This is a genomic window from Kitasatospora sp. NEAU-CNBT7 (assembly GCF_057220535.1).
In genome coordinates this window covers 46,713-95,835 of the sequence record NZ_JBXQQB010000032.1, presented here as the reverse complement: position 1 = coordinate 95,835, position 49,123 = coordinate 46,713, and the positions used below count along the sequence as shown (strand labels likewise).

The 49,123-nt window shown below is 75.2% G+C and carries 48 protein-coding genes; 30 read left to right on the top strand and 18 right to left on the bottom strand.

Annotation, left to right across the window (positions count from 1 at the left end):
* Window positions 1-4 precede the first annotated feature (4 nt).
* Entirely contained in the window at window positions 5-676 is a 672-nt protein-coding gene (locus AC2TEW_RS31255) for a DUF4097 family beta strand repeat-containing protein (protein WP_484624458.1), read from the bottom strand.
* Window positions 677-1,338: 662 nt separating this feature from the next.
* Between AC2TEW_RS31255 and AC2TEW_RS31250 the strand changes: the two genes are divergently transcribed.
* The 12 genes from AC2TEW_RS31250 to AC2TEW_RS31195 all read left to right on the top strand — a co-directional run bounded on the left by AC2TEW_RS31250 (window position 1,339) and on the right by AC2TEW_RS31195 (window position 14,264).
* Complete coding sequence (locus AC2TEW_RS31250) at window positions 1,339-1,737, top strand: DUF1508 domain-containing protein (RefSeq protein WP_149038302.1); 399 nt, start codon at window positions 1,339-1,341, stop codon at window positions 1,735-1,737.
* A complete protein-coding gene (locus AC2TEW_RS31245) occupies window positions 1,707-2,141 on the top strand; it encodes a hypothetical protein (RefSeq protein WP_484626701.1) in 435 nt (144 codons plus the stop codon). The genes AC2TEW_RS31250 and AC2TEW_RS31245 overlap by 31 nt, the downstream gene beginning before the upstream one ends.
* 346 nt (window positions 2,142-2,487) lie before the next feature.
* Window positions 2,488-3,510 (top strand): PstS family phosphate ABC transporter substrate-binding protein, encoded by a 1,023-nt coding sequence (locus AC2TEW_RS31240; RefSeq protein WP_484626700.1) that lies wholly within the window; start codon window positions 2,488-2,490, stop codon window positions 3,508-3,510.
* A gap of 390 nt (window positions 3,511-3,900) precedes the next feature.
* The gene (locus AC2TEW_RS31235) at window positions 3,901-4,506 is read left to right on the top strand and encodes a hypothetical protein (RefSeq protein WP_484626699.1); all 606 of its coding nucleotides are present in this window, start codon (window positions 3,901-3,903) and stop codon (window positions 4,504-4,506) included.
* Window positions 4,507-4,862: 356 nt separating this feature from the next.
* On the top strand, window positions 4,863-7,352 hold the full coding sequence (locus AC2TEW_RS31230; protein WP_484626698.1) for a hypothetical protein: 2,490 nt from the start codon (window positions 4,863-4,865) through the stop codon (window positions 7,350-7,352).
* 158 nt (window positions 7,353-7,510) lie between these two features.
* On the top strand, window positions 7,511-8,530 hold the full coding sequence (pstC, locus tag AC2TEW_RS31225) for a phosphate ABC transporter permease subunit PstC (protein WP_484626697.1): 1,020 nt from the start codon (window positions 7,511-7,513) through the stop codon (window positions 8,528-8,530).
* Between the two features lie 51 nt (window positions 8,531-8,581).
* Window positions 8,582-9,766 carry a phosphate ABC transporter permease PstA gene (gene pstA / locus AC2TEW_RS31220; protein WP_484626696.1) on the top strand — a complete coding sequence of 395 codons (1,185 nt, stop codon included), beginning with the start codon at window positions 8,582-8,584 and terminating at the stop codon, window positions 9,764-9,766.
* Window positions 9,767-9,804: 38 nt separating this feature from the next.
* The gene (locus AC2TEW_RS31215) at window positions 9,805-11,508 is read left to right on the top strand and encodes a substrate-binding domain-containing protein (protein ID WP_484626695.1); all 1,704 of its coding nucleotides are present in this window, start codon (window positions 9,805-9,807) and stop codon (window positions 11,506-11,508) included.
* Window positions 11,505-12,410, top strand: a complete 906-nt coding sequence (locus AC2TEW_RS31210) for a sortase (RefSeq protein ID WP_484626694.1) — start codon at window positions 11,505-11,507, stop codon at window positions 12,408-12,410. Before AC2TEW_RS31215 ends, AC2TEW_RS31210 begins: the two co-directional genes overlap by 4 nt.
* 97 nt (window positions 12,411-12,507) lie before the next feature.
* Window positions 12,508-13,425 carry a phosphate ABC transporter ATP-binding protein gene (locus tag AC2TEW_RS31205; protein WP_484626693.1) on the top strand — a complete coding sequence of 306 codons (918 nt, stop codon included), beginning with the start codon at window positions 12,508-12,510 and terminating at the stop codon, window positions 13,423-13,425.
* Window positions 13,426-13,489: 64 nt separating this feature from the next.
* Window positions 13,490-13,954 (top strand): MarR family winged helix-turn-helix transcriptional regulator, encoded by a 465-nt coding sequence (locus AC2TEW_RS31200; protein ID WP_359892398.1) that lies wholly within the window; start codon window positions 13,490-13,492, stop codon window positions 13,952-13,954.
* Between the two features lie 85 nt (window positions 13,955-14,039).
* Window positions 14,040-14,264: a hypothetical protein gene (locus AC2TEW_RS31195; RefSeq protein WP_484626692.1), complete on the top strand. Its 225-nt coding sequence runs from the start codon at window positions 14,040-14,042 to the stop codon at window positions 14,262-14,264.
* Window positions 14,265-14,302: 38 nt separating this feature from the next.
* On the opposite strand, the gene AC2TEW_RS31190 is transcribed toward AC2TEW_RS31195, so the two are convergent.
* Entirely contained in the window at window positions 14,303-16,702 is a 2,400-nt protein-coding gene (locus AC2TEW_RS31190) for a lysylphosphatidylglycerol synthase transmembrane domain-containing protein (protein ID WP_484626691.1), read from the bottom strand.
* 171 nt (window positions 16,703-16,873) lie between these two features.
* Here AC2TEW_RS31190 and AC2TEW_RS31185 point away from each other — a divergent pair, with 171 nt between their 5' ends.
* Together AC2TEW_RS31185 and AC2TEW_RS31180 are read left to right on the top strand one after the other, a co-directional pair.
* Complete coding sequence (locus AC2TEW_RS31185) at window positions 16,874-17,149, top strand: hypothetical protein (protein WP_484626690.1); 276 nt, start codon at window positions 16,874-16,876, stop codon at window positions 17,147-17,149.
* Between the two features lie 155 nt (window positions 17,150-17,304).
* Window positions 17,305-17,799 (top strand): NUDIX domain-containing protein, encoded by a 495-nt coding sequence (locus AC2TEW_RS31180; protein ID WP_484626689.1) that lies wholly within the window; start codon window positions 17,305-17,307, stop codon window positions 17,797-17,799.
* Window positions 17,800-17,839: 40 nt separating this feature from the next.
* On the opposite strand, the gene AC2TEW_RS31175 is transcribed toward AC2TEW_RS31180, so the two are convergent.
* Window positions 17,840-18,541, bottom strand: a complete 702-nt coding sequence (locus AC2TEW_RS31175) for a class I SAM-dependent DNA methyltransferase (RefSeq protein ID WP_484626688.1) — start codon at window positions 18,539-18,541, stop codon at window positions 17,840-17,842.
* Between the two features lie 10 nt (window positions 18,542-18,551).
* Entirely contained in the window at window positions 18,552-18,854 is a 303-nt protein-coding gene (locus AC2TEW_RS31170; RefSeq protein WP_484626687.1) for a hypothetical protein, read from the bottom strand.
* A gap of 37 nt (window positions 18,855-18,891) precedes the next feature.
* On the opposite strand from AC2TEW_RS31170, the gene AC2TEW_RS31165 reads away from it, so the two are divergent.
* On the top strand, window positions 18,892-19,461 hold the full coding sequence (locus AC2TEW_RS31165) for a GNAT family N-acetyltransferase (protein ID WP_484626686.1): 570 nt from the start codon (window positions 18,892-18,894) through the stop codon (window positions 19,459-19,461).
* A 31-nt stretch (window positions 19,462-19,492) separates the two neighbouring features.
* Here AC2TEW_RS31165 and AC2TEW_RS31160 read toward each other — a convergent pair whose 3' ends face one another.
* Window positions 19,493-20,200 carry a tyrosine-protein phosphatase gene (locus AC2TEW_RS31160; RefSeq protein ID WP_484626685.1) on the bottom strand — a complete coding sequence of 236 codons (708 nt, stop codon included), beginning with the start codon at window positions 20,198-20,200 and terminating at the stop codon, window positions 19,493-19,495.
* 125 nt (window positions 20,201-20,325) lie between these two features.
* Window positions 20,326-20,988: a hypothetical protein gene (locus AC2TEW_RS31155; RefSeq protein ID WP_484626684.1), complete on the bottom strand. Its 663-nt coding sequence runs from the start codon at window positions 20,986-20,988 to the stop codon at window positions 20,326-20,328.
* A 208-nt stretch (window positions 20,989-21,196) separates the two neighbouring features.
* Between AC2TEW_RS31155 and AC2TEW_RS31150 the strand changes: the two genes are divergently transcribed.
* The 3 genes from AC2TEW_RS31150 (at window position 21,197) to AC2TEW_RS31140 (ending at window position 24,864) form a co-directional block, all read left to right on the top strand.
* On the top strand, window positions 21,197-21,976 hold the full coding sequence (locus AC2TEW_RS31150; protein WP_484626683.1) for an RNA polymerase sigma factor: 780 nt from the start codon (window positions 21,197-21,199) through the stop codon (window positions 21,974-21,976).
* Complete coding sequence (locus tag AC2TEW_RS31145; protein ID WP_484626682.1) at window positions 21,973-22,908, top strand: hypothetical protein; 936 nt, start codon at window positions 21,973-21,975, stop codon at window positions 22,906-22,908. Before AC2TEW_RS31150 ends, AC2TEW_RS31145 begins: the two co-directional genes overlap by 4 nt.
* Window positions 22,909-23,256: 348 nt before the next feature.
* Complete coding sequence (locus AC2TEW_RS31140) at window positions 23,257-24,864, top strand: protein kinase domain-containing protein (protein ID WP_484626681.1); 1,608 nt, start codon at window positions 23,257-23,259, stop codon at window positions 24,862-24,864.
* A 23-nt stretch (window positions 24,865-24,887) separates the two neighbouring features.
* Here the strand turns inward: AC2TEW_RS31140 and AC2TEW_RS31135 are convergent, their stop codons facing one another.
* From AC2TEW_RS31135 to AC2TEW_RS31105, 7 genes are all read right to left on the bottom strand, one after another.
* Window positions 24,888-25,409, bottom strand: coding sequence for a potassium channel family protein (locus AC2TEW_RS31135; protein ID WP_484626680.1), 522 nt, complete (start codon window positions 25,407-25,409; stop codon window positions 24,888-24,890).
* A 96-nt stretch (window positions 25,410-25,505) separates the two neighbouring features.
* Entirely contained in the window at window positions 25,506-26,186 is a 681-nt protein-coding gene (locus tag AC2TEW_RS31130; protein WP_484626679.1) for a MerR family transcriptional regulator, read from the bottom strand.
* Window positions 26,187-26,281: 95 nt separating this feature from the next.
* Window positions 26,282-27,706: a hypothetical protein gene (locus tag AC2TEW_RS31125; protein ID WP_484626678.1), complete on the bottom strand. Its 1,425-nt coding sequence runs from the start codon at window positions 27,704-27,706 to the stop codon at window positions 26,282-26,284.
* A 144-nt stretch (window positions 27,707-27,850) separates the two neighbouring features.
* Window positions 27,851-28,126 carry a Sec-independent protein translocase subunit TatA gene (tatA, locus tag AC2TEW_RS31120; RefSeq protein WP_484626677.1) on the bottom strand — a complete coding sequence of 92 codons (276 nt, stop codon included), beginning with the start codon at window positions 28,124-28,126 and terminating at the stop codon, window positions 27,851-27,853.
* A gap of 179 nt (window positions 28,127-28,305) precedes the next feature.
* The gene (locus tag AC2TEW_RS31115) at window positions 28,306-28,635 is read right to left on the bottom strand and encodes a DUF202 domain-containing protein (RefSeq protein ID WP_484626676.1); all 330 of its coding nucleotides are present in this window, start codon (window positions 28,633-28,635) and stop codon (window positions 28,306-28,308) included.
* Window positions 28,632-28,991 carry a YidH family protein gene (locus AC2TEW_RS31110; RefSeq protein ID WP_484626675.1) on the bottom strand — a complete coding sequence of 120 codons (360 nt, stop codon included), beginning with the start codon at window positions 28,989-28,991 and terminating at the stop codon, window positions 28,632-28,634. The genes AC2TEW_RS31115 and AC2TEW_RS31110 overlap by 4 nt, the downstream gene beginning before the upstream one ends.
* Window positions 28,992-29,201: 210 nt before the next feature.
* Window positions 29,202-30,827, bottom strand: a complete 1,626-nt coding sequence (locus tag AC2TEW_RS31105) for an MFS transporter (protein WP_484626674.1) — start codon at window positions 30,825-30,827, stop codon at window positions 29,202-29,204.
* A 111-nt stretch (window positions 30,828-30,938) separates the two neighbouring features.
* Here AC2TEW_RS31105 and AC2TEW_RS31100 point away from each other — a divergent pair, with 111 nt between their 5' ends.
* Window positions 30,939-31,535, top strand: a complete 597-nt coding sequence (locus AC2TEW_RS31100) for a TetR/AcrR family transcriptional regulator (protein ID WP_484626673.1) — start codon at window positions 30,939-30,941, stop codon at window positions 31,533-31,535.
* A 66-nt stretch (window positions 31,536-31,601) separates the two neighbouring features.
* Here the strand turns inward: AC2TEW_RS31100 and AC2TEW_RS31095 are convergent, their stop codons facing one another.
* The gene (locus AC2TEW_RS31095) at window positions 31,602-31,934 is read right to left on the bottom strand and encodes a cupin domain-containing protein (RefSeq protein WP_484626672.1); all 333 of its coding nucleotides are present in this window, start codon (window positions 31,932-31,934) and stop codon (window positions 31,602-31,604) included.
* 146 nt (window positions 31,935-32,080) lie between these two features.
* Between AC2TEW_RS31095 and AC2TEW_RS31090 the strand changes: the two genes are divergently transcribed.
* The gene (locus AC2TEW_RS31090) at window positions 32,081-32,353 is read left to right on the top strand and encodes a hypothetical protein (RefSeq protein ID WP_484626671.1); all 273 of its coding nucleotides are present in this window, start codon (window positions 32,081-32,083) and stop codon (window positions 32,351-32,353) included.
* 105 nt (window positions 32,354-32,458) lie between these two features.
* Here AC2TEW_RS31090 and AC2TEW_RS31085 read toward each other — a convergent pair whose 3' ends face one another.
* Window positions 32,459-33,616 (bottom strand): acyl-CoA dehydrogenase family protein, encoded by a 1,158-nt coding sequence (locus tag AC2TEW_RS31085; RefSeq protein WP_484626670.1) that lies wholly within the window; start codon window positions 33,614-33,616, stop codon window positions 32,459-32,461.
* 186 nt (window positions 33,617-33,802) lie between these two features.
* On the opposite strand from AC2TEW_RS31085, the gene AC2TEW_RS31080 reads away from it, so the two are divergent.
* Window positions 33,803-34,939, top strand: coding sequence for a TetR/AcrR family transcriptional regulator (locus AC2TEW_RS31080; RefSeq protein ID WP_484626669.1), 1,137 nt, complete (start codon window positions 33,803-33,805; stop codon window positions 34,937-34,939).
* A gap of 139 nt (window positions 34,940-35,078) precedes the next feature.
* Here AC2TEW_RS31080 and AC2TEW_RS31075 read toward each other — a convergent pair whose 3' ends face one another.
* On the bottom strand, window positions 35,079-35,396 hold the full coding sequence (locus AC2TEW_RS31075) for a hypothetical protein (protein ID WP_484626668.1): 318 nt from the start codon (window positions 35,394-35,396) through the stop codon (window positions 35,079-35,081).
* Between the two features lie 352 nt (window positions 35,397-35,748).
* Here AC2TEW_RS31075 and AC2TEW_RS31070 point away from each other — a divergent pair, with 352 nt between their 5' ends.
* From AC2TEW_RS31070 to AC2TEW_RS31040, 7 genes are all read left to right on the top strand, one after another.
* Window positions 35,749-37,737, top strand: a complete 1,989-nt coding sequence (locus tag AC2TEW_RS31070) for an ATP-binding protein (RefSeq protein WP_484626667.1) — start codon at window positions 35,749-35,751, stop codon at window positions 37,735-37,737.
* A 70-nt stretch (window positions 37,738-37,807) separates the two neighbouring features.
* A complete protein-coding gene (locus AC2TEW_RS31065) occupies window positions 37,808-40,174 on the top strand; it encodes a tetratricopeptide repeat protein (protein WP_484626666.1) in 2,367 nt (788 codons plus the stop codon).
* 205 nt (window positions 40,175-40,379) lie between these two features.
* A complete protein-coding gene (locus AC2TEW_RS31060; RefSeq protein WP_484626665.1) occupies window positions 40,380-40,553 on the top strand; it encodes a hypothetical protein in 174 nt (57 codons plus the stop codon).
* A gap of 125 nt (window positions 40,554-40,678) precedes the next feature.
* The gene (locus AC2TEW_RS31055; RefSeq protein WP_484626664.1) at window positions 40,679-41,320 is read left to right on the top strand and encodes a DedA family protein; all 642 of its coding nucleotides are present in this window, start codon (window positions 40,679-40,681) and stop codon (window positions 41,318-41,320) included.
* A gap of 121 nt (window positions 41,321-41,441) precedes the next feature.
* Window positions 41,442-43,160 carry a threonine/serine exporter family protein gene (locus AC2TEW_RS31050; RefSeq protein ID WP_484626704.1) on the top strand — a complete coding sequence of 573 codons (1,719 nt, stop codon included), beginning with the start codon at window positions 41,442-41,444 and terminating at the stop codon, window positions 43,158-43,160.
* 60 nt (window positions 43,161-43,220) lie between these two features.
* On the top strand, window positions 43,221-44,348 hold the full coding sequence (locus tag AC2TEW_RS31045; protein WP_484626663.1) for a hypothetical protein: 1,128 nt from the start codon (window positions 43,221-43,223) through the stop codon (window positions 44,346-44,348).
* Between the two features lie 200 nt (window positions 44,349-44,548).
* Complete coding sequence (locus tag AC2TEW_RS31040) at window positions 44,549-45,841, top strand: C40 family peptidase (RefSeq protein ID WP_484626662.1); 1,293 nt, start codon at window positions 44,549-44,551, stop codon at window positions 45,839-45,841.
* Between the two features lie 3 nt (window positions 45,842-45,844).
* On the opposite strand, the gene AC2TEW_RS31035 is transcribed toward AC2TEW_RS31040, so the two are convergent.
* Window positions 45,845-46,000 carry a hypothetical protein gene (locus AC2TEW_RS31035; protein ID WP_484626661.1) on the bottom strand — a complete coding sequence of 52 codons (156 nt, stop codon included), beginning with the start codon at window positions 45,998-46,000 and terminating at the stop codon, window positions 45,845-45,847.
* Window positions 46,001-46,145: 145 nt separating this feature from the next.
* Window positions 46,146-46,511: a hypothetical protein gene (locus AC2TEW_RS31030; protein WP_484626660.1), complete on the bottom strand. Its 366-nt coding sequence runs from the start codon at window positions 46,509-46,511 to the stop codon at window positions 46,146-46,148.
* Between the two features lie 162 nt (window positions 46,512-46,673).
* Between AC2TEW_RS31030 and AC2TEW_RS31025 the strand changes: the two genes are divergently transcribed.
* Together AC2TEW_RS31025 and AC2TEW_RS31020 are read left to right on the top strand one after the other, a co-directional pair.
* Window positions 46,674-47,669, top strand: a complete 996-nt coding sequence (locus AC2TEW_RS31025; RefSeq protein WP_484626659.1) for a helix-turn-helix transcriptional regulator — start codon at window positions 46,674-46,676, stop codon at window positions 47,667-47,669.
* Window positions 47,670-47,808: 139 nt separating this feature from the next.
* On the top strand, window positions 47,809-49,089 hold the full coding sequence (locus AC2TEW_RS31020; protein WP_484626658.1) for a GNAT family N-acetyltransferase: 1,281 nt from the start codon (window positions 47,809-47,811) through the stop codon (window positions 49,087-49,089).
* Window positions 49,090-49,123 lie beyond the last annotated feature (34 nt).

The following is a 49,123-nucleotide window of genomic DNA, read 5'->3' as shown; positions in this document are numbered from 1 at the left end:
CGGGTCAGAGGCTGCGGGCGGTGATGTCGCCGTGGGCGGTGGTGGCGTGGACGGTGAGTTCGGCCGCGGCGCCGGCGGTGTTGGCGAGGGCGTTGTGGATCCGGCCGTGGCCGGTGCCGGCGTCGAGGGTGGCGGACACGCCGCAGGCGGCGCCGATGACGATCGAGCCGGCCTCGGTGCGCAGGTCGACGGTGCCGCGTACGGCCTCGGTGATGTGGAGGTCGCCGTTGTGGGTGCTGATCGTGGCGGGGCCGCCCAGGCGGCCGACGGTGATGGGGCCGTCGAGGACGGTGAGGTGGGCGGCGGCGGTCTCGTCGAGCTTGACGGTGCCCCGGGCGCCGTCGAAGGTGACGTTGCCGAGCCGTCCGACGCCGCGCAGTTCGGCGGCGGCGCACTTCGCCTCGAGGTGGGAGCCGGCGGGCAGTCGGACGGTCACCTCGACGGCGCCGGAGGAGCCGAGGATGCGGCTGTCGGCGGGCTCGGCCGCGATCCGCAGGACGCCGTCGCGGTGGGTGACCGCGGTCCGTCCGGCCGCCTTCACGTCGCGGCCCTTGGAGGCGTCCGCCGGGCGGACCTCCACCACGGTGTCGGCCCGGTCCGCCGCGATGAGGCTGATCCGGCCGGCGGGGACGTCGAGGACGACGGAGACCGGGGCGGGGGTGTCGAACTTCTGCATGGTGCACTCCTTCGGACTGCTGTTTCTGATGAGAGAAACGCTACGTTGCATTTGATGAACTGACAACGAGTCCGTTGTGCATGAATCGCATATTTGCAGGTAGTTAGCGGTAAATCGTTGCGTCGGGCTCGACGATAATGCAACGACCGGGTGGGTGGGCGTTGCAATGGGATCGAGCTGAACGCTACTCGGCGGGGTGTGCCGGGTCCGAGCCCGGACTTGGGACTCTCTTGGGGTGGCGGTCGGCCCGACAGGGGTGGCCGGGGGTGCGCCGGGAGTCGGGCGCAAGGCCGTCCGGGAGGGTGGGTGCCGGTCGCTCCGCGACCACGCGCGGGGGCCTTGACGGGACGGTGCCGCGAGTGTCGACCAGCGTCAAGTACGTTCCGCCGCCGGTCAGTTGACTGATCGACCGGAGAGCGGAACCGCGCACCCTCCGTGCCGGACCGCACGGGAAGCGGGCTGACTGGACGTCAGATTAATGCGGGGGAACTTCCCGGGGAAGAAGCGCGGGTGGGGCCCGATCGAGCTTTCCCGTGTCCGGTATGCACACGTAGCGTTGAGGCGCTCGGTCATGTCTTCACAAGAGGTCCTCGCGTGCGTCACCGCCGTTCGGGAGCGCTCCCGCGCCGGGCGGCCCGGAGGCCCGAACCACGGGAGCGGCAGTGGATGGTCCGGCGCTTGAGGGGCGCGACCGCGGTGGCGTGCGCTGGGAGGGGCTGCAGGCCGAGCGGGGTGCCGGCGGCCGGTACCGCTGGCAGTTGAAGGCGCCCAACGGCCGGGTGGTGGCGATCTCCCCGCCGGTGTACGAGACCTCCGCCGAGGCCGAGCGCGGTTTCGCCGAGCTGGTGGCCGTCGGTCCCGTACTGGTGGCCAGGATCACCCATGTGCGGGAGGGGCTGGGCTGGGTCTGGGTGGTCCCGGGCCCGCGCGGCAACCCGCTGGTGCGCTCGCACCGCGCGTACGAACGCTACGCCACCTGTCAGAGCGCCTTCCGAAGATTCGTGGCCCTGCTCGCGAAGCAGGGCGAAGGGTGGCCCACCGAACCCGGGGCCGGGCGGTGACGGTGACCGCGGGCCGCCGGCCGCGGCTGCTCGCCGTCCAGGGCCCGGACGGGACCGTCGGGTGGTCGCTGAGCGCGGTCAACGGCCGGCAGCTGGGCTGCTCGGTGAAGCTCTTCCGGTCGGAGGAGGAACTCCGGTCGGCCCTGCGAGAGTTGCTGGTGGAACGGGCGGCGCTGAGGTACCAGCTCGCGCAGGGCGGCCCGCACCTGTGGGTGTGGACGGCCTGCCTGCCGGTGCGGTCCACCCGGCCCGGCGCCGCCGACCCCGGGCCGGTCGCCCGCAGCGCGCGGGGCTACCTGAGGCGTGATCAGTGCCGGCAGGGCATCGAGAGTTTCCGCAACGCTCTCCAGCAGTTGGAGCAGTGGCTGCGGGTGCCCGGCCCGCCCGACCGTTGGCCCTGGTGAACACGGGTGGGACCGCAGGGTCCGGTGCGGCACGGTGGCCGACAGGTGACCGGCCGCACCCCGGGTCGCCACCTGGAGAAGAACGGTGCCGGGCCCGTGCGGCCGGTCCGGTCGGCCGCCGGACGGCGCCACGCCCGCGCTGAGCTGCGGTGACGCGGGCCGAGGTGGCCGTTCACATCCGCTGGCGGTCCGGCCGGGCACATGCGGACGGCACTTCCCGGCCGTGGGCGCTGCGGCAAGTATCGGTGCCGCCGGGGGCGCCGCACACGGGGGCCGCCGGAACCGTGGATCCCTCCCGGATCCCGGGTCACGCGATGTACGTCTCTCCCACCGGAGGAAGAGGAACATGCGTCACACCGCCGCCAAGCTGCTCGCCGCCACCGCGATCACCGCCTCGCTCGCGACCGTCGCGGTCACCCCCGCCTCGGCCGACCCGGCGAGCCTCCCGGCCGCCGGCTCGATCGTGGGCGTGGGTTCGGACACCACGCAGGCCCTGTACAACCAGTTCTCCACCGACTACAACGCCTTCCTGGCCGGCAGCGGCAGCACCGCGCCCCGCCTCTACAGCTGGGACGCGACCGGCAGCTCCCCGATCACCACCAAGACCGGTGCGACCTCCATCACCCGCCCGAACGGTTCCGGCGCCGGCATCTCCGCGCTGAACGCGAACACCAACGCGACCGTCGACTTCGCCCGCTCCTCCCGGGCCAAGCAGGCCTCCGACCCGGCCACCTTCGACTTCGTGAACCTGGCCAAGGACGCCGTGACCTGGTCCGCCAAGGCGGGCGGCAACGCCCCGGCGAACCTGACCACCGCCGACCTGGTCGCCATCTACACCTGCACCAAGACCAACTGGAACCAGATCAACGCCTCCTACCCGAACGCCACCATCAAGGCGTACCTGCCGCAGGCCTCCTCCGGCACCCGCTCCTTCTTCCTCACCGCGATCAACGGCGGCGGCTCCGCCCTCACCCCGGGCGCCTGCGTGGTCTCCGGCCCCGAGGAGAACGAGGGCACCGACCCGGTGCTGAACGACGCGAACGTGGTCTTCCCCTACTCGGTCGGCCACTACGTGGGCCAGCTGAACGGCCACACCACCGCCACCGACGACAAGGGCGTCCTGACCGTCCGCCAGATCGGCGGCGTCAGCCCGCTCACCGGGACCAACACCCTGAACCCGGCCTTCGCCGCGGGTTCCTACGGCCGCGTGCTCTACACCGTCGTCCGTGACTCGGAGTTCGGCGTCGGCAGCCCGCTGCGCAACATCTTCGGCCAGACCGGCTGGGTCTGCAGCGCGACCGGCGGCAAGGCCTCCATCACCAGCTACGGCTTCCTGAACCTGCCGGGCACCGCCTGCGGCACCTTCTAGTCGCGGGCCGGGACCAGCCGGCCCGCCACAGCAGCGTTGCCGCAGCAGCACAGCAGCACAGCAGCACAGCAGCACCGCCGCAGCGCGGTATCGCCGCACCGCCGCGCTGCGGCACCGGAACAGGCGCAGGTGCCGCCGCACCAGGGCACCCGCGGTGACCGGCACGGCACCACCCGGTCCCGCCCGCCGACGGCCCCAGGCCGGGCGGGCGGGCCCGGCCCGGCCCGTTCCGTACGGACGCCGGCCCAGCCAGTCCAGCCGACCCAGCCAGTCCAGTTCGCCCAGCTCGGCCAGTACGCCCGGCTCATCCGGTACGCCCGGTGAGCCCGGTCAGCCCAGTACCCCCGGGAGCCCGCCGCAGCGGGTCCCAGTAGTCGAGGAGAGTCGCCGATGTCCCGTCCCGCCGCCCGTCTCGCCGTCCGCATCGCCGCCGGCACCGCCACCCTGGCCCTCGCCGCCGGTGCGGTCGCGGCCACCCCCGTCGCCGCCGTCGCCGCCACCCCGGCCTCCGGCAGCGCTGTGGTGAACGAGAGCAACACGTTCTTCCAGCAGGCCGCACTGGCGGGCATCGTCGCGCTCCCGCTGCCCTCGGCCTCGGGCTCCTACGACGGGACCACCGGCCTCTCGGCGAGCTTCCCGGTGACCGGCGGTGTCGCCGACATCCCGCAGTTCTACGGCACCGTCGAGCTCGGCGGCAGCCTGCTGGTGATCGACGTGAAGACCGGCAGGTCCCTGGTCTTCAAGCAGCTCGCGTTCAGCGTGGACACCTGGCAGCTGACCGGCGTCCCGGCCGGTGCCACCAGCCCGATCGCGCTGCTGGACCCGGCCGGCGACACCCGGGTCATCCGCAACGGCACCCTGCAGACGCTGACCTCGGTGGACCTGACGGTCGACGCGCAGGCCGCCCAGCTGCTGGACCAGAAGCTGAACACCACGTTCTTCACCGAGGGCCAGTCGGTCGGCTCCTTCGCGCTGAACTTCACCCCGGCGTCCTGACCTCCGCGCCGATCTCCGTCCCGACCTCCGCCCGACCGGTTCGGGGCCGCGGCTCCACGCGCGGCCCCGAACGGCCGTCTCCGGCGGTACTGCTCCAACGGGCTTGCTGTGGCCGGTAGTTGACCACGGAGACAGAGAAGTCTTCATTCCAGCTGGCCAGTTGGGGCCTCATACACCTGAGCGACAGTCGGCCGCCATGTCGCTCTGGCCAAATGAGGTCGTCCGGTGGCCGAACCACCCGTTCCGCGCCGCCGCCTCCCACGAACCAGGCTGGTCCGGCCGTCCCGCCGCACCCGGAGGTGCCCGCCATGAGAATCCGCCCACCCCGTCCGTTCGGCCGCCCGAGGTGGCCGAGGATGCTGTTCGCGGCGTCCTTCGCCTGGGCGGTGGTGGTGGCGATCGGCATCGTCCCGCTCGGTCTGGACACCGCCCCGCAGGCGCACGCCGCCGGTGCGGTCACCGTCACCGGGCCGGCCGTCTGGCAGCCCGCGACCGGCGACTACGGGCCGCAGGGCTCGGTCACCGTCAGCCCGGCGACCGGCCTGACCAACCAGGTGGTCCAGGTGTCCTGGACCGGGTTCACCCCCACCGTGGACATCTTCGGCAGCCCGGTCAGCACCGTGCGGCACCCGTCGAACGGCGCCTACGACGCCAACGCGGTCTACCCGGTCCGGGTCTACCAGTGCCGCGGCAAGGACCCGCGGCCCACCGACTGCTACGGCTCGCTGCTGTACGGCGGCGACCCGGCGAAGGGGTTCCAGCAGTCCGCCCCCGGCGCGGGCCTGAACGCCCCCGAGTTCCCCACCAACATGGTGATCGGCGCCACCCGGCCGGACGGCTCCGGCTCGCTGTCGATCGAGGTCTGGACCGCCCAGCAGAGCCAGACCCTGGGCTGCGACCAGAACCACCCCTGCTCGCTGGTGGTCGAGCCGAACTACGGCGGCGACCCGATCGGCGCCTACCAGGCCGAACCGGGCGCCATCAACTGCGAGGACCACTCGCCGGACGTCGACTACTTCTACAACTCGGCCACCGACGCGATGCTGGACCGCACCAACGTCGGCCCCGACGGCTGGCGCTCCGGCGAGGCCTGCGCCTGGACCCACCGCACCGTCGTCCCGCTCACCTTCGCCCCCTCCGCCGACGACTGCGCGAGCGGCGCCGCCGCGTTCTCCGCCACCGGCCTGGAGATGGCCAACCGGGCGATGCAGCAGTGGCGCGCCGGCCTGTGCCAGGGCGACAGCCCGCTGAACCTCCAGTACACCTTCGGCGGCGGCGAGCCGCAGGCCCGCGCCGCCTTCCTGCGCCGCTCCGGCAGCGACCTGGCGCTGACCGCCCGCCCGGACACCGGACCCGCCACCCGGCCGTACGTCTACGCGCCGCTGGCCACCTCGGCGATCTCGATCGCCTACCTGGTCGACGACGGCTCCACCCACCAGCAGATCCGCCGGCTGCGGCTGAACGCCCGGCTGCTCGCCAAGATGCTGACCCAGTCGTACCGGATGGCCGGGCAGGACGACATCGAGTCGGTCCAGGGCAACCCGCTCTGCCTGTTCGACGACCCGGAGTTCCGGCAGCTCAACCCGAGCGACCCGGTGAACGGCCCGGTCTGGCCCGGCTGCCTGATCAACGGCGACTTCCGGGCCAGCTCCCCGGTGGTGGTCGGCGGCACCACCGACCTGGTGCACCAGCTCACCTCGTGGATCGCGGCCGACCCGGAGGCGGGCCAGTTCCTGCAGGGCGCCGCAGACCCGTGGGGGATGCACATCGACTCCTTCTACCTGCGCCCGAAGTTCGCCGGCTACCCCGTCGACGCCTTCCAGCCGCAGGACTACTCCGGCCCGAGCAGCTGGAAGCAGTTCGAGTGGAACCCGCTGCTCGGCGGCCTCGGCCAGGTCACCCGCAGCGCCCTCCAGGCGCTCGCCTCCTGCCTCAACCCGGACCTCACCCCGACCGGCGGCCACAACAAGTGCGTGCCGCAGCCGGTCGGCGAGCGCGGCTTCTTCGCCGTACTGGACTCCGGCTCGGCCCAGGCGATGAGCCTTCCGGAGGCCGAACTCCTCAACCCGGCGGGCGGATTCGTCGCCCCCACGCTCAGCGGCATGCAGGCGGCGGTCGCCGACATGCCGGTGGACGCGGCCACCGGCACCCAGGAACTCCCGTACGGCGACCGGGGAGCCGCGTTCGCCAAGGACACCGCGGCCTACCCGCTCACCACCGTCCAGTACGCGATGCTGCCGACCGAGGGTCTGGCGGCCGGCAAGTCCGCCGCGGTCTCCCGCTTCGTCCGGCAGGTCACCGACCCCGGCGGCGGTCAGGTCTACGGCTGGGCGCCCGGACGGCTCGCCCCCGGGTACGCCGCCCTGACCGGCGCCCAGGTCACCCAGGCGCAGACCGCCGCCCAGCACGTCGCGGCCCAGGACGGCACCCTCCCCGGCAACCAGAGCGCACCGGCCGCCGCCACCGGTGGCCCGGGTGGCTCCGGCTCCACCGGCAGCGGCGCCGGGCAGGGCGGCGGCGGCCCGGCCACCGGGGGCGGCTCCGGCTCCGGCGGCTCCACCGGGACGGCCGGCGGGAGCGACCCGCAGCCCGGGGCACCCGCGGCCGCGACCGGCCGGCCCTCGCCCGGCGCCTCGTCCTCCGCCCTCGCGGCCGCACCGGTCGGCCGTCCGTCCCCCGACCGGGCCGGGGCGGCCCGGATCCTGCTGCCGGTGGTGCTGGTGGCGGGCGGTGTCCTGCTGGTCGGCGGCCCGGCCGCGCTGCTGCTCGGCGGCACCGCCGCCGGCGGCCGGATCACGGGTGCGGCCCGCCGGTCCTGGTCCCGCTGGACGGGGACCGGCGGCTGACCCGACCCGCCCGGCGTCGGCGCGGCCCACCGTCAGGGCCGCGCCGGCGCCGGGCCGCCCACCCGACCGCCGCCGGGTCCCCGACGCCGCCGGGCCCCGTACGTCCCAGTCACCGCACCGCGCCAGCACGGCCGGGCCCGCCGGAGAGAGACGAACCGATGGCATCCCACGTCCAGTCCGCAGCACCCCCGGCGCCGCCCGCCGACGAGCCGGCCGAGGACCGGCCGCGCGCGATCGGCGCGCCCGCCGCCGTCGGCGACCGGGTCTTCCGGGGCGTCCTGCGGGCCGCCGGGCTCTCGGTCTTCCTGATCATGGGCCTGATCGCCTTCTTCCTGCTGCTGCGCGGCTCCCAGGCGCTGCGCGCGGTCGGCTGGTCGTTCTTCACCGAGTCGCGCTGGCAGACCGCCGCGCACCGGTTCGGCATCGCCGCCGTGCTGCCCAACGGCCTGCTGATCGCCCTGATCGCGCTGTGCATCGCCGTCCCGGTGGCGCTCACCGCAGCGGTCTTCATCTCCGAGTACGCCCCGGCCGGGCTGCGGTCGGTGCTGATCTCGCTGGTCGACCTGATGGCCGCGATCCCGAGCATCGTGTACGGGCTGTGGGGGCTGTTCTTCCTGCAGCCGCGGATCGTCGGCCTGGTGCGCTGGCTGGCGCTGCACCTGGGCGGGGTGCTGCCGTTCCTGAAGGTCCGCACCGGCGACATCGGCACCTCCTACACCTCCTCGACCTTCATCGCCGGGGTGGTGGTGTCGCTGATGATCATCCCGATCGTCGCCTCGCTCAGCCGGGAGGTGTTCTCCCAGGCGCCGGCCGGCGAACGGGAGGGCGCCTACGCGCTGGGCTCCACCCGCTGGGGGATGGTCCGCACGGTGGTGCTGCCGTTCGGCCGGGGCGGGGTGATCGGCGCGGTGATGCTGGGCTTCGGCCGGGCGATGGGGGAGACCATCGCGGTCGCGCTGATCATCTCGCCCTCGTTCAAGGTGATGGGCCACGTGCTGGAGAACGGCGCCAACTCGATCTCCGCCCTGATCGCGCTGCGCTTCGGCGAGTCGGACGCGCTGTCGCTCTCCGCGCTGATGGCCGCCGGACTGGTGCTGTTCGCGCTCACCCTGCTGGTCAACCTGGCGGCCGGCGTGGTCATCAACCGTTCGCGCTCCGGCGCCACCACGGCGGACTGACCCGTGCACCCCGCCCCGCCCGCCGCCGAACCCCCGGAAGGGAACCACCCGATGAGCCCCGCCACCGCGACCGCGCCCGTGGCCGACGACCCCGACCGGCCCGAACGCCGCCTGCGGCTCGGCGGGGTGACCCGCGCCGACGTCTGGACGGTGGCCGCGGCGGCCGGCGGCTCGCTGGCCCTGGACTGGCTGCTGTACGAGCGGCTGCTGCCGTTCAGCGGCGCCCTCGGCTTCCTGCTCTGCTGGTACCTCCTCTTCCTGGCGGTGTACTTCGCCGCCGGCCGGCTCCAGTGGGACCCGCTGTCGGTCCGCGAGCGGATGGTGTCGGTCCTGGCGTGGAGCTCCGGCCTGCTGGTGATCGGGCTGATCCTGGACCAGATCGGCTACGTGCTGGTCCGCGGCCTCGACGCGGCGCAGCACCTCAACTTCTTCACCCAGTCGATGGAGCACACCGCCGCGCTGTCGCCGATCACCTCCGGCGGCGCGCTGAACGCGATCGTCGGCTCGCTCGAACAGCTGGGCCTGGCCACCCTGTTCGCGGTGCCGCTGGGCATCGCCGCGGCCGTCTTCATGTCCGAGGTCGGCGGCCGGATGGCCCGGCCGGTGCGGACCCTGGTGGAGGCGATGACCGCGCTGCCGTCCATCGTGGCCGGCCTGTTCGTGCTCGGCGTGGTGATCCTCACCTTCGGCGCCGAGAAGAGCGGCCTGGCCGCCTCGCTCGCCCTGACGGTGATGATGATGCCGATCGTCACCCGGGCCGCGGAGGTGGTGATCCGGCTGGTGCCCGGCACCCTGCGGGAGGCCTCGTACGCGCTCGGCGGCAGCCAGTGGCGCACGGTGTGGAACGTGGTGCTGCCCACCGCCCGGCCCGGTCTGGTGACGGCGGTGGTGCTGGGCATGGCGCGCGGCGTCGGCGAGACCTCGCCGGTCCTGCTCACCTCCGGCTTCACCGCGGGCATGAACCTCGACCCGCTGGAGGGCCGCCAGGTCTCCCTGCCGCTGTACATCTGGAACTACGTCAAGCAGCCCTACCCCGACATGGTCGCCCGGGCGTTCGCCGCCGCGCTCACGCTGATGGTGATCGTGCTGGTGCTGTTCGTGGCCGCCCGCGTGCTGGGCGGGCGGCCCGCCGGGCGGATGACGCTGCGCGCGCGCCGCCGGCAGGCCCGCGCCGACCGGGCGGCGGCCGGTCAGGTCCGCACCGCGACCGCCGTCACCGCCGCCGAGGCCGTGTGATGACCACGACCATCCGATACCGCTCTCGAGGAGTCCCCATGACCGGGCCCAGGACCGCGCGTCCGCTGGCCGTCCTGCTCGGCGTCCTGCTGGTGCTGCTGGCGGGCGGGCCCGCGCACGCCGCCACCTCGCTCAACGCGGACGGCTCCAGCTGGGCCGGACCCGCCATCGACCAGTGGCGCCAGGACGTGGCGCCGCAGGGCATCCAGATCAACTTCAGCCCGGTCGGCTCGGCCGCGGGCCGCACCCAGTGGGCCAACGGGCAGGACGACTTCACCGCCTCGGACGTCCCGTTCCGCTCCCGCCCCGACACCGGCGTCAACTCCGGCGGCGCCACCTCCGGCGCCGGCCAGCCGGAGAACCCGGTCTACGGCTACTCGTACGTGCCGATCACCGCCGGCGGCACCGCGTTCATGTACAACCTGGTGGTCGGCGGCAAGCGCGTCACCGACCTGCGGCTGTCGCCGGACACCCTGGTCGGCATCTTCACCAACCGGATCACCTCCTGGGACGACCCGAAGATCACCCAGGAGTACGGCCGGGCGCTGCCCAAACTGCCGATCACCCCGGTGGTGCGCTCCGACGGCTCAGGCGCCACCGCCCAGTTCACCCGCTGGATGGAGCACACCCACCAGGGCGAGTGGGACGCCTACTGCGCCAAGGTCAACGGTGTCGGCTGCGGCGACTACACCGAGTTCTACCCGCCGTCCGGCCGGATGGTCGCCCAGAACGGCTCCGACGTGGTGGCCGGCTACATCCAGTCGCCCACCGGCCTCGGGGCGATCGGCTACGACGAGTACGCCTTCGCCAAGCGCTCCAGCTGGCCCGTCGTCAAGGTGCTGAACCCGGCCGGCTACTACAGCCTGCCGACCGCCTCCAACGTGGCCGTCGCGCTGACCGCCGCGAAGATCCGCGGTGTCGACGACGCCACCTCGCCCGCGGACCCCGACTTCCTCCAGCAGAACCTCGACGGCGTCTACACGATGACCGACCCGCGCTCCTACCCGGTCTCCAGCTACAGCTACCTGATCGTGCCGCGTGCCGCCGCCGCCCTCCCGCCGCCGCCGCGCTTCACCAACGACAAGGGCAGCGCGCTCAGCCGGTTCATCTCGTACGTGCTCTGCGAGGGCCAGGGCGAGGCGGACAGCCTCGGCTACTCGCCGATCCCGCGCAACCTGGTCCGCGGCGGCATGCTCCAGGTCGGCCACATCCCCGGCAGCGCGAGCACCGTCGACCCCAACTCGCTGAACAACTGCGCCAACCCGACCTTCAACGCGGCCGGTGAGCTGACCGTGCTGAAGAACGCCCCGCAGCCCAGTCCCTGCGACAAGCAGGGCTCGCCGCTGGACTGCACCGTGCAGAACGGCCAGGCGGTCGCCAAGTCCGGTACCGGCGGCGGCACCTCGTCCACCGGCGGGACCGGCGGCGGCTCCGGGGGGGCCGGGACCGGCGGCACCACCGGCGCGGCCGCGGCCGGCGGTACGGCGGGCGGTGCGGCCGCCGCCACCGGCACCGACGGCGTGGTCGACCCGCAGACCGGTGAGGTGGTCACCGCCGGGAGCGGCGGTGCGGGCGGCGGCGGTGCGCCGGCGGCCACCGTGGTCGCGGTCGGCGGGCGCCCCGAGGACTGGGTCCTGTCCACCCTGACCGCGGTCGAACTGCTCGGCGTGGTGGCCGTGCCCCCGCTGCTCGGCCACTGGCTGCAGCGGCGGCGCCGGGCCGCGGCGGGGGGTGCGCGATGACGGCACCGACCCTGGAGCGGCCGCCCGCGGACGGCCGGCCCGCCCGGCCCGAGGCGCCCGCCGCCCGTCCCGCCCGGCCCGAACTCCCGGGCGGGCGCCGCCGGGTGGTCCAGGCGGGCTGGGCCGCGACCCTGGCGGCCGCCCTGCTGCTCGGCTTCGCCGGCTACCTGCTGGCGCTCTCCGGGCTCCAGCAGCAGCACTTCCAGTCCACCGCGTACAAGACCTTCCGCGACCAGCTGGCCAACGCGGTGGCGCCGACCGGGCCGACCGGTGACGGCGAGCCGGTCGCGATCCTGGACATCCCGGCGATCGGCCTGCACCGGGCCGTGGTGGTCGAGGGGACCGCCGGCCGCGACCTGATGCGGGGTCCGGGCCACCGCCGGGACACCGTGCTGCCCGGCCAGCGCGGGACCTCGGTGCTGTTCGGGCGGGGGACCGCGTTCGGCGCGCCGTTCGGCGCGCTGGCCGACCTGCGGGTCGGCGACCGGATCACCGTCACCACCGGCCAGGGCAGCTTCGGCTACACCGTCAACACCTACGGCGACGGCGACCACCCGATCACCGATCAGGCCCCGGCCCGGCTGGTCCTGGTCACCAGCGACTCCGGCTGGATCCCGACCGGCACCGTCCTGGTCGGCGCCCGCCTGGACGGCGAACCGCAGCCCTCGGCCGGCGGCCGCCCCGCGCAGCTGCCCGCCGACCGGGCGCTCGCGGTGGACGGCGGTGCCCTCGCCGCCCTCCAGCTGTGGGCGCTGGCCCTGCTCGGAGCCGCCGCCGTGACCACCCTCGCGGTGCGGCGCTGGCACGGCCGGGCGGCCTGGCTGAGCCTGGCGCCCGTGCTGGGCGCGCTGCTCTGGGCGGTGTACGAGAACGCCGCCGCCCTGCTGCCCAACCTCTACTGACCCGACCTCCCCGCCCCACTCCATCCCGGCCCGACCTGCGACGACCCGACCTGCGACGACCCGCTCCCCACCGACCGATCCCGGAAGGACCGCACCCATGACCGACGCGACCCACCAGCCCCTCGCGTCCTTCCCCGCCCCGGCCGGCCACCCGTCCGCCGCCGCTTATGCGCCGCCGCCCGGTCCGGCCGCCGAGGCCGACACCGCCCGGCTGCCGGCCGTCACCGAGCCGCCGGGCGGGCCGGCCGGGCTGGAGACCCGGGCGGTCTCCGCCTGGTTCGGCGACCGCAAGGTGCTGGACCGGGTCTCGCTGGCCATGCGCGCGGGCGAGGTGACGGCGCTGATCGGCCCCTCCGGCTGCGGCAAGTCCACCTACCTGCGCATCCTCAACCGGATGCACGAGATGGTCCGGGGCGCGGCGCTGGCCGGCGAGGTCCTGCTGGAGGGCGAGGACGTGTACGCGCCGGGGCGGCGTCCGGCGGAGGTCCGGCGCCGGATCGGGATGGTCTTCCAGCGGCCCAACCCGTTCCCGGCGATGTCCATCGCGGACAACGTCGCCAGCGGCCTCAAGCTGGCCGGCCTCAAGGTGGGCCGCCAGGAGCGTGAGCACCTGATCGAGTCCAGCCTGCGCCGGGCCGGGCTGTGGAACGAGGTCAGCGGCCGGCTGCACACCCCCGGCGGGGCGCTCTCCGGCGGCCAGCAGCAGCGGCTGTGCATCGCCCGCTCGCTCGCGGTCTCGCCGGAGATCCTGCTGATGGACGAGCCCTGCTCGGCGCTCGACCCGACCTCCACCCGCCGGGTCGAGGACACCATCGCCGAACTCAGCGGCCGGCTCACCATCGTCATCGTCACCCACAACATGCAGCAGGCCCAGCGCGTCTCGCAGTCCTGCGCGTTCTTCCTGGCCACCCACGACACCCCGGGCCGGATCGTGGAGGCCGGCCCCACCCGGCAGATCTTCGGCAGCCCGGCGGACCGGCGGACCGCCGACTACGTCGGCGGCCGCTTCGGCTGAGGTCCGGGCGCACCCCGGCCCCGGGCGGCGGGGTTCGTGCCCTGCCCTGTGCAAGACTGCTGCGATGACCGACAGTGACGCGGCCCCCGGCCCCGCCGCCCCGGCGGCCGCGGGCCGGCTCGGGCTCACCATCAAGCGGGCGGAGCAGACCCTGATCGCCCGCAAGACGCAGGCGCTGCGGGAGTTCGACCTCACGGTGCCGCAGTACTCGGTGCTGCTGCTGCTCTCCGGGTCGAGCGGGATGTCCGCCGCGCAGCTCGCCCGGGAGTGCATGGTGACCCCGCAGACCATGTCCACGGTGCTGGCCAACCTGGAGAAGCACGGGCTGATCGCGCGCAGTTCGTCCGAGCTGCACCAGAAGGTGGTGGTCAACCGGGCGACCGAGGCCGGCCAGGCGCTGGTACGGCGGGCCGACCGGGCCGCGCTGCGGGTGGAGGGGGCGCTCAGCGGGGAGTTCGCGCCGGACGAGCTGGCGCTGTTCGAGAGCTTCCTGGAGCGGGCCGTCCGGGTCCTGGGCGAGCTGGCCTGACCGGGTGGGCCGGGCTGCCGGTCCCAACACGCCGAGGCCCGCTCGGCACCGTGCCAAGCGCCGGTCGTCGGCGGATACTGGCGACATGCCCCAGAACCCTGAGAGCCCCGAATTCCCGGAGGACTTCGACGAGGAATCGCCGGTGGTCGTCGAGGCGGACGACGAGGAACGCGAGGTGGACGGCCACCTCGGCGACGACCTCGAAGCGCTGCGCGAGCGCCGCGCACTGGGCGCGGGGGACTCCGACGACGGTGACGCGGTCGAGCAGACCCTCGAGGTCGGCCTCGACGAGGACGAGTACCGGGTCTGACCGGCCGGCCCCGCGGACCGGGCGGGCCGCCGGCGCGCTCAGAGCGCCTTGCGCCGCTGCAGCCAGGCGAACGCCGCCCACCCGGGCAGCATCGGCAGGACGAAGGTGAGCAGCCGGTACAGCACGACCACGGCCAGTGCGGTGCCGTCGTCCATCCCGCCGATGCTGGCCAGCAGCTGCTGCAGCGCCGTCTCGACACCGCCGACGCCGCCCGGGGTCGGCACCGCCGAACCCACCGCGTTGCCGGTCATCAGGGTGAAGCCGACCGCCGAGTAGCCGGGTGCCTGGCCGATCGCCCGGGCGCAGCAGTACAGGCAGGTCACGAAGGCCATCGAGACCAGCAGCTGCCCGGCCACGCCGGCGGCCAGCTTGCCGGGCTGCTGGAGCAGGTCGAGCAGCCGGGGCAGCACCTCGGCGCGCAGCGGCCGCAGCAGCGCCTGGATCCGCCGGCGCAGGCTCGGGACGGCCATCGCGGCGAGCACCAGCAGTCCGAGCAGCGCCGCGACGATCCCCATCACCACGGGGTTGGGCATCTCGCTCTGTGGGCCGCGTCCGACCACCCAGCCGAACAGTGCGAGCTGCAGCAGGTGCAGCACCATCCCGAGCAGCTGGGCGGCTCCCACGCTGGACAGCGCCTGGGCGGTCGGGATGCCGCTGCGCTGCAGGTAGCGGGTGTTCAGCGCGGCGCCGCCGACGGCGGTGGGGGAGACCACCTTCACGAAGGAGCCGGCGATCTGCGCGACCAGGGTGCGCGAGAAGCTCAGCCGCTCGGGGACGAAGCCGATCAGCCCGAGTGCCGCCGCGAGGTGGCTGAGCATCGCCACCGAGGCCGCGGCGGCCAGCCAGACCGGGTCGGCCCCGGCGAGGACGGTGACCGGGTTGGTGCCGCGGAACAGTTCCTTCAGCAGCAGGAAGCCGGCCAGCATCCCGGCCAGCACGGTGATCAGGGTGCGCGGCCGCAGCCGTTCCAGCCGGACCGGCTCGGCGGGTGCCTGCGGCAGGCTGCGCAGCGCCTCGGCGCGGACCTCGGCGACCAGTCCGGGGTGTTCGCGCAGCGCGGTGCGGGTCTCGCGGGCGAGCGCGATCGGCTGGAGCACCGGCAGCGCGGCGCAGACCGCGGCGGGGCCGAGCGCCGCGGTGGCGGAGTGCACGGCCCGCTCGGGGCCGACCCGCAGGGCGAGCACGGTCAGCAGTCCGGCGAGGTCCAGCCGCAGCAGCAGCTCGCTCGCGGCGATCTCGCCCTCGGCCAGGTCGACCAGGTGGACCGCGCCGTCGGCGTCCACCAGCAGGCTGCGCGGGCCGATGGTGCGGTGCGCCAGCCGGCGGCGGCGCAGCAGCCGCAGCTGCTGCCAGGCGTCGGCCAGGACCTCGTCGGTCAGCTCCTGGTCGGCCAGTTCGGCCAGCGGCCGGGCGGCGAGCCGCGGGTAGGCGACCACGGCGGCGTCCGGGCCGAGCTCGGCGACGGCCACCGGCGCGGGGGTGCGGACCCCGGCGGCGGTCGCCGCGTACGCGAGCAGGGCCTGGCGTTCCAGGGTGGCGCGCAGCGGGCGCAGGCCGAGCGCCGGGGGTGCGGTGCGCAGCCGCAGCAGCTGCCAGATGCGGTGCAGCAGGCCGCTGGCCTGGGCCTGCCGGTCGAGCAGCCGGACCTCCAGTTCGGGGCGGCCGTCGTGCTGGGTGACCAGGTAGCGGCCGGGTCCGGCGTCGCGGACCCGGTCGGGCCGTACGCCGGCCCGGGCGAGGGTGGTGCGCAGCTGCCGCTCGGTCGGCAGGCTGGTGGGTTCGCCGATCGCGTACCGGGTGCCGTGGGCGACGGTCCAGCCGACCAGCAGGCCGAGCAGCAGGGAGAACGGGGTGGCGTAGCCGGTGAGCAGTCCGGACAGGCCGGCCGAGGTGACGGCGACGGTGAGCGCGGTGCGCCAGCGGGCGTGCCCGACGGTGCCGACGGTGGTCATGAAGGCGAGGACGGGGGCCAGCAGGCCGTACACCGGGTCGGTCCGGCCGGTGCCGCCGGGCGCGGGGTGGGTGAGGGTGTCCAGTCCGCCGGCGGCGAGGTCCAGGGCGAGCGCGAGGCCGAAGGCGATCACGGCGGCGAGGACGCCGTCGGTGACCCGGCGCCGGTCGCCGCGGGCCAGCCGGGCGACCGCGAACGCGGTGGGGACCAGCAGCAGGGCGGCGGTGCACAGGGCGGCGGCCACCAGGACCGGGGTGTGCGGCAGGAGCCTGGCGCCGATGGTGATGTCGGTGTCCAGGCCGGCGGCGGTGCGCTCGGCGTAGTCCGCGACCAGCAGGGTGAGGCCGATGGCGGCGAGGCCGGCCGGCAGCCGGATCAGTGCGGCGGGGTGCCGTACCCGCAGCGGGTCGCCGGACCTCGGGCCGCGCTGCGCGGGATGCCCGGCGGCCGAGGTCAGCGCATGATCGTCTGGTATCACCGTGGCCACGCGGCATGCTCCCACACGGGTGTGAGCCCCAGCCGTCGTCCAGGGGGAATGCCAGGGAACAATCAGGGGTGTATAACAGCGGATATCCGGACATACGCCATGGATGCCGCACCCGTGCGGCCGCCCTCCCCGCACCCGCGGGGACCGGCGGACGCCGAAGGGAGGTCGACGATGAAGCGATCGACGGCCAAGATGACCAAGCTCCGCGAGGGCACCCAGGAGATCCTGGAGCGCCGCGCGATGGCCGCCTCGACCGGCCCGCTCGCCCCGCAGCTCCACACCGACACCCCGACCGCCGCCCGGACCGGCCCCTACTTCGGGGACGACACCTTCAGCCACGGCGGCCGCCGCAGCTTCGGCGCCACCGCGCCACCGCCCGGCCAGGCCCACCACGCCGAGCTCCCCGGCCACCGGCACCGCGGCGCGGAGAAGCACTCCGCGCACTGACCTCCCCGGCGGGGCGGCCGTCCGGACACCGGCGGCCGCCCCGCCGGCCTGCGCGGCGGCGGCCTGTGCGGCGGCGGACGGGAACCGCCTGCACCGCCGGCCGCCCGGGTGCGAGAGTGGTGCGCGACACCGCCGCGTACCGAGGGAGCGCCGCCATGACGGACAGCCAGCCGATGCAGACCCGCGACCAGTGGCTGGCCTCGCTGCCCCGGGTCTACGCCGCCGCCGGCTGCCTGATCACCGACCCGGCCGGCCGGGTGCTGATCGTCAAGGCCGGCTACCGCGAGCACTGGCAGTTCGTCGGCGGCACCGTCGACCGCGGCGAGAACCCCCGGCAGTGCGCGGGCCGCGAATTGCTGGAGGAGACCGGCATCGTCAAGGAGGCCGGCGACCTGCTGGTGGTCGCCTGGACCAACCCGTCCGACGGACTCGACCACCCGGCGGGCCACTTCCTCTTCGACCTCGGTACCATCGCGGCCGACACCCCGGTCACCCTCCCCGCCGGCGAACTCGACGACCACCGCTGGGCCACCGTCGACGAGGCCCTGGAACTGCTCGGCCCCGCCCGCTCGCTGCGCCTGGCGGCCGGCCTCGAGGCCCGCGCCGACGGCCGTACCCGCGTCCTGACCACCCCCACCTCCGGCTTCTGACCGCCCCGGCCCGGGGACGCCCTCCGGGGGCGCCGGCGGCTCAGGCCGGGTTGCGCCAGACGTACGCGGCCGACACCGGGTGGCTGCGGTACTTCTCCCACTGGGGCTTCAGCGCGATCCACTCCTCGTCCACCACCGCCTCGCGCATCTCGGCCAGCTGCCAGCCCGCCGCCAGACCCGCCGAGAGGTGCTCGCCGACCAGGTGGATGTGGGTCGTGATGGCCGTCGGGGTGCCGTCCGCCGCCGTGAAGTGGGTCGGCATGCCGGCCGCCATGATGAAGTACGGGTGCAGGCCGACCAGCACGAACAGGCCGCCCGGCCGGGCCAGCCGCCGGGCCTCCCGGTACAGCGGCCCGAGGTCGGCCAGGTGCTCGTCGACCAGCGAGGACACCACCAGGTCGTAACCGTCGCCGGGCAGTCCGGTGGCCGCCAGATCGGCCTCGACCAGCCGGTCGTGGGCGCCGCGGGCCCGGGCCCGGTCGAGCATCTGCGGGGTGAGGTCGACCCCGTCGACCGCCGCCACCCCCCGCCCGCGCAGCCAGGCGCCGGTCCGGCCGGTCCCGCAGCCGAGGTCGGCCGCGCGCCGCGCCCCGTCCCACTGCGGGACCGCGAGCCGGTCGAGCACCGCGAGGTCCATGGCGTCCTGCACGGTCTGCTCGTAGGTCTCGGCCCAGCCGGCGTAGCCGGTCCGGACGTCCACCATCGGATAGTTGCGGCTGTCGAAGTCGGCGAAGTCAACCATGCCGCCAGTGTCATCGGCGCGCCCGCCGCGCGGCCAACGGTTTACCGCCGGCCGGCGCTCGGAGCGGGAGTCTCAAACCGTCGTGGCCGCGCGCGCGAAGCCGACCGAAGCGTGGAACCGCTGCGCCGAGCCCCGGGCCGCGCCGGTCGGCCCGCACCAGGAGCTCGTTGCGCGGGTCCGCGTCGATCGCCGCGAACGCGCTCTCGTACGCTGCCCCGACGGTGATCGCGGCCGGGTCGAGGACCGCGCGCTCGTCGGCGAGCAGGACGAGGATCGCGGGCAGGTCGGGGCGGGCGGCGGTACGCAGGATCACGGCCCGGGTGCAGGCGGGGACGAAGGAGCGTGGAGCGATGGAGCCGGTGAGCTACCGCGAGGCCGAGGTGCCGGCCGAACTGCGCGCGCAGGTCTGGGAGTTGCAGGAGCTGGCCTGGCCGACCGGGGAGCCGGACCCCGGGTTCAGCCACGATCCGGCGCTGGACCCGCGCTCGATGCTGCTGCTCGAGGGCGGCGCCGTGGTCGCCGCCCTCGACCTGCTCGGCAAGGAGATCACCCACGGTGGGCAGGTCTTCCGGGCCCGCGGGCTGTCCGCGGTGGTCACCGACCCGGCGCGGCGCGGGCGGGGCCACGGCGGCCGGCTGGTCGCCGCGGCCCGGGCCGCACTCGGCCCGCTCGGCGCCGACCTCGGGATCTTCAGCTGCGACCGCCCGCTGGTGCCGTTCTACGTCCGGGCCGGCTGGCAGCCGCTGCCCGGCACGGTCCTGGTCGGCGGGACGCCCGAGCGGCCCTTCCCCAGCGACCGCGCGGGCTTCGACAAGGTGGTGCTGGCCGACTTCGTCACCGCCCGGGCCCGCGCACACCGGGCGTCCTTCGCCGGTGCCCGGGTCGCGCTGCACCCCGGTGAGATCGACCGGCTGTGGTGACCGGCCCCACCGGGCGCGGCAGCCGGGCCGCTCAGTCCAGCAACCGGGCCCGGACGGCGGCCAGGTCGGCGGCGGGCAGACAGGACTCGGGGTCGAACTCGGCCAGCACCTCGTGCAGCGCCGCCTCGGCGGTGGTACCCGCCTCCCGCAGGATCTGCTCGATCACCAGCCCCTCGTCGGGCCGGCCGAGCATGCCCCACAGCGGGCGCAGGTTCTCGGTGCTGAGCAGGTAGTCGGCGGCGACGGCAGCCGGCTCCACCCCGGCCAGCGCCAGCAGCACCAGCGCCGCCAGCCCGGTACGGTCGCGGCCCGCCCCGCAGTGCACCACCACGCCGCCCGGCCGGGCCCCGGCGACGGCGCCGACCAGCGCGGCCACCGCGTGCGGGCAGTCGTCCAGGTACGGCCGGAAGGCCAGCGGCGTGCCGTCCAGCGCGCCGAACCGGGCCCACCAGCCGGGCCCGGCCAGCTCGTCCAGCGGCACCCGGACCAGGTCCAGATCGGCGGGGTGCGGCAGCCGCGGACGGAAGTCCGCCTCGTCCCGCAGGTCGACCACGGTCCGGATGCCGTAGGCGTACAGCGCGGCCCAGCCCTCGTCGGTCAGCGAGTCCAGGTTGTCGGCGCGCACCACGGCGCCCCGGCGGGTGCGGCGGCCGTCGACCGTGGGCAGCCCGCCGAGGTCGCGCACGTTGAGGCAGCCGTCCCAGGCCAGCTGTCGGTCGTCCGTCGTCTCGCTGCGCATGCCGCTGGGTCCCCCGGTGCTCGGTGCCCGGGTGGCCCCGTGCCGCCCGGCTGGGTATCAGGACGGCTGACGGACCGTCGGCGGTTCCCCGGCGGCCGTCCGCCCGGCCCGGCCCGGGCCCCGGGTCAGCCCGGCCCGGCCTCGAACACCCACAGCGCGCGGCCCAGCGTGTCCAGGCAGCGGACCCGGTCGAAACGGTCGTCCCCGGCGGACAGGAAACCCAGCGCGGCCGCCTCCAGCACCTCCCGGGCGACGGGGTCGGACCGGCTCCACGCACCGTGCAGCAGCAGGGCGCCGCCGAGCAGTTCGGCCCGGCCGATCCGGGGGACGGCGGCCAGTGCCAGCGCGGCGTCGACCTCCGCCAGTTCGTCCCGGGACAGGTACCCGGCGGCGTCCGGTTCGGCCAGCCGGCGCAGCAGCTCGGGCAGCGCGTAGTGGCGGACGGCGGCCACCGAGTCCTCCACCGCGACCAGCCAGCGCGGCCCAGGCGCGACCTCCCACCAGACCTCCCCGCCGGCCGGCAGCAGCTCGCCGATCCCGGCCCGCCAGGCGGGCGGCCCCGCACCGGGGGACCTCGGGGTGATCGCCAGCCCCAGGGTGTACCGGACGGACCGCCCGCCGTCGGGCCCGGCCGCCTGCGGCTGCGGGGTCCGGACGTCGAGCAGCACCTGGCGGGTCGGGTCCGGCAGGGTGAACGCGTGCGGCCCGCCGGTGAAGCCGAGGGCCCGCAGGGCGGGCGCGAAGTGGTCGCGGAGGGCTTCGGCGAAGAGCTGGTGGGCGGTGGTCATCACTGTTCCGTGGGGGTGGCCGGGAGGGCGGGCACGCGGGGGAGTGTGCTCCGTCCACGAACCTATGCCTCGGGCACCTTTGCGGGCAGCGGGCGAATGGCAGTGGCTGACAGGACCTTCGTCCCCGTCCGATCCGCCGGGTGCGCCCCCGCGCCCGCCCCGGTGCGCCCCGGACCCGGCCGTCACGGCCCCACCGGGATGACGCATCATGTGGCTGGTGCACAGTGCAGAACACCCCGGGGCGGGCACCGGCGACGGAGCCGGCCGTCCGACCGTCCACGAGCGGGCGCCCGACCGGCGGGCCGACCTGGCGGCAGCCGTCCAGGCCGCCCGGGACGGGGACGAGGCCGCCTTCCGGGTGCTGTTCCGGGCCGTCCAGCCGGGCCTGCTGCGCTACCTCGGGGTGCTGGTCGGCGGCCGGTCCGAGGACGCCGAGGACATCGCCTCCGAGGCCTGGCTGCAGGTCGCCCGCGACCTCGGGCGCTTCAGCGGCGACTCCGACGGCTTCCGGGCCTGGGTCGCCACCATCGCGCGCAACCGGGCCATGGACCACCTGCGCCGCCAGCGCCGCCGCCCGGTCGCCGACCTGCCGGTGGAGTACCTGGCCGACCTGGCCGCCGCCGAGGACACCGCCGGCGCCGCCCTGACCACGGTGACCACCGCCGACGCCCTCGCGCTGATCGCCCGGCTGCCCCGCGACCAGGCCGAGGCGGTGCTGCTGCGGGTGGTGCTGGAGCTGGACGCCGAGAGCGCCGCGCGGGTCCTGGGCAAGCGGTCCGGCAGCGTCCGGATGGCCGCCCACCGGGGACTGCGCAGACTCGCCGGACTGCTCGAGGCGGGCGGCGGGGCCGCCGGGGGCCTGCCGGGGAGGCCGGCCGTCGAGCCGCCGGCGGGGGTGCCCGCGGCGGCGGACCGCCGGACCGCGAGAAAAATCTCCCCGCCGGGTGTGACACCGCGAACAGCCGCGACGCTGAAGGACATGAGATGAGCACCAACCGATCCCGCCGGATCGACCGCGAGACCGCCGAGCAGCTGCTCGCCGGTGCCGGGGCCGACCCGGAGGCCGGTCGGGCCGCCGCCACCGGCCACCCGGCCCTGGCCGGGCTGCTCGCCGCCGCTGCCGCCCCGGCCGCGGACGGCGAGGCGGACGGTGAGGTGGCCGGGGAGCGGCAGGCCCTGGCCGCGTTCCGGGAAGCCCGTCTCACCTCCGCCGCAGCCACCGGCTCGGCCCGACCCACCAGCACGGCCGACCGGCCCCGGAGACGAACCATGGCGGACACCGCGCTCGCGCGGGCCTTCAGCGCGAAGGCCCTCGCCGCCGCGTTCGCCGTGACCGCGCTCGGGGGTGTCGCCGTCGCCGCGGGCACCGGGTCGCTGCCGCCGGCGCTGGGCGGCGCCCCGGCCCCGGCCCGGCCGCCGGTCAGCGCTCCCGCCGTACCGGCCGCCACCGGCTCCGCCGCGGCCGGCGCGCGCCCGTCCGGGAGCGGTACGGCGTCGGTCCCGCCGGACCGGGCCCGGCCGGGCGGCTCCGCCGCAGGGTCCGCACCGGCGTCCGGGTCCGCCCCGGCGCCCGGCACGGGCACCCGCCCGCAGGACGGTCCGACGTCCGCCGCCCCGAGCGTCGACGCGGCCTCGGCGGCGCCGGACGCCCCGCTCTGCCGTTCGCTGCGCGACCGGCTGCGGGCCGGCGAGCGGCTGGCCGACCTGCTGAAGGAGCAGGCGCTCCAGCGGCTGTCGCGCTCCGCCGGCGGCACCGGGCGGACGGCGGGGTACTGCGCGGCCGTGCTGCACGAGGACTTCCCCGGGGACGGTTCGTCCGACGGGCAGGACGGCTCCTCGGGCGGCAAGGACGCCCGGCCCTCGGGCCAGGCCAAGGCCGCGACGGCCACCCCTTCGGCCTCCGGCGGCCGCCGGGGGTGAACGCCAGAACTCCGGTCGGGCCGCGGGCGATCCCCCCGGGCCCGCGGCCCGACCGGTGACCCGGCCCTGCCAGGGCCGGGCCCGCCGCCCGTGCGGCGACGGCCCCCGGCGGGCCGGCGGCACCCGGCGCAGGCCGGGCGCCCGCGAGACTCCGGGCGGTCGGTGGGCTCCCCCCGTGTCCACCGCCCGCCCGGTCCCCGCCCCCGCGGCGGCGCCCGCTGCGCGGCCGGGCCGGCGCGAGGCGTCCCGCCTGCAGCTTCGGCCGCGGCCCCGCCCGGCCGCTATCGTGCACAGATGCACGAGGCGACCTGGAGCCTTGGGCCGACGGAGTGAGGGGAGCGGTTCCCGGTGATCGGACGTGCACTGAACGGGCGCTACGAGCTCGTGGAGATACTCGGCGTCGGCGGCATGGCCACGGTCTGGCGCGCCGTCGACCGCCAGCTCGGCCGCCAGGTGGCCGTCAAGGTGCTCAACGGCGGCCTCGCCGACGACCCGCGCTTCGCCGACCGGTTCGGCCAGGAGGCCCAGCACGCCGCGATGCTGGTGCACCCGCGGGTGGCGATGGTCTTCGACTCCGGGGTGGACCAGGGGGCCCCGTACATCGTCATGGAGCTGGTGCAGGGCCGGCCGCTGAGCCGCCTGATCGCCGAGGCCGGGCGGCTGCCGGTGGAGCGGGCGGTCGGCGTCGCCGCGGCGGTCTGCGAGGCGCTGGCCGCGGCCCACGCCCAGGGCCTGGTGCACCGGGACATCAAACCCGGCAACATCATGATCACCGAGGACGGCGGGGTGAAGGTGGTGGACTTCGGCATCGCCCGGGCCGGCTCCTCCGCCTCCCGCCTCACCCAGACCGCGACCGTGGTCGGCACCGCCGCCTACCTCTCCCCGGAGCAGGCCACGGCCGGCGCGGTCGACGGCCGGGCGGATCTCTACGCGGTCGGCTGCGTCCTGGTCGAGATGCTCACCGGCGCACCGCCGTTCGACGCCGACACCCCGGTCGCCATCGCCTTCAAGCACGTCAGCGAGTACCCGGTGCCGGTCTCGGTGCACCGCCCCGACGTCCCGCCGGCCCTGGACACCGCCGTGCTGCGGCTGCTCGCCAAGCACCCCGACGGCCGACCGGCCGACGCCGGCTCGGCCCGGGCCGAGCTGCTGGCCGCCGTCCCCGGGACGCAGCCCGCCGACCGCACCGGCGAACTGCTGGCCGCCGGCTCCGGTGCGGGCGCGGCCACCCAGGTGCTGCCGCCGGTTCCCGCCGCGCCCTACCCCGACCAGCAGCGCCGCACCTCGGTGCTGCCGCCGGTGCCGCAGCAGGCCGGGTACCCGCCCCACCCACAGCCGTCGTACGAGCAGCCGCCGTACGAGCAGCACCGGCCGGACCACCGCGACCACGACGAGCAGCCGCCGGCCCGCAGCAGGCGCCCGCTGGTCCTCGCCGGCGCGGGGGTGGCGGTGGCGGCGGTCGCGGTGGTGGCCGCGGCCCTCAGCCTGAACGGCTCCGCCGCCGACACCGCCGGCGCCGCCGTTCCCAGCACCCCCGTCTCCCCGCCGGCCGCCACCGCCTCCGCCGCCGCGCCCCCGCCCGGCGCGGCCACCACGGCGCCCGGCCGCACCACCTCGCCGTCGGCCTCCCCGTCCGGCTCCGCCTCGCCGTCGCCCGGCGGCAGAACCAACCCGGCGGTCGGGATCGCCCAGCTGCGGGCCGCCGTCGCGCAGACCAGGATGCCCAAGGACCGGGACCGCCAGGCCGACCTGCTGCGGGTGCTGGACACGGCGGCCCTCGCGGTCGTCGGCCACCGCCCGGACGACGCCGAGGACGCGCTGCGGGAGGCCCAGCGGCTGGTCAAGGACCTGACGAAGCGGCACGCGGTCGACGGCGACACCGCGCAGGCCTGGCAGTCCAGGCTGAGTTCACTGATCGCCGCGGTCCACGACCAGCAGCAGGACCAGAACGGCTGACCCCCGGCGCCCGGCCCCCCGGCTCAGTCACCGTGGCGGCGCTGGTCCGCCCGGTGCTCCATGGTGGTCTTCAGCCGGCGGCTGATGGCGGCGCCGCCCGCGGTCAGGAAGACCAGGGTGTAGAGGATCTGGAGTATCACCACCACCCGGGCCGCCTGCCCGACCGGGACGATGTCGCCGTACCCGACGGTGGCCATCGTGATCACGGTGAAGTACAGCGCGTCGACCTTGGTGTTGATGCCGGGGAACTCGTTCGGGTTCTTGGCCATCGCCAGGTAGGCGGTGGAGAACAGCAGCATCGAGAAGCAGAGCACCACGATGATCACCAGCACCGGGTGGCCGCGCTCCCCGATCAGCTCCATCTGGATCTGCCGCAGCAGACTGACCGCCACCCCGACCAGCAGCACCGCGAAGACCGTCCAGCTGAGTGCCGGGTGGTGCGGGCCGAACACGTCCAGCGGCAGCAGGAACCAGACGGTGATCATCAGGAACGGGAGACCGAGGATGATCACCCAGGCCAGCGGCTGGGCTCCGCGTCGGGCCATGGGCACCCCCGGCAGTCGGGACGCGTCGGACCCGTCCAGCCTGCCGGAGGCACCGCCGCCGCGCCCCCCGCACCGGGGCCGTTCGGACGAACCGGATCAGCCGAGCCCCGCCCGGGCGGCGTCACCCGGGGTGGCGAACAGCCGGTGCGAGGCGTCCTCCTGGGCCAGCCGGCGCAGCGCCGCGAGTGCCGCGTCACCCAGCACGGTGCCGATCACCGCGCTCTCCACCAGGCCGTCCGGGTCCGGGTGGGTGGCCACCGCCGCGACCTCGGCCGCCGCCAGCCGCTCGGCGGCCTCGGCGTAGTCCTCCAGCAGGCCGACCAGCTCGCCCTGGCCCAGGGTGCGGAAGGTGACGATCACCTGGGCGAGCGCCTGCCGGGCCGGGCTGTCCGGCTTGACCTGCCAGCCGAGCCGGCCCACCAGCTCCTCGACTGTTCCCTCGGCTTGCCGGCGCACCTCGCCCTCGCCGGGGCTCTCGCCCTCGGCGAGGCCGGCCGGGGTGGGCGCCGTGACGGCGCCGAGCGCCACGCCGAGCGTCTCGTGCAGCGAGCCGCCGGGGGTGTCGAGCGCGGTCAGCACCTCGCGGGCCGCGGCGATCGACAGCCGGCCGACGTCGATCATGGCGCGGACCAGCTTGAGCCGGTGGACGTGGGCGTCGCCGTACTGCGCCTGGTTGGGGCTGGTCAGCTCGCCGGCCGGGAGCAGGCCCTCACGCAGGTAGTACTTGATGGTCGGGACCGGTACGCCGGTCCGGCTGCTCAACTCGCCGATGCGCATGGCTGTCCGCTCCCTCGTCTCCGCTGAATGGATAGCCTACCTTCCTACTACGGTGGGCTGCGCGGCGTCGGCGCCCGCCGCGGCCCCGCCCGGCCTCACCGGCCGGCGCCGGTCCCCGGCGCGGTCCGTTCCGGCTGGTCGAGGAACTCCAGCACGGCCAGCACCAGCAGCAGCACGACGGCCATCCAGATCACCACCACCACCGTCGGGTAGCTCCACAGCAGCAGGGCCAGCACCGCGGCGCCGGCCGCGATCCAGCCCATCCAGGCCTTCCAGCGGTGGACGAACGGCCCGACCGGGCCGAGCCGCATCCCGACCCGCTGCGCCGACTCCCGCAGCGCGCCCAGCCCGCGCTGCCACAGTCCCCGGACGGCGACCGCGCGCCGCCCCGGCCCGGTCAGCCAGGCCGACAGCGCGACCAGGATGCCGAGCGCCAGCACCACCCGGATCGAGGCCCGCAGGTAGCGCACCAGCGTGTCGTAGACCGCCGCGGCGGCCGACTGGTCGACCCCGGCGGGCAGCCGGTCCAGGTAGATCACCCGGAACACCGACAGGCCGATGCCCAGCACCACCGCGCCGGCCGCGATCGCCAGCGCCGCCGTGACCGCGGCCCGCCGTCGCCGTACCGCGAGCAGCACGCCGCCCACCGCGCAGGCCAGCGCCAGCACCGGCAGCCAGAACCCGGCCAGGTCCAGCAGCCGCAGGCCGCTCTGCGCCTTGCGGACGGCGTCGGACTGGATCAGGACGAAGTCGGTGTGCACCTCGGGGATCTTGTCGGCGATGCTCACCCCGTTGGCCACCAGCCGCTCCTTGACCTGGGCGATCAGCGGCGCCAGGTCGAGGGTCACCTTGTCGCCCTGGATCTGGACCGAGCCGCCGCCCTCGCCGGTGAGCAGCCGGTCGACGGCCGCGTGCGCGTCGCGGTTGACGGTCACCCAGATGGTGACGAAGGCGTCGCTGGTCACCAGCCGCTCCACCTGGCCGTGCACCAGGCCGGTCAGTCCGCTGGTCAGCGCGGAGCCGAGCTTCTTGAGGGCGGTGTCCAGCAGCGGCCGGTCGGCCGGGGCGACGTCGTCGAGCAGGCTCTCGATCGGGATGTTCTGCATGATCAGATCGGTCACCCGGTTGGTGACCGCGGTCTGGATGGCCGGGTTCTCGGCCAGCGGCTTCATCGTGGCCACGTACCGGTCGGTGTCGGTGAGCTGCGACTTCGTCCAGGAGGAGACCACGGCGAGCGGGGTGAGCACGGCGGCCAGGGTGATCAGCAGCGCGGCCAGCAGGGACCTGATCCGGTGCCGCTGCGGGCGGTCCTTGGTCTCCAGCACGGCCACCCGCTTGCGGAGGGCGGCGAGTTCGCCGGCGTCGGCCGGCCGGTCGGGCGGCTTGCTCCCGGGCGGCTTGCTGTCGGGCGGCCCGCTGTCGGGTGGTCGGCTGGCGGGTGGCCGGCTGTCGGAGGGGCCGTCGTCGGACGGTCCGCTGTCGGGGGAGTCGCCGGGCTCGCCGGCTCCAGGGGTGGCCATGGACGTCCTCCGGGTTGCTCGGCGAGCGGTCGAGTACCAGGAGATACCAGAACAAATCGGACGGCCACTCTGTCGTCGGCGTGTCCGGAAACGGCAGAACCCCCGTCCCGCGGTGGCGGGGCAGGGGTTCCGGGGTGTGCGGGCTCAGGCGCCGGTGGCCGACTTGGTGGTGTCGGCGGACTCGGTGACGGTGGTCGGCTCGACCGCCGGGCGGGGCTGCTCGGCCGCGCTCTGGGCGGTGCCGTTCTGGGCCTCGGCCGGTGCGTCGTCCTCACGCAGGGCCTTCGTCTCGGCCTTGAGGATACGCATCGACTTCCCGAGACCACGGGCCATCTCGGGCAGCTTCTTGGAGCCGAACAGCAGGACGAGCACTGCCACCATGATGATGATGTGCCAGGGCTCGAGACCGTTACGGAACATCCCTGACCACCGGTCCTTTCGCGGAAGTTCTCGCCGAACGCAGATCGGACGGAGGTGCCCGACCTGGCCCAGTATGCCTGGCCCGGTCGGCGAACGTATACACCCGTCGGCAAACGGCAGCCGAAAACCAGGTGATCTGCACCTTGTGGTCTGGACCACTGTGGGGCCTCGGCGGCAGCTCAGCGACCGGCCAGGACACACCCGGCGCTGCCGGCCGCCGCCACCACGACGGTCGCCGCCAGAATCCGCAGCGGCAGCGCCGGGACGGCCCGCGGCGCCGCGCCCGGCCGCTCCAGCCCGCGCCGGCGGCGCAGCCCGTACCCGAGGAAGCCGCAGGCCGCGGCCGCCAGCAGGCCGCCGGTCGCGGTCAGCGCCGCCCGGTCCGCGACCAGGCCGGACCGGAGCACCAGCAGCGCGTCCACGGTCAGCACCAGCGCGGTGCGGCCCCACGCCAGCAGGGTGCGTTCCGGCTGCAGGCCGGGGTCCCGGCCCTCGGGGGCGGCGGTCACACCGCCGACCCGATGATCAGTGCGGTGAACACCGCGGCCGCCGCCACCACGCACAGCGAGAGCACCAGCACGATCCGGGTGTACGGGAGCCGGCCGCCCTCCCGGATCGCCCGTTCGACCCGGGCCCAGCGGCGGTACGCGGCGCCGCCGAGCCCCGCCCCGCCGACCGCCAGCACCACCGCGAGCGCGGTGCGGACGCCCTGCGGCGCCAGCCCCGGGGTGAGCTGGTCGATCGCGACCGCTCCCGCCAGCAGGGCCAGCGCGGTACGGATCCAGGCGAGGAAGGTCCGCTCGTTGGCGAGGGTGAAGCGGTAGTCGGGGTCCTCGGTCTCGCGGCGCCAGGCTGGTTCCGGCATCGGTGGCGGGCCTCCTGCGGTCGGTCGCCGGCAGTGCGGTGGTGGGTGCGGGTCCGACGCTAGGTCGGCGGCCCGGCCGGGCCGGACAGGCGCGCGGGGCCCGCGCTCCTCGGCGGTGGGCCGTCGCACGGGCGGGGCCCCGGCCGACTGGTGTCGGCCGGGGCCCGGATGATCCGCGTGGGGGCGGCCCCGCCGGGCCGCGCGGCCGCCTCAGACGGCGGCCGGCCGGTCGACGCCCCGCCGGACGCCCTCCTGCCCGGGGTTATCCTGCTGGTCGCTCTCCTGCCGGGCGGGCTCCTGGGGGTGCCGGGCGGGCTCCTGCGGGCCGGCGGGCAGGTGCCGCATCAGCCGGTTGGCCGCGAGCGCGGCACCCAGCATCACCGCCAGGCCCACCACCGCCGCCACGTGCATCCCGTCCGCGAAGGCCGACCGGGTGACCGCCAGCAGGTCGGTCCCGGCCTGCCCGCCGAGCTGCCCGGCCACGGTGACCGCACCGCCCAGGGTGTCGTGGGCGGCCCGGGCCGCCCCGGCCGGCAGGCCGTCCGGCACCCGGCCGTCCAGCTGCGCCTTGTAGACCGCCGCGCCGGCCGCGCCGAGCAGCGCGATGCCCAGGGAGCTGCCCAGTTCGCTCGCGGTCTCCGAGGTGGCGGAGGCGGCGCCGGCCCGCTCGGCGGGGGCGGCCGAGACCACCATCTCGGCGGTCAGGGTCATCGAGCCGACCGCCCCGGCCGCGATCACCCCGGAGGCGGTCAGGATCACGGCGAGCGGGGTGTCCGGGCCGATCAGCGTCATCAGGCCGAAGCCGGTCGCGCTGAGCAGGAAGCCGCCGCTCATCAGGGTCGCCGGACGGACCTTGCCGGCCAGCGCGCCGATCCCGCCGACCGCGGCGCCGACGCCGACGCTCGGGATCAGCGCCCACAGCGAGGCGGTCAGCGGGCTGAACCCCTTGACCAGCTGGAGGTACTGCGAAGTGAAGAGGGTGAAGCCCATCATGGCGAACATCGCGATGGTGTTGACGGTGATCGCGCCGCTGTAGGTGCGGATCCGGAACAGGCCGAGGTCGATCAGCGGGAAGGCCGCCGTCCGCAGCCGGGCCACCAGGCCGGCGCCGGCCAGCAGGCCGCCCGCCAGGGCCAGGGCGGGCGCCGGGGCCCAGCCGTCCACGGCCAGGGTCTTGATCCCGTACACCACCGGCATCACGGTGGCGATCGACAGCGCGGCGCCGGCCAGGTCGAAGCGGCCCCGAGGGGGCGTCCGGTACTCGGGGAGCAGGGCGGGCGCGGCGAGCAGCACCAGCAGCATCACCGGGACGGCGGCCAGGAACGCCGAGCCCCACCAGAAGTGGTCCAGCAGCAGCCCGCCGGCGACCGGGCCGAGGGTGGCGCCGCCCATCATCGCGCCGCTCCAGATGCCGATCGCGGCCTGCCGCTGCCGGGGGTCGTGGAACATGTTGCGGATCAGCGCCAGCGTCGAGGGCATCAGGGTGGCCCCGGCGACGCCGAGCAGCGCCCGGGCGGCGATCAGCGAGCCGGCCCCGTCCGCGTACGAGGCGAGCAGCGACGCCGCGGCGAACCCGGCGGCGCCCGCCATCAGCAGCCTGCGGCGGCCGATCCGGTCCCCCAGCGCGCCCATCGGGATCAGCAGGCCCGCCAGCAGGAACGAGTAGATGTCCATGATCCACAGCTGCTGGGTGCCGCTGGGCTTCAGGTCGGTGGCGATGAAGGGGACGGCGAAGAAGAGCACGCCCATGTCCATCGCGATGACGAGGGTGGGGAGCAGGAGGACGGCGAGGCCGATCCATGCGCGGCGGCCGGCGCGGCCGGTGGTTGCGGTCATGGGGATGACTGTACGAGCGTCTGGCACAGCTGTCTAGTACAAGTGTCTAACTCACTCGTCTCACTCATCCGTGCGAGACATCCGTCCAGGTCCTCCCGTAGCATCGGCCGCATGGGAAACCGTGAGGATCTGCTGCTCGGCGCCAAGCGCTGCCTGTCCGAGAAGGGCTACGGGCGCACCACCGCCCGGGACATCGCCTCCGCCGCCGGGGTGAGCCTGGCCGCGATCGGCTACCACTACGGCTCCAAGGAGGCGCTGCTCGGCCAGGCCGTGATCTCGGCGCTGGAGGACTGGGGCGACGCCGTCGGCGCGGCGCTCGCCGGGGCGAGCGGCCTGACCGACCCGCGCGAGCGGTTCGCCGCCTCCTGGGACCGGGTGCTGCGGACCTTCGTCGAGTACCGGGGGCTGTGGACCGCCCAGTTCGAGGTGATGGCCCAGGCCGCGCACACCGACGACCTGCGGGCGGCGTTCGAGGCGGCGCAGAAGGACGGCCGGCTCGGCCTGTCGGCGATCTTCCAGGGGCTCGAGGAGGTGCCGGACACCCCGGACGAGCTCACCCGCGGCGCGTTCTACCAGGCCCTGCTGGCCGGGCTGGCCGCGCAGTGGCTGCTCTCACCCGAACAGGCGCCGGACGGTGCGCAACTGCTGCGCGGGCTGGAGCTGGTCAGCGAGAGCGTGCTCGGCGAGGTCCGGCCCCACCAGCAGTGAGGTCGGGTCCCACCGGCTGCGAGGGCCGGTCCCACCAGCGCCGAGGGCCGGTCCGCCGGGCGGCCGTCAGTTGGTGACGGCCGTCAGCAGGACCACCGAGTCCAGGTGCGCGAGCAGGCCGTGCCGCTCCTGCGGGATCGGGCGCAGCTGACCGGCGGCCACCTCGTGCCGGCGGCCCGCCACGGTCAGCGAGACCCGGCCGCGCAGTACCAGCAGGCTGGCCGCGACCGGGGCGTTGTGCTCGTCCAGCGCCGCACCGGAGCGCAGGGCGATCACGGTCTGCCGCAGGACCCCGTCGTGCACCAGCAGATGGGCGCTGCGGCCGTGGGCACTGGCGGCCGCCTTCGCGCTGTGCTCGTCGGCCAGCGCGTTGAGATCGACGGGAACGGGCTCGGACATCGCGGCCTCCTGCGTGGGCGGGACCCCCGCCGCGACCCTAGGGCCTGCCCGCCCCCCGGCGCGCGCTGGAGCGCCGCCAGGGGGTAGCACGGGCGTGCGGCCCCGCTCCGGGTGCGGCTCGGCCCGGGTGGCCCGATGGTGGAGGTATGGCGACACATCAGAGGTTCACCGACGGATTCAACGTCAATCGTTCGATGCTCACGACCGGTGCGCTGCTCACCGGGTTCGGGGCCATGCTCGGCCTGGCCGGTGCGGTCATCGTCGGCGTCTCGCTCGCGCAGGCGGGCCGCGACTTCGTCCGGCAGATGGACACACCCCCGACCGAGCTCGCGAGCCGCGCGATGCACCAGGCCAGGGCGGCCTCGATGGCCGGCCGGGACGCCTGGCGGGCGGAGGCCGGCAACGGGTCGATGCGCTGACCGGCACCGCAGTGCCCGCAGTACCTGCCGTACGCCCGCTGCCGCCCCGGTGAACGCCGGGGCGGCAGCGGGCGCGTGCCCGGCCCGCGGGTGCGGGTACCGGGACTACAGACCCAGGGACTTGGCGATGATGCTGCGCATGACCTCGCTGGTGCCGCCGTAGATCCGGAAGACCCGGTTGTCGGTGTAGAGGCGGGCGATCGGGTACTCCAGGATGTAGCCGTAACCGCCGTGCAGCTGGAGGCACTTGTCGATGACCTGGGAGGCCGACTCGGTGCAGAACAGCTTGGTGGCGGCGGCGTCCGCCACGGTCAGCTCGCCGTGCTGGTACAGCTCCAGCGCCCGGTCCACCATCGACTGCTGGGCGACCACCTGGGCCTCGCAGTCGGCCAGCGTGAACTTGGTGTTCTGGAACTCGGCCACCGCCTGGCCGAAGACCTTGCGGTCCTTCACGTAGGCCAGCGCGAAGCGGACCGCGGCCGCGGCCGAGGCGTAGGCGCCGACCGCGATGGCGAGGCGCTCCTGCACCAGGTTGTGGGTGAGGTAGGAGAACGCCTTGCCCTCCTCGCCGAGCAGGTCGGCGACCGGCACCCGGACGTCGCTGAAGGCCAGTTCGGCGGTGTCGGAGGTGCGCAGGCCGATCTTCTGCAGCTTGCGGCCGACGGTGTAGCCCGGGGAGGAGGTGTCCACGCACAGGATGGACAGGCCCGCCCGGCGGTCCGCGGGGTCGTACGGCGAGGTCCGGCAGACCACCAGGACGAGATCGGCCAGCACCCCGCCGGTGATGAAGGTCTTGGCGCCGTTGAGGACGTAGTGGGTGCCGTCCTCGGAGAGCCGGGCGGTGGTGGTGATGCCCGCCAGGTCGGAGCCGGCCCCGGGCTCGGTCATCGCGATGGCGGTCATGATCTCGCCGGAGACGAAGCCGGGCAGCCAGCGCTGCTTCTGCTCCTCGTTCGCGTACTCCAGCAGGTAGGGCAGCACCAGGCCGGTGTGCACACCCGAGGAGCCGAAGGTGACACCGGCCCGGGCGCACTCCTCGCTGACCACGGCCTGGTACTTGAAGCCGCTCTCGCCCGCGCCGCCGTACTCCTCCGGCACCTCGATGCCGAAGACGCCGAGGTCGCCGAGCTTGCGGTAGAAGGAGCGCGGCGGGTGGCCGTCCGCCTCCCAGCTCTCGTAGACCGGGACGACCTCCTTGGAGATGAAGTCCCGGATGGTCTCCCGGAAGGCCTCGTGGTCCTCGGTGAAGACGGTACGGCGCACGGCGGCGCTCCCTTCGGACAGCGGCTGATCGCGGGACAAGTTAATCGCCGGTAGCCATGGCTGTCCAGCACTGCGGCATCCGGCGCGGGCATCCCCGCAGGGGCCGTCCCCGGGCCTCGGCGGCCCTCAAGTGAATCCTTGCTACCCTGAGTGCCGATTTCGTGGGCCGGCTGTGAAGGGGTGGACGTGGCGGCGGATCGCGAGGTGGTGCGGCGGCCGCCCGGGCGCCGGGCCCAGCTGCTGGCCGCCGCGGCCGGGCAGTTCCACCGCGGCGGGTACCACGGGGTGTCGATGGCGCAGGTGGCGGCCGAGGCCGGGATCACCGCGCCCGCGCTGTACCGGCACTTCGCCAACAAGCCCGAGCTGCTGCGGTGCGCCCTGGAGGCGGAGCTGGCGGCCCTGGGCGAGGCGGTCCGGCGCGGGGCGGACGGACCGGCGGCGCTGTGCGCGGAGCTGGCGGCGGCGGCCGTCGACCACCGGGCGTTCGGGACGCTCTGGCAGCGCGAGGCCCGACTGCTCCCGGCCGGACAGCAGGCCGCGCTGCGCCGCGAACTGCGCGGCCGGGTGGGGGAGATGGCCCGGATCGTGGGCGGGCCCGCGGACGCGGAGTTCCGCTGCTGGTCGCTGCTGTCGGTGTACGGCAGCCTCTCGCACCACACCTTCGCGCCGCCGCGGCGGCGGTTCGAGGAGCTGCTGCGCGAACTCGGAGCTGCGGTACTCGCCGCGGCGCCGGGCGGGTCCGCGGCCGGCGCCGGTCCGGCGGACGGCGGTCCGGCGGGGTCGCGGCGGGAGGCGCTGCTGGTCGCGGCGGTCCGGCTGTTCGACCTGCGGGGCTTCGACAACGTCTCCACCGACCAGCTGGGTGCGGCCGTGGGCATCGCCGGCCCCAGCGTGTACAAGCACTTCGCCACCAAGGCGGAGCTGCTGGCGGCCGCCCTGGTGCGCAGCCGGGAGCGGCTGTGGCACGAGGTGGGCGGGGCGCTGGCGGGGCCGGGCGACGCGCGCACGGCGCTGGCGGCGGGCCTGGCGGCGTACCTGGACTTCGCCCGGGGGCACCGCCACTACCTGGGGGCGATGACCAGCGAGACCGAGCGCCTGGCGCCGGCCGACCGCAAGGCCGCGCTGGACTTCCGCCGGGACTTCCTGCGGACCTGGGTCGACCTGCTGGGGCAGGTGCGGCCGCAGGACGACCGGGCGCAGGCGCGGATCCGGGTGCACGCGATGTTCGCGCTGGTCAACGACGGGGTGCGGCACCGGGCCGGCGGCGCCGAACCCGCGCCCGGGCTGGACGCGTTGAGCCGGGCCGTGCTGGGACTGGACTGACCGCGGCGGCGCAGGGGTGAGGGGCGGGCCCGCGCGGCCCGCCCCCCACCCGGTCACGGCGGTGCCGCCGGGCCGCCACCGGTGGCGGCCCGCCGACAGCCGGGTCGCGGCAGCCGGGTCGCGGCAGTCCGGTGGCGGCCTAGTAGAGGACGAACGGGTAGTAGACGTGGTCCGCGAGGTTGCCGTTCCCCTGGAGGGTGCCGATGGCGCCGGAGTTGCCGGTGACGCCGAGGCTGTTGTTCTGGTTGCTGCCGCCGGAGCCGGTGGCGGTCTGCTGGGTGCCGTTGGCGTTGCCCAGGACGCCGCCCACGATGTTGCCGGAGCCGGTGTTGCTGACGACGGTGCTGTTGGAACCGGACTCGGCGCCGGCGCCGTTGTCGGCCTGGGCGGTGCCGATTCCGACGAGGAGGAAGGCTCCGAGAGCGGTGACGGCGGCGGCCGCACGAATACGGGACACGGTGGTCTCCAAGCTTGCTGATGCGAAATATGGCGCCCCGGGGTTGGCCGCCCCTGGCGCGCCGGAACTGACGTCGCGTCATCATGATTGCCCGGACGGCCTATTGGCTTCCAGCCCTGGCTGCCCGTTTCGCTCGAAGGTGTCACAGATATCGGATAAACCCCTAACGGCCGAGGCGTCCGAAAGGTGCGGGTCCGGTCCGCGATCCCCCGGACGGCGGTGTCCCGCCCCCACCCGGCGCGGTGGCCCGGTGTTGGCCCGCACGTCAACTCCGCGTTGACCGGCGGGTGCGCGGAGTGCGGCTGCGGAAAGCGCTGGTCGACTGATAGTCGTACTGGCAGACTGGGGCCTCATGTCTCAAGGTCTGCCGCCCGGCCACGGGCCCGCCGGTGAATTCCCCGCCGCCGACAATCTGCGTACGACCGAGGTCGATCTCGGCGGCCTGGTGAGCGTCCTCGCCACCCACCTCTACTCCACCCCGCTGGTCGCCCTGCGCGAACTGGTGCAGAACGCCCACGACTCGCACACCCGCCGCCGGCTGGAGGACCCCGGCCACACCGCGGCCGCGCTGATCAGGGTCAGCGGCGACCCGGCCCGGCGCACCGTCGTGATCGAGGACACCGGCGCCGGCCTCACCGAGCCGGAGATCCACGCCTACCTGGCCACCGTCGGCACCGGCTACACCAGGATGCTGCGCGAACTCACCGGCAACCAGGACCTGATCGGCGCCTTCGGCCTCGGCTTCCTGTCCGCCTTCTCGGTCGCCGACGAGGTCACCGTCACCACCACCTCGCACCGCGAACCGCACCTCGGCCACCGCTACCGCTCCCGCGGCGGCGAGCAGTACAGCGTCGAGCCCGCCGCCCCGAGAGCGGCCGCCGGCACCGCCGTCGAACTGCGGCTCAAGCCCGAACACGCCCACCTCGCCGACGAGGACGCGCTGCGCGAGGTCCTCGCCCGGTACTGCGTGCTGCTGCCGGTCCCGGTCCACGTCGGCGAGGACGACACCCCGGTCAACGGCGTCCCGGTGCCCTGGCGCGGACCGGACCAGGACGACACCCACACCGCCCGGATGCGCTTCGCCGCCGCCTTCGGCCGGCGCTTCGAGCCGCTCACCGCCTTCCCGCTGCGCCCGGTCGAGGGCCGCACCGACGCCGTCGGCCTGCTCTGGGTGCAGGACGGCGGCACCTACGGCTCCAGCGACAACCGCGACCTCGCGGTCTACCTGCGCGGCATGCTGCTCTCCGACGACGCCCGCGACCTGCTGCCCGGCTGGGCCGGGTTCATCGGCGGCGTGGTCGAGTCGACCCGGCTCACCCCCACCGCCAGCCGCGAGGACCTCCAGCGCGACGACCACTACCGCGCCCTCCAGCAGGCCCTCACCGACGCCATCGTCGACGGCCTCTACGAGACCGCCCGGCTGCACCCCGCCGCCTGGCGACGGATCCTCGCCCGGCACGGCCAGGACCTGCTCGGCGCCGCGCTCTGCGACGACCGGCTGTTCACCCTGCTCGCCGACGACGTCCCGGTGCCCACCTCGCAGGGCGACCTGACGGCCGGCGCGCTGCGCGCCGCCGGCGGCGGCGCGGTGCACGTCGCGCTCGGCAGCGGCGGCGGCTTCGAGGAGATGCTCTACCGCGCGATGCAGGTGCCGATCGCCCGCGGCGACCGGTACGCCGTGCTCCCCTTCCTGCGCCGCTACGCGCAGCTGCGGGAGTGCCGGATCGTCGAGCTCGGCAGCGAGAGCGGCAACCGCGAACTGTTCCGCGACCCGCTGCACCCGCTGCCCGCCGAGGAGAGCGCCTGGCTCGCCGCCGCCCTCACCGACGAGGGCGAGCAACTGGTCGCCGCCCGGTTCGACCCGCCCGGCCTGCCGCTGGTGCTGGTCCCCGACCGGGAGGCCGAGCTGAAGGCCAGGATCGAGGACGACCAGGCCGACGCCCGGATCCCGTCCGCCGCGCTGCGCCTGGCCCGCGCCTTCACCGCCCGCACCGAGGGCACCGTCAAGGCCCGGCTGTACCTCAACCTGGCCTCGCCCGCCGTGCAGGACCTGCTCACCGCCTACCGGGCCGGGCACACCGGCAGCACCACGGCCGCGGCGCTGCTGCGCTCGCTCAAGGTCATCATGGCCTCGGCGGCGGGCCCGGCGGCCGGCGACCTGACCGCGGCGCTGGCCGGCATCGGCACCGCGGTGTCCGCGCTCACCGCCGCGATGCCCGAGGGCCTCGCCGTACCCGAGTCGCTCGCCGTACCCGGCCCGCGCCCCGGCCCGCGCCCCGGGCCGGACGGCGGACCGGCCGACGCGCCGGCCGCGGACGAGCCGCCGGGCGCGCCCCGATGAGCCGCGTCCGCCGCACCACCGAACGAGCCGCGCACCCGGCGGCCGCACCGCACCACGGGGGGAACCAGGCATGACCACCGACATCTGGGGCTGGGTGCACGACACCCACCGGCAGCTGAACGAAGCCGGCCAGCACCGGCTGGCCACCGCGCTCGCCGAGATCGCCGGCCACGCCGTCGACGGCCGCAACGAACAGCTCGACGCGATGTACCCGGAGGCGCTCGCCTCCGCCCGCGCCCTCGGCCTGCCCTGGGTCGAGGTCTTCCTGCGCCACTGGCGGCTGCAGAACCTGCTCAACAAGCGCCACCAGGGCGAGGCGGCGATGGCCGAGGCCGTCTCGCTGCTGGAGTTCGCGCACCGCGAGGAGACCGCCTCCTGCCCGCAGTCGGTCTGCGCCGTCCAGGACTTCACCATCTGCCACGCCAACATCGACGGCCCCGGCTACGTCCCCGAGCGCCTCGCCGTGCTGGAGGAGACCCTGCAGCGGGTCGAGCCCGCCCGCGCCTGCTTCGACTGCCTGTCCCGCGAGTACGCCGACACCCTGGAGGACGACGGCCGCTGCGAGGAGGCACTCGGCCACCTCGACCGCGCCCAGGCCCGGATCCAGGCCGCCGGCGAGCAGGTCTCGCTCTCCTTCGGCCACAGCCGCGCCTCCGCCCTGCACCGGCTCGGCCGCCACCAGGACGCCCTGGACGCCTACGACACCGCCGAGCACGCCTACGTCGCCGGCCGCAACCGGCTCGACGACGACGACCGCCGCAAGCTCGCCACCGGCCGCGCCCTCAACCTGGCCGCCCTCGGCCGCACCGGCACCGCCCTCGACCTGCTGCCGCCGGCCGAGGAGGCCGACCGGTTCGCCGACATCCGGCACCGCTGGGCCCGCGCCGTCGAACTCCTCGCCGAGGCCGGCGCCCTGCCGCACGGCGACCTGGCCAACGACGCCGACCTCGGCGCCCGCCTCGCCCGCTGGACCGGCCACCTGGACACCGCCGGCTCCCACCGCCCCTGCCTCGACCTGGCGCTGATCGCCGGCCGCCTCGCGGTCGCCCGCGGCGCCCGCACCGTGGCCCTCACCCTGGCCGCCACCGGCGAGCGCAAGCTCGCCCTGCTGCGCCGCACCGACGACGGCGTCGCCGACCGGCTGGCCGCGCTGCGCGCCGCCGCCGAGGCGCTGCCGCCCGCCGCACTCCCCGTCCCCGCCGCCGACCTGGTGGACTGGCTGGCCGAGCACACCCCCGCCCCGGAGACCGGCGCCGACCTGCTCGCCGCCGCCCGCGCCGAACTCCCCGCGGACGCCCCCGCCGTGGTCGCCAACCTGGCCGGCGTGCTGGGCATGCTCGGCCACGGCCGGGCCGCCGCCGACCTGCTGTGGGTCGAACTGGAGGCCGGCCGCGGCCAGGACCACGCGGCCGGGATGCTCGGCTCGATGCTGATCGAGGCCGGCGACGGCGACGGCGTACGCCGGCTGGCCGACCGCCTGCTCGCGACCGACCCCGCCGACGCGCACTGGCTGCGCGCCCGCTGGGCCGCCGCCGAGGGCCGCTGGGCCGAGGTCGGCGAGCACTGCGCGGGCGTGCTCGCGCACGAACCGGACGCCATCAACACCCGGCGCCTGGCCGCCACCGCGGCCACCCGCACCGGCGACCACGCGGCCGCCCAGCGGATCTACCTGGACCTGCTGGAGCACGCGCTGCCGGACGGCGAGGCCGGTCCCGCGGACCAGCACCGGGCCGTGCAGGAACCCGACCTGTGGCACCTGATCACCGCCGCCACCGCCAACCGGGACTGGGACACCGTCCGCTCGGTCGGCGCCCGGATCGGCATCGAGTTCGACCGGCCGTCGGGCCCGGTCGACGAGGAGTGGCAGATCGTCACCCTGCGGGCGACCCGCACCAACGGCACCACCGCCGAGTTCCCGGCGATCCGCACCGGCCCGGCCACCGCCCGGGTGCTGCCCGTGCTCGGCGACGAACTCCCGCTCAACCACCGGGACACCGTGGTCTTCGGCCCGGCCGTGCTCAACGACCCGCCCGGTACCGACGAGGAGAAGGAGCGCTGGCGTCCCGTCTTCGAGCTGCTCACCCTGCTCGACCCGGCCGGGTACACCACCTACTGGCTGGACGGCGCCTGGCCCGGCGACGAGCACTGGGTGGCGCTGCGCACCGCCCTGCAGGCCGAGGGCTACGGCGTCTGGGCCTACAGCGGTGACCACTACACCGTCACCGACCCGGCGGACGGCAGCGGCGAGGGCGACGGCCTGCCCGGCATCTACGCCGCGCTCGGGGTGCCGCCGACCGCCTCCGCCGCCGAGGCCGACGCCCTGCTGCTGCGGCTGACGGCCGGCTGGCCGCACCCGCTCAGCTGGCTGGACCTGGCCGAGGCCGGCGGACTGGACACCGCCCGGCACCGGGAGATCGTCGAGCGCTACGGGCTCTGAGCTCGGACCGGATCCCGTCCGCCGCGCTGCGCCCGGGCGGGCGGGCAGGCGCCGGCGCCCGCCCGCTGCCGCCCGCCGCCGTGGGCGGGAGCGGCCGGTTCGGCATGTCATCGGGACGGGTGGTTTGGCGCTCTCCCGGGCATGGCCGCCGCCCGCGGCCGGTAGGACCGGTGGTGGGTGACCGAATCGATCGGGGGGCCGGCGCATGAGCGTTGTCGGGGCGGAGCGGAGCGGCTGGGCCTGCCGCGGGGTCCGGGTGGGCGGCCGGCCGGTGCGGCGGCGGGTGCCGGGGCGGCGGGAGGCCGCGATCGTGCTGGGGGTGTTCCGGCTCCGGCCGGTCCCGCCGGGGGAGCCGGTCCGGGAGCGGGACTTCCGCTGACGGCGCGCTGACGACGGGCGGGGAGCGGGCAGGCGGCGGGCGGATGGCGGGCGCCGGAAGGTCGACTTGGCAAATGCTTTACCATTCCATTGCCAAGAGTCGACCTTTGTAGGAGTGCCCCTACCGTGACCAGCCTCGCCCTCGGCCCGTCCTGGCTCGACCCGACCACCCTGATCTCGACCTTCGGCCTGATCGGCATCCTCGCCGTGGTCTTCGCCGAGTCCGGCCTGCTGATCGGCTTCTTCCTGCCCGGCGACTCCCTGCTGTTCACCACCGGCCTGCTGGTCGCCGGCGGAACGCTGCTGCCCCAGCCGCTCTGGCTGGTCTGCCTGCTGGTGGTGGCCGCCGCGGTCGCCGGCGACCAGGTCGGCTACGCGTTCGGGCGCAAGGTCGGGCCCGGGCTGTTCCGGCGCACCGACTCCCGGCTGTTCAAGCAGGAGAACGTGGCCAAGGCCGGCGCCTTCTTCGAGCGGCACGGACCGAAGGCGATCGTGCTGGCCCGCTTCGTCCCGGTGATCCGCACCTTCACCCCCGTCATCGCCGGCGTCGGACGGATGAACTACCGCACCTTCGTCCTCTACAACGTGATCGGCGGCGTGCTCTGGGGCGCCGGGATCACCGTGCTCGGCTACTTCCTCGGCCGGATCGCCTTCGTCCGGGACAACATCGAGTTCATCTGCCTCGGCATCGTGCTGCTCTCGGTGCTCCCGGTGCTGTTCGAACTGGCCCGCGCCAGGCGCCCGCGCACCGCCGAGTCCCAGACGTAACCGCAGGTCCACCACCCCGTACATATGCATCGGGCCGTTCGATCGGGCAAGGTGGGGGCAGACGGGAACGGACCGTGGCCGGCGCGGCCACCAGGGGCGGCGAGGAGCGGACGTGCCGAAGCTGGGCCGGCAGGGCGACGGCGACACCAGGACGCCCGCGGACGGCCCCCCGACCCCCGACCCGGCCGCACCCCAGCCCACCGAGGGCCTGCTCGGCCCCGACACGCCCCCCGTCGAACCGCGCACCGCCGTCCCGCTCGCCCCGGCCCCCCTGCAGACCGACGGCCTGCTCACCCCCGCCCCCGCCGAGCAGGCCCGCAGCCTCGCCGAGGACACCCTCACCCCCGAGGACTGGCGCGCCGCCGGCTACACCCCGGCCACCGGCCTCGCCGTCCCGCACCTGCAGCCCGGCGGCCCCGGCACCGCACCCTGGCCCGACCGGATGCGGACCCTGCTGCGCACCCCCATGGCGGAGCGCCCCGCCTTCGAACGGACCGCCCGCGAACTGCACCCCTCCGCCGCCGGCCGCAACATCCCGCGCATCCTCGACCTCACCCTGCGGATCGGCGAACTGCTGCTCGCCAGCGGCGAGGCCGCCGAGGACGTCGAAGCCGCCATGCTCGGCATCGCCCACGCCTACCGGCTGGACCACTGCGAACCCCAGGTCACCTTCACCCTGATCTCGGTCTCCCACCAGCCCTCGCTCACCGAGGCGCCGGTCACCGCCGACCGCGTGGTCCGCCGCCGGACCTCCGACTACACCCGCCTCGCCGCCGTCTACCGGCTGGTCGCCGACATCACGGCCGAACAGGTCAGCATCAACGACGCCTACCGCCGGCTCGCCCGGATCCGCCGCAACCGCCACCCCTACCCGGTCTGGCTGCTCGCCCTCGCCACCGGCCTGCTGGCCGGCGCGGCCACCTTCCTGGTCGGCGGTCAGCTCGACGGCAAGGCCTGGCTGGTCTTCGGCAGCGCCTTCGTGGCCTCGGTGCTCGGCGACCGCCTCGCCTCCCTGATCGCCCACCGCGGCCTGCCGGAGTTCTACCAGTTCGTGGTCGGCGCGATGCCCGCCGCCGCCTTCGGCATAGCCCTCTCGTTCAACGACTGGCACCTGCGCGGCTCCGTGGTCATCACCGGCGGACTGTTCGCCCTGCTCCCGGGCCGGGCCATGGTCGCCGCCGTCCAGGACGGCCTCACCGGCTTCTACATCACCGCCGCCGCCCGGCTGCTGGAAGTCGTCTACCTGGTGGCCGGCATCGTGATCGGCGTGATGCTGGTGCTGTACGTCGGCGTCAACTTCAACGCCCGGCTGCGGCCCGACGAGAGCCTGATCGGCTCCGTCGACCCGCCGCTGCAACTGGCCGCCGCGATGGTGCTCACCGCCGCCTTCGCGATGCTGCTCCAGACCGACCGCCGCACCCTGCCGCTGGTGGTGCTCAACAGCTGCATCGGCTGGTCCACGTACGGGGTGCTGGCCTACAACGCCGGGATCTCGCCGATCGTCTCCACCGGTGTCGCCGCCGGCCTGGTCGGCCTGTTCGGCCAGCTCACCGCCCGCTACCGGTACGCCTCCGCACTGCCCTACGTGACCGCCGCGATCGGGCCGCTGATGCCCGGATCCGCGCTCTACCTGGGCATGCTCTCGCTCGCCCAGGGGCACGCCAGCGCCGGACTGGTCTCCATCACCAGGGCCGCCGCCATCGCGATGGCGCTGGCGATCGGCGTGAACCTGGGGGGCGAGGTCGCGCGTCTGTTCATGAAGGCACCCGGCGCGGCCGACCGCCTCGCGCCCCAACTGCTGGTACCCCGGCGGGCGGCCAAGCGCACCCGGGGGTTCTGACCGGTCGTTGGCCCAGCACCGGAGGAGCCCGCCGCACCACCCGACGAAGGCAGTACCACGATGATCGGCACCCTGCTGGACAGCTACCGCGACCACATCGTCGCGACCCACAAGCAACCGCTGCTCCTGCTGCTGGTCGGCTTCATCACCTCCTTCGTCTGCATCCGCTTCAGCGTCCGCATGATCCGCGCCAAGGTCCGCTGGTGGCCCGGCAACATCACCCCCGGCGGCCTGCACATCCACCACATGGTCTTCGGCCTGGGCTTCCTGCTGGTCGGCGGCATCGGCGTGATCGCCACCAACGGCGGCCACCCCTGGATCAACTGGTTCAGCCTCAGTTTCGGCATCGGCTGCGGGCTGGTCCTCGACGAGTTCGCCCTGATCCTGCACCTCGACGACGTCTACTGGAGCGAGCAGGGCCGCAAGTCGGTCGACGCCGTGATCCTCGGCATCCTGATCACCGCCCTGCTGCTCACCGGGTACGTCCCGCTCGGCGCCGTGCCCGGGCAGACCGCGCCGGCCGGCTGGGGACACTGGGGCCTGACCGCCGGCATCTCCGTCAACGCGCTGCTCTCGGTCATCGCCCTGCTCAAGGGCAAGATGTGGACCGGCATGCTCGGCATCATGGTGCCCGGCCTGTCCGCGGTCGGCGCCGTCCGGCTGGCCAGGCCCAGCAGCCCCTGGGCCCGCTGGCGGTACGCCGACCGGCCGCGCCGGCGCCGGCGCGCGGTGCGCCGCGAACGGCTGCTGCACGCCCGCGCCGACCGCGCCCGCACCTGGCTCTTCGACCTGATCGCCGGCGCCCCCGACAAGGTCCCCGCCCACCACACCGCCACCCACCGGGTCGCCGAACGGATGGCCGCCCGGGCCACCGCCCACCTCGACGCGCACGCCGCCCGCTCGCTGGCCCGCCGCTCCGCCCGGCTCGCCGACCGCCGCTCCTCGGCCTCCCCGGCCGCCCGCCCCGGCCCGCGCCCGGTCGCCCACCAGCCGGTCGCGGGCGGCGAACCCGCCCGCCAGGACGGCGCCCGCGACCGGCGCCGGGCGGTGCGCGCGGGACGGCTGCGCACCTACGCGGTCCGCGGCAGCACCGGCACCCCCGCGGCCGGTACGGCGGGCGGCGCGCGCTCCGGGGCCCGCACGCCGTACCGGCACCCGAGGCTGCGGCACCCGGAGCCGAAGCGCTGAAACGGGCGGGTCGGCCACCGCGCAGGTGCAGGGACGTGCCCGTGCAGACAATCTGACATCTCACCCCGGTGGCCGTATGGCGAGCCCGGGGGGCGCGCCCCGGCTCTGCGATGATGACGGTGAGTGACCGTCATGCCACCGAGGGGGGTGGCTGGCCGACCGTCATCCGACCGTCATCCGATCGGAAGAGAGGACCGGACGTGGCCCGCAGACTCCTGCCGACGCTCCTGCTCACCCTGGCCGGCCTGGTGGGGCTGCTCCCCGGCGCCGCCGCCACCCCCGCGCCCACCGGACCGGTGGCCCCCGGTGCGGTGGCGCCGGCCGACGATCCGTACCCCTCCGTCGAGGACATCGCCCGCGCCCAGGCCGAGGCCGACGCCAAGGCCGCGGCCGGCGGCACCGCGGAGGCCCGGCTGGCCGCCGCCCAGGCCGAACTCCTGCACGCCGGACAGGACGCCGAACAGGCGGTGGAGGCCTACAACGGCGCCCAGGCCCGGCTGGCCCGGGCCCGGACCGCGGCGGCCGACGCCGCCCGCCGCTCGGCCGACGCCGAGGCGGCGCGCGCCGCCGCGGCCGACCGCGCGGCGCAGCTCGCCGCCGAGACCTACCGGCAGGGCGCTTCCCCCGAACTCTCCGCGATCGACGCCCTGCTGGGCGCCCGCGGTACCCGGGCCGTCACCGAACAGGCCGCCGCCGTCGCGATGGCCGGGGCCCGTACCCGGCAGATCCTGGAGGAGGCCGCCGCGACCGCCGCCGGCGCCGCCCGGGCGGCGGGCGCCGCGACCGACGCCGAGGTTGAGGCCGGCCGGGCCGCCGACGCCGTCCGCACCGCCAAGGAGCAGGCCGAGGCCAGGCTGGCGGCCCAGCAGCTCCAGGTCGCCGAGATCACCGCCCGCCGCGAGCAACTCCTCGCGGAACTCGCGGCCGCCCGCAGCACCACCCTGGAGCTGGAGCGCCGCCGCCAGGACGCACTGGACGAGATCGCCGCCCGCGAGGCCGAGGAACGGGCCCGGGCGGCCGCGGTGGCCGCCGCGGCGGCCTCGGCCGGGCCGGCCCCCGCCACCGGATCAGCCACCGGATCAGCCGATGGGTCCGCCGGTGGGTCCGTCACCGGGAGCCCCTGGTCCGCGGTGGGCGCGCAGGCGGCCGTGGCCTTCGCCAAGTCGAAGATCGGACTTCCGTACATCTGGGGCGGGGAGGGGCAGACCGGCTACGACTGCTCCGGGCTCACGATGATGGCCTGGCGCCAGGCCGGCAAGCGGCTCACCCACTTCGCGGCCGACCAGTACGCCGAGTCCACCCCGGTCTCGTACGGCCAACTCCGCCCGGGGGACCTGGTGTTCTGGACCAGGACCGGCCGTCCGGCGGACATCTACCACGTCGGCATCTACCTCGGCGGGGACCAGATGATCGAGGCCCCCCGTCCCGGTACCGCCATCAAACAGGCCAGCCTCTGGATCATGGGACCCCCGGACTTCTACGCCCGCCCGTGACGGCTACTCCCAGATGGTGTTGGCCGGGGCGGCGGCGGAGGTGTGCACCGGCCCGGCGCCCGGGGTGCTCAGGAGGCTGGGGGCGGCGACCGGCGTGACGAGGGCGGTGAGGGCGAGACCGGTGGCCGCGGCGGCCTTGACGACGGTGGTGCGCAGCATGATGAAGGTCCTGTTCCGTTGCTGTTCCTGGGCGGATCTCCCGGTCGCGCGTCCCGCGGTGACGCTTCGCCCGGTTGTCCTGCGGAGTTGCCCCCGCGCCGACACGTCATAGCTTCGTCGCAGGTCAGAGCGGGTGGAAGAGCTTTCAGGTGGACGGAAACGGCCTTGGACCGATCCGTCCAGCCTGGCCGGATCCGGCCAGCAGCCGTTCGTAGAACGGCGTGACGAGCGGGGCCCCCACACCCGCCAGCTCCCACCCCTGCAGGGCCGGAACGGTCGCCAGGGCCCGACGGCAGAGCGCCGCCGCCCGGTGCTCGGCGTCCTCGAGCCGGTCGGCGAGCGTGTAGACACCGATGACCGGGTGCGGCCGCGCGTCCGGGTGCACGACGACGTGCTCGACCTCCTCGCCGGGCAGGGCGGCGGTACGGACGAGGGCGGCGGTGGCGGCCGAGAGCGGGGGCCGGGTGGGGGAGTGGTCGACGGCCCGCAGGCCGACGTGGACGAGATACATGCCGAAGACGCTCCCAAAGGGGGACGGCCGGGGCACAGACGAGCGCCCTGGACAATTCGGTCCTTGGCCCGAACAGTCCACGGAAACGCCCTGGAGGCCCGGCCGACCGGTATGCGATGATCGTTTGGGCGCCGGCCCGCAGCGTCATCATGGGGGAAGCGGATGCTCACAACTCTCGGCCTGGACTCCGCCTCCGAGGGCGTCTACCGGGCGATGCTCGCGCACCCGCGCGAGGGTGTGGCGGCCCTGGCCGCACGGCTGGGGCTCGCGCCGGACGAGGTCCGCAGGAGCCTGGACACCCTCAGTGAACTGGCCCTCATCCGCCCGTCGTACGACCACCAGGGCGAGCTGCGCGCCGTGTCGCCGGACATCGGCCTCGAGTCCTTGATGGCCCGCCAGCAAGCCGAACTCGCCGCCCAGCAGCTGCGCATCGAGGCCTCCAGGGCCGCGGCCGCCCAGCTCATCGCGGACTATGCGGACCTGCACCCCTCGACCGCCCACCCGGGTGTCGAGCAGCTGGTCGGCCTCGACGAGATACGCGACCGGATCGCCTCCCTGGCCCGGACGCTGACCACCGAGATCATGACCTTCGCGCCGGGCGGCGGCCACAAGCAGGAGAGCATCGAGGCGTCCAAGCCGCACGACCGGGACCTGCTGGCCCGCGGCATCCGGATGCGCACGGTCTACCTCGACAGCGTGCGCAACAACGCGCCGACGGTGGCGTACGTCAACTGGCTGGCCGGACTCGGCGGCGAGGTGCGGACCGTGGCGACCCTGCCCACCCGGATGATCCTCTTCGACCGGGCCACCGCCGTCATCCCGGTCAGCAGCGACGACTCGGCGGCGGGTGCGGTCGTGCTGACCGGCCACGGGACGCTGACCGCGCTGTGCGCCCTGTTCGAGAACGTCTGGTCCGGTGCCGTGCCGCTCGGCGAGGCCGCCGTCCGGGACGACCGAGGGCTCAGCGGGCAGGAGAGCATGACGGTCAGGCTGCTGGCCGAGGGCCACACCGACGAGGCGATCGCCAAGCGGCTCGGGGTGTCGCCGAGGACCGCCCGCCGGCTGGCGACCGACCTGATGGAGCGGCTCGGCGCGCGCAGCCGCTTCGAGGCGGGGGTCCGGGCGGTCCAGCAGGGGTGGCTCCCCGCTCGGGGGTGAAGGCGCTCGGGGGGCTGGGGGTTGAAGGCACCCGGCTGGTGAAGGCACCCGGTGTGAAGGTGCCCGGAGCCTTCGGCGTCCGGGGCGGGCGGGCGGAAAATCGGATGCCGGGTCCGGACCTCCGCCGTACGGTGGCCGGATGGGGAACGTTGCGCCGGGCCGGCTCGGCCACGAGATCGAGATCCGCGCGGTCACCGAGGACGAACTCCCGGACTGGGACCGGGCCATCGCCCGCGGCTTCCTGCGTCCGCACACCGGCTCCGGCCTCGACTGGCGCCGGCTGCTGTTCGAGCCGGGCCGCTGCCTCGGTGCCTTCGACGCCTCGGACCAGGGCCGCTGCGTGGCCACCTTCCGCAGCTTCGACACCGAGCTGACCGTGCCCGGCGGCGCCACCCTGCCGGTCGACGCGATCACCGCCGTCACCGTCACCGCCACCCACCGCCGCCGCGGCCTGCTCACCGGCATGATCAACCGCGACCTCGCCGCCGCCCGCGAGCGCGGCAGCGCGGCCGCGATCCTGATCGCCGCCGAGTACAACATCTACGGCCGCTACGGCTTCGGCCCGGCCACCACGACCCACGGCCTGCAGGTCGACCTGGCCCGCTCCGGCGGCCTGCGGCCCGACCTGCCACTGCCGTCCGGCGGCCGGATCGACTTCGTCCCGATGGCGGACGTCCGCAAGCTGGGCGCCGAACTCCATGAGCGCTGGCGCCGGACCCAGCCGGGCGCCATCACCCGCTCCGAGGCCTGGTGGCGGCTGGAGACCGGCGACATCTCGCTGCCCGGCTACGACTGGAAGGAGCCGTTCACCGCGCTCCACCGGAACGCCGAGGGCGAGGTCACCGGCCTGATCACCTACACCGTCGAGGACAAGTGGGACGGCATGGTGCCCACCTGCACGCTCACCGTCCTCGACCACCTCGCGCTGGACCAGCCGACCGCCAACGCGCTCTGGCAGCTCGTCTTCTCCGTCGACTGGGTCCGCACCGTCGCCATCGACAGCCTCGGCGTGGACGACCCGCTGCGGCTGCTGCTCAACGACCCGCGGGGCGTGCGTCCCAACCCGGACACCGGCGACTTCACCTGGCTGCGGCTGCTGGACCTGCCGGCCGCCTTCGGCGCCCGCAGCTACGCCGCGGCCGGCCGGCTGGTGCTGGAGGTCGACGACCCGGCGGGTCACGCCGGCGGCCGGTGGGCGCTGGAGACGGCCGCCGACGGCACCGGGCGCTGCGTCCCGACGACGGAGGAGCCCGACCTCGCGCTGACCGTGGCCCGGCTCGGCGAGCTCTACCTCGGTGCGTCCAGCGCGACCACGCTCGCCGCCGCCGCCCTGCTCACCGAGGTCACCCCCGGCGCGGCCGCCACCGCGGACCTGCTGCTGCACACCCCGCGCCGCGCCTGGAACCCGGACGGTTTCTGACCCGCCGGCCCAGCGCCGGGCGGCCGCCCGCCGG

Excerpts from the sequence above, each read along its gene's own strand:
- AC2TEW_RS31255 (WP_484624458.1), bottom strand. The coding sequence starts at position 676 with ATGCAGAAGTTCGACACCCCCGCCCCGGTCTCCGTCGTCCTCGACGTC.
- AC2TEW_RS31240 (WP_484626700.1), top strand. The coding sequence starts at position 2,488 with ATGCGTCACACCGCCGCCAAGCTGCTCGCCGCCACCGCGATCACCGCC.
- AC2TEW_RS31235 (WP_484626699.1), top strand. The coding sequence starts at position 3,901 with ATGTCCCGTCCCGCCGCCCGTCTCGCCGTCCGCATCGCCGCCGGCACC.
- AC2TEW_RS31230 (WP_484626698.1), top strand. The coding sequence starts at position 4,863 with ATGCTGTTCGCGGCGTCCTTCGCCTGGGCGGTGGTGGTGGCGATCGGC.
- pstC (WP_484626697.1), top strand. The coding sequence starts at position 7,511 with ATGGCATCCCACGTCCAGTCCGCAGCACCCCCGGCGCCGCCCGCCGAC.
- pstA (WP_484626696.1), top strand. The coding sequence starts at position 8,582 with ATGAGCCCCGCCACCGCGACCGCGCCCGTGGCCGACGACCCCGACCGG.
- AC2TEW_RS31215 (WP_484626695.1), top strand. The coding sequence starts at position 9,805 with ATGACCGGGCCCAGGACCGCGCGTCCGCTGGCCGTCCTGCTCGGCGTC.
- AC2TEW_RS31210 (WP_484626694.1), top strand. The coding sequence starts at position 11,505 with ATGACGGCACCGACCCTGGAGCGGCCGCCCGCGGACGGCCGGCCCGCC.
- AC2TEW_RS31205 (WP_484626693.1), top strand. The coding sequence starts at position 12,508 with ATGACCGACGCGACCCACCAGCCCCTCGCGTCCTTCCCCGCCCCGGCC.
- AC2TEW_RS31200 (WP_359892398.1), top strand. The coding sequence starts at position 13,490 with ATGACCGACAGTGACGCGGCCCCCGGCCCCGCCGCCCCGGCGGCCGCG.
- AC2TEW_RS31195 (WP_484626692.1), top strand. The coding sequence starts at position 14,040 with ATGCCCCAGAACCCTGAGAGCCCCGAATTCCCGGAGGACTTCGACGAG.
- AC2TEW_RS31185 (WP_484626690.1), top strand. The coding sequence starts at position 16,874 with ATGAAGCGATCGACGGCCAAGATGACCAAGCTCCGCGAGGGCACCCAG.
- AC2TEW_RS31180 (WP_484626689.1), top strand. The coding sequence starts at position 17,305 with ATGACGGACAGCCAGCCGATGCAGACCCGCGACCAGTGGCTGGCCTCG.
- AC2TEW_RS31175 (WP_484626688.1), bottom strand. The coding sequence starts at position 18,541 with ATGGTTGACTTCGCCGACTTCGACAGCCGCAACTATCCGATGGTGGAC.
- AC2TEW_RS31165 (WP_484626686.1), top strand. The coding sequence starts at position 18,892 with ATGGAGCCGGTGAGCTACCGCGAGGCCGAGGTGCCGGCCGAACTGCGC.
- AC2TEW_RS31160 (WP_484626685.1), bottom strand. The coding sequence starts at position 20,200 with ATGCGCAGCGAGACGACGGACGACCGACAGCTGGCCTGGGACGGCTGC.
- AC2TEW_RS31155 (WP_484626684.1), bottom strand. The coding sequence starts at position 20,988 with ATGACCACCGCCCACCAGCTCTTCGCCGAAGCCCTCCGCGACCACTTC.
- AC2TEW_RS31150 (WP_484626683.1), top strand. The coding sequence starts at position 21,197 with ATGTGGCTGGTGCACAGTGCAGAACACCCCGGGGCGGGCACCGGCGAC.
- AC2TEW_RS31145 (WP_484626682.1), top strand. The coding sequence starts at position 21,973 with ATGAGCACCAACCGATCCCGCCGGATCGACCGCGAGACCGCCGAGCAG.
- AC2TEW_RS31135 (WP_484626680.1), bottom strand. The coding sequence starts at position 25,409 with ATGGCCCGACGCGGAGCCCAGCCGCTGGCCTGGGTGATCATCCTCGGT.
- AC2TEW_RS31130 (WP_484626679.1), bottom strand. The coding sequence starts at position 26,186 with ATGCGCATCGGCGAGTTGAGCAGCCGGACCGGCGTACCGGTCCCGACC.
- AC2TEW_RS31125 (WP_484626678.1), bottom strand. The coding sequence starts at position 27,706 with ATGGCCACCCCTGGAGCCGGCGAGCCCGGCGACTCCCCCGACAGCGGA.
- tatA (WP_484626677.1), bottom strand. The coding sequence starts at position 28,126 with ATGTTCCGTAACGGTCTCGAGCCCTGGCACATCATCATCATGGTGGCA.
- AC2TEW_RS31110 (WP_484626675.1), bottom strand. The coding sequence starts at position 28,991 with ATGCCGGAACCAGCCTGGCGCCGCGAGACCGAGGACCCCGACTACCGC.
- AC2TEW_RS31105 (WP_484626674.1), bottom strand. The coding sequence starts at position 30,827 with ATGACCGCAACCACCGGCCGCGCCGGCCGCCGCGCATGGATCGGCCTC.
- AC2TEW_RS31100 (WP_484626673.1), top strand. The coding sequence starts at position 30,939 with ATGGGAAACCGTGAGGATCTGCTGCTCGGCGCCAAGCGCTGCCTGTCC.
- AC2TEW_RS31095 (WP_484626672.1), bottom strand. The coding sequence starts at position 31,934 with ATGTCCGAGCCCGTTCCCGTCGATCTCAACGCGCTGGCCGACGAGCAC.
- AC2TEW_RS31090 (WP_484626671.1), top strand. The coding sequence starts at position 32,081 with ATGGCGACACATCAGAGGTTCACCGACGGATTCAACGTCAATCGTTCG.
- AC2TEW_RS31070 (WP_484626667.1), top strand. The coding sequence starts at position 35,749 with ATGTCTCAAGGTCTGCCGCCCGGCCACGGGCCCGCCGGTGAATTCCCC.
- AC2TEW_RS31065 (WP_484626666.1), top strand. The coding sequence starts at position 37,808 with ATGACCACCGACATCTGGGGCTGGGTGCACGACACCCACCGGCAGCTG.
- AC2TEW_RS31060 (WP_484626665.1), top strand. The coding sequence starts at position 40,380 with ATGAGCGTTGTCGGGGCGGAGCGGAGCGGCTGGGCCTGCCGCGGGGTC.
- AC2TEW_RS31045 (WP_484626663.1), top strand. The coding sequence starts at position 43,221 with ATGATCGGCACCCTGCTGGACAGCTACCGCGACCACATCGTCGCGACC.
- AC2TEW_RS31035 (WP_484626661.1), bottom strand. The coding sequence starts at position 46,000 with ATGCTGCGCACCACCGTCGTCAAGGCCGCCGCGGCCACCGGTCTCGCC.
- AC2TEW_RS31030 (WP_484626660.1), bottom strand. The coding sequence starts at position 46,511 with ATGTATCTCGTCCACGTCGGCCTGCGGGCCGTCGACCACTCCCCCACC.
- AC2TEW_RS31025 (WP_484626659.1), top strand. The coding sequence starts at position 46,674 with ATGCTCACAACTCTCGGCCTGGACTCCGCCTCCGAGGGCGTCTACCGG.
- AC2TEW_RS31020 (WP_484626658.1), top strand. The coding sequence starts at position 47,809 with ATGGGGAACGTTGCGCCGGGCCGGCTCGGCCACGAGATCGAGATCCGC.